Raw genomic sequence first — 56,199 nt, forward strand, 5'->3', positions numbered from 1 at the left:
CGGGGGCAGTACTGGCGGGGTTGCCTTGGGCAACTCCCGCCAGACAGCACAGCAAAGCGATGATCAGGCCACGACGCATATCAACGGCTGCGCGTAATGCTCAGGCCCTTGAGCAGGCTCAGTGCCTGGGCCAACTGGTAATCGTCGTCCTGTGGCATCGGCTTGGCTTTGGAGCCGCTGCCGGTAGGCTGGTCGGCGCCGCCGTTGCCGTTGCCCAGGTGACCTTGCAGGTCGGCTTCCTTGTAGAACTCGCTGTCGGCCTCGTTGGTGATCTTGGCCTTGCGCACTTCGATGTCCGGCACGATGCCCTGGGCCTGGATCGAGCGACCATTTGGCGTGTAGTACAGCGCCGTGGTGATCTTCAAGGCGCGCTCGTTGTTCAGCGGCAGCACGGTTTGCACCGAGCCTTTGCCGAAGCTGGTGGTGCCCATCAGCACGCCGCGTTTCTGGTCTTGCAGGGCGCCGGCGACGATTTCCGAGGCCGAGGCGCTGCCGCCGTTGATCAGCACAACCATCGGCACGCCTTCGCTGAGGTCGTTGCCGGTGGCCGAGAAGCGCAGTTCGGAGTTGGCGATACGGCCCTTGGTGTAGACGATCAGGCCCTTGGTGATGAAGTGGTCGACCACTTCCACTGCCGCCTGCAACACGCCGCCCGGGTTGTTACGCAGGTCGAGCACGATGCCGCTGAGTTTCTTGCCGTTGTCTTTACGCAGCTTGGCCAGGGCCTTGGCCACTTCGTCGCCGGTCTTGACCTGGAACTGGGTGATGCGGATGTAACCGTAGCCCGACTCCAGCAACTGGCTCTTCACGCTCTTGACCGTGATGGTGGCGCGGGTCAGCGTCACGTCGAACGGTGTACCGCCGTCGCGCACCAGGGTCAGGGTAATTTTCTGGCCGATCTTGCCGCGCATCTTGTCGACGGCTTCGGTCATGGTCTGGCCGCGGGTCGGCTGGCCGTTGATCTTGACGATAAAGTCGCCGGCCTGGATGCCGGCCTTCGACGCCGGGGTGTCATCGATCGGCGAGACCACCTTGATGTTGCCGTCGTCGGCACCGACTTCGATGCCCAGGCCACCGAATTCACCGCTGGTGCTTTCCTGCAGCTCCGCGAAATCTTCCGGGCCGAGGTAAGCGGAGTGCGGGTCAAGGTTGCTGAGCATGCCCTTGATGGCATTTTCCAGCAGGGTCTTGTCGTCCACAGGTTCGACATAGGCAGCCTTGATCCGGTCCATGACCTCGGCAAAGGTGCGCAACTCGTCCAGCGGCAGCGGGGCCTTGGTGGTCGCGGCCGTGGCTGACTGGGCGGTCTGGTCGGCGAATGCCAAAGGCGCGCCGATCACCAGGGCGATCGTCAGGGCCAGCGATGTGAGGCGGGACAAATGCAGCATGTCGAACGAACTCCTAATGTAGATGCGACCCTTATCCTTGGGTGCGGCACCATTGTGCTGGGTCGCTCGGGCGGCCCTGCTGACGAATAGCGAAGTACAGCGCCGGAGTGTCCTGGCCACCACTGTTACCGACAGTGGAGATGGATTCACCGGCTTTTACAACATCACCTGCCGCTTTAAGCAAAGTTTGATTGTGGCCGTAAAGGCTCAAATAGCCATTACCGTGGTCAAGAATCACCAACAAACCTGCGCCACGCAGCCAATCGGCGAACACCACACGGCCGCCGTGAATGGCATGGACCTGGGTGCCGGCACCGGCACTGATCATCACACCGTCCCACTTGGCGCGGGTGTCATCGCCACGGGTTTCACCAAAGCGTGCCAGTAGTCGACCATCAACTGGCCATGGAAGTTTGCCTCGGGCCGAAGCAAAAGGTCCGCCGAAGGATTCGCCGGCGCTGGAAACCAGCGGGCCAGGGGCTGCGCGCGCCGGTTTACGCGGGGCCGGGGCGTCGGTGGTGGCGCTGGCGACTGCCTCGGCGGCCTCACGCTCGCGCTTTTTTTCGGCTTCCTGCTGGGCGATCAGCGCTTTTTGCCGCGCTTCTTCGGCCTCGCGGGCCTGGCGAGCCAGGGTTTCCTCGATGGTTTTCAGGACTTTGGCCAGGTCGGCCTGGTCTTGCTCGCGATTCTTGAGCTTCGTGTCGCGGGCCTTTACGTCGTCGTTCAGCTTGGCCAGCGCTTGCTGGCGCTCCTTGCGCACCTTGTCCAGCTCGTCGCGCTGGCTGTCGAGGGCGCTTTTCTGGTCGAGCAACTGCGACTGCTGGTTGGCGATCTCGGTTTCGACATTGGCCAACTGGCGCAGGGTCTCGTTGAAGCTTTTCAGTTGCTCCAGGCGGGCCTTGCTCAGGTAGTCGTAATAGGTAAGGGTGCGAGCGAATTTTTCCGGGTTCTGCTGGTTGAGCAGCAGCTTGAGGTATTCCTGGCGGCCGTTCTGGTAGGCGGCGCGGGCCTGGATCGCGATCAGGCGTTGCTGTTCAACGCGGGCGCTCTGGAGTTTTTTTTTCTCACCGTCGAGTCGCTCCAGTTCCGACTCGCTCTTCTTTAGTTCCTTTTGCAGCTCCTGGACCTGCTTCTCCAGCTTGCCCATCTCGGTTTCCGTGCCGCGCAGGTCTTTCTGCACACCGGATTTCTCTTCCTGGAGCTTGCCGAGCAGTTTCTTCAGCTCGGTAATGTCCTGACGCGTAGCGTCCAACTGTTGTTGGGTTTGTGCGCGCTCATCGGCAAACGCCGGTTGGAGCAGGCAGACAAGAGCGAGGGTAATCAAGGCGCGAAGCATAGAGGCGGGCGACACCAGGGAAAGGGACGGCCTAGTATGCCCGGCCCACGCTGCAAAAAAAACGCCCAATTCGGCAAGGCAGGCAAGTTAGGTGCCGAGTGGCGGCAGTATGGCAAAAGGACATCCCTGAAGCCGCCTCCGAACCTTGTGGGAGCTGGCTTGCCGGCGATGCAGGCACCTCGGTGTTTCAGATACACCAGGTTGATGCTATCGCAGGCAAGCCAGCTCCCACAGGATTACGTGGTGCTTCGGGGTCAGACCAGGATTGAGGTCCCGGTCATCTCTTTCGGCTTCTCCAGACCCATCAGCATCAACATGGTCGGTGCCACGTCGGCCAGCACGCCGCCGTCACGCACTTTCAGGTCGCGCTTGCCAACGTAGATGAACGGCACCGGCTCGGTGGTGTGGGCGGTGTGGGCCTGGCCGGTGGATTCGTCGGACATCTGCTCGCAGTTGCCGTGGTCGGCGGTGATCAGCGCTTCGCCGCCCACCTTGTCCAGGGCGTCGACGATGCGGCCCACGCACAGGTCCAGGCATTCCACGGCTTTCACCGCCGCTTCCAGGTTGCCGCTGTGGCCCACCATGTCGCCGTTGGCGTAGTTGACCACGATCACGTCATAACGCTGGTGCTCGATGGCGTCGACGATCTTGTCCGTGACTTCCGGGGCACTCATTTCCGGCTGCAGGTCGTAGGTGGCGACTTTTGGCGAGGGGATCAGGATGCGTTCTTCGCCCGGGAACGGTTCTTCACGACCGCCGGAGAAAAAGAAGGTCACGTGGGCGTATTTCTCGGTTTCGGCAATGCGCAGTTGGGTCTTGCCGTTTTTCGCCAGGTAATCCCCCAGCACGTTTTCCAGGCTGCCCGGGGCAAATGCAGACGGGGCCGGGATGTTGGCGGCGTATTGGGTCAGCATCACGAATTCGACTTTCGGCTGGCGGGCGCGCTGGAAGTCCTTGAAACCGTCATCGACAAACACATGGCTCAGCTCGCGGGCACGGTCGGCGCGGAAGTTCATGAACACCAGTGCGTCGCCGTCTTCGATCTTCACCGGCTCACCGATGGTGGTGGCCTTGACGAATTCGTCGCTCTCGCCACGGGCGTAGGCGGCTTCCAGGCCTTCCTGGGCGGTGGCGGCGTTGTATTCGGCCTGGCCGTCGGCGATCAGGTTGTAGGCCTGGGCCACGCGGTCCCAGCGGTTGTCACGGTCCATCGCGAAGTAACGGCCCACCAGGCTGGCGATGCGGCCTTTGCCGAGGGTCTTGAAGGTTTCGTCCAGCAGTTCGATGGAGGACTGGGCGCTTTTTGGCGGGGTGTCGCGGCCGTCGAGGAAGGCGTGCAGGTAGATCTTCTCGGCACCGCGCTTGAAGGCCAGTTCGGCCATGGCGATCAGGTGGTCCTGGTGGCTGTGGACGCCGCCGTCCGACAGCAGGCCCATGAAGTGCACCGCCTTGCCGGCCTTGACCGCTTTATCCACGGCCGCGCAGATGGTCGGGTTCTCGAAGAATTCGCCGTCGCGGATCGCTTTGGTCACGCGGGTGAAGTCTTGATATACCACTCGTCCGGCGCCGAGGTTCATGTGGCCGACCTCCGAGTTGCCCATCTGGCCGTCCGGCAGGCCAACATCCATGCCCGACCCGGAGATCAGGCCGTTCGGTACGGTAGCGCTCAGACGGTCCAGTACGGGCTTGCTGGCCGAGTACACAGCGTTGTCGTGGTGGCTTTCACTGTGTCCGAAGCCATCGAGAATTATCAGGACCAAAGGTTTAGGCGTAGTAGTCATAGATCCTCTCGCGGCGGTAATGAATGAAGGCAATTGAAAAGGGAGTGGCAGTTTAAAGCGAAGTTCCGACCACGTCACCGCTTTACGGGGGTTGGCCGACCATGACGGCTGTGTATACTTACCGCCATTTTAACGCCCTGGAACCTCCTTGATGGTTGATCACCTGATTGCATTTGCCACTACCCACTATTTGCTCGCTGGTGCGTTCGTCGTACTGCTGGCGCTGCTGATCGCTCACGAAATGAGCCGCGGTGGCCGCAGCCTCAGCACGTCGGAGTTGACCGCTCTGGTCAACAAGGATGAGGCCGTAGTGGTGGACATTCGTCCCGCCAAGGATTTCGCCGCCGGTCACATTGTTGGCGCGCTGAACATTCCCCAGGACAAACTGATTTCGCGTCTGGCCGAGCTGGAAAAGTACAAGGCCAAGACCATCATCCTGGTCGATGCCCAGGGTCAGCACTCCGGCACCCACGCCCGCGAGATGCTGAAAACCGGCTTCAACGCCGCCAAACTGTCGGGTGGTATCTCCAGCTGGCGTGGCGATAACCTGCCGCTGGTGAAGTGATATGAGCCAGGTTGTCGTTTATTCCAGCGATTATTGCCCTTATTGCATGCGGGCCAAGGCCTTGCTTGAGAAAAAGGGCATTGCCTTCGACGAGATCAAGGTTGATGGCAAGCCCCAGGTGCGCGCCGAGATGACCAGGAAAGCGGGACGCACTTCCGTGCCGCAGATCTGGATCGGTGACAAGCATGTCGGTGGATGCGATGACCTGTTCGCACTCGAGCGCGCCGGTAAACTGGATGCGCTGCTTCACGTCTGACTCACAACCCCTAAAAGACCCCAAGATCACGAAGGATCTGCGATGACTGACCAACAGAACACCGAAGCGGCAGCAGAAGAGGCTCAAGGCCCACAATTTTCCCTGCAGCGTATTTACGTACGCGACTTGTCGTTCGAAGCGCCAAAAAGCCCGGCCATCTTCCGTCAGGAATGGACCCCGAGCGTCGCGCTGGACCTGAACACCCGTCAAAAGGCCCTGGAAGGCGACTTCCACGAGGTCGTGCTGACCTTGTCGGTGACCGTCAAGAACGGCGAAGAAGTGGCCTTCATCGCTGAAGTGCAGCAGGCCGGTATCTTCCTGATCCAGGGCCTGGACGAAGCGTCCATGAGCCACACCCTGGGCGCGTTCTGCCCGAACATCCTGTTCCCGTATGCCCGTGAGACCCTGGACAGCCTGGTCACTCGTGGCTCGTTCCCGGCGCTGATGCTGGCTCCGGTGAACTTCGATGCCCTGTATGCGCAAGAGCTGCAGCGCATGCAACAGGAAGGTTCGCCAACGGTTCAATAATTTCGAACCTGACGCAGAACTAAATGTGGGAGCCGGTTTGTGTGGGAGCTGGCTTGCCTGCGATAGCATCACCGCGGTGTGACTGACACACCGAGGTGCTTGCATCGCGGGCAAGCCCGGCTCCCACACAAGCCCGCTCCCACATTTGTTATGTGCGTTACTTGAAACCGAGTTGCCGCCAACCTTCGTAAACGGCCACGGCCACGGTGTTGGACAGGTTCAAGCTGCGGCAGCCTTCGCGCATCGGCAGGCGCAGGCGGTGGCCGTCGGGCAGGGCGTCGAGCACGTCCGCCGGCAGGCCCCGGCTTTCCGGGCCGAACAGGAAGGCGTCGCCTTCGGCAAAGCTGGCATCATGGAACGGCCGCGAGCCCTTGGTGGTAAACGCGAACAACCGAGGGTGGTTCAGGCTTTCCAGGCAGCTGGCAAGGTCGGCGTGGCGTTGCAGAGTGGCGTACTCGTGGTAGTCCAGCCCGGCGCGGCGCAGGCGCTTGTCGTCCATGTCGAAGCCCAGCGGCTCGATCAAATGCAGGTGGCAGCCACTGTTGGCGCACAGCCTGATAACGTTGCCGGTATTCGGCGGAATTTCTGGTTGAAAAAGGATGACGTGAAACATGCACGGCTCCGAAGGCAAAGATGCGCTGCATTCTACCCCTGAAGAAGATCCCAGGCCGAAGCTTCTGCCACGGGTTTTAGGCTCGTTGGCGATTGTCGGCCTGATGGTGGGCCTGATGATCGGCCGGCTGACCACCCCAGACCCGGTTGAGCTGCAGCAGGTAGAGCCCGCCGCTGATGGCCTGGTGGTGTGGTTCAACAGCGAACCCAAGCTGCACGGCGAGCATATCGACGGCACCGTGGCGCTGTTGTTCGATGCGCTGGGCAAGGCTCAGGGTGGGCAACTGAAGGTCAATGACAAGGATGTGAACTGGCGCGTGCGCAAGACCGATGGCGGCTTGCTGCTGAACCTGGTGGCGGCTCGGCCGTTGCGCGGGGAATGGTCGGGGGAGAAGGTCGAAGGACGCTGGCGGTTGGAGATCCATCTCCGGGAGGAATAAAAGAGGGAATCCCCGGCCTGCCTGTACCAAGGTTCCCAAAACGGGCTGGGGCTATGGGCGAGTTGCCTCATAAGCCCCGGGTGTAAAGAAGGGAGTTCCCGGCCTGCCTGTACCAGGGCTCCCAAAACGGGGTGAAGCCAAAGGCTTCGGTGTTAAAGAGGGAATCCCCGGCCTGCCTGTACCGAGGTTCCCGAAACGGGTGTGGGGCGCGACGCGATCCGCATCAAGCACCCCGGGTGTAAAGAGGGGATTCTCGGCCTGCCTGTACCAAGGTCCCCGAAACTGGGTAGTAACAGGGTTATTGCAGGGCGCGTGCCAGAATTGAAAAGTTGTGCCAAAAAATTTCTTCAGAAAGCGCAAAGCCCCGGAATACGGGGCTTTGGCGTTTTCAGCTTTTAATATTTATTTAACAAGGCATGTGTTTAAGGCGTTGGATGCGTGCGCGATGCCGGTTCGTGGTGCATTGAAGCGGTGCACGGTCGTTAGTCGGGTACAAAACAAATGTGGGAGCTGGCTTGCCTGCGATGGCGCTGTGTCAGTCGATACATTCAGTGACTGACACAGCGCCATCGCGGGCAAGCCCGGCTCCGACATTAGATCTTCAGTGGATCAGGGATTAGTGATCAGGCCTCATCACCTTCGTCATCATCCCCACCGTCGACCTTCATCCCCAGCTCCTTGATCTTGCGCGTCAGGGTATTGCGGCCCCAGCCCAGCAGCACGGCGGCGTCGCGACGACGACCGGCGGTATGCTTGAGGGCGGTTTCGATCATGATCCGCTCAAACGCCGGTACAGCGCTGTCCAGCAGGTTCGACTGGCCACGTGCCAAAGCCTGGTCGGCCCATTGGCGCAGCGCCTGCTCCCAGTTGGTCACCGGTGCCGAATCCTGAGGCAGGCTCAGCAGCTCCGGCGGCAGGTCGCTGATATGCACTTCGCGCCCCGAAGCCATCACCGTGATCCAGCGGCAGGTGTTCTCCAGCTGACGTACGTTGCCCGGCCATGGCAGGTTCTTCAGGTATTCCTCGGTCTCGCTTTTCAGCAGCTTCGGCTCGACGGCCAGCTCCTGGGCGGCGCGGCTGAGGAAGTGACGGGCCAGGGTCGGGATGTCTTCGCGGCGGTCCGACATCCGGGGAATGTGGATACGGATCACGTTCAAGCGGTGAAACAAGTCTTCACGGAATTTCCCGGCATGCACCAGGGTTTCCAGGTTTTGGTGGGTCGCCGCGATAATGCGAACGTCGACCTTGACCGGCGTGTGCCCGCCTACCCGATAAAACTCGCCATCTGCCAGCACCCGCAGCAAGCGCGTCTGGGTGTCGGCGGGCATGTCGCCGATTTCATCGAGGAACAGCGTGCCGCCATCGGCCTGTTCAAAACGGCCACGGCGCAGGTTGGCCGCACCGGTGAACGCGCCTTTTTCATGGCCGAACAGTTCCGACTCCATCAGATCCTTCGGAATCGCCGCCATGTTCAGCGCGATAAACGGCGACGCCGCCCGTGGGCTGTGACGGTGCAGGGCGTGGGCCACCAGCTCTTTACCGGTACCCGACTCGCCGTTGATCAGCACGGTGATGTTGGAATGGCTCAAACGCCCAATGGCACGAAACACTTCCTGCATCGCTGGCGCTTCGCCGATGATTTCCGGGGTACGGGTCAGGGCTGGCGGAGCTTCCTGGTTCTGCTGCTCCTGGGCGTGCTGGTTGGCGCGTTTTACCAGCGCCACCGCTTCGTCCACGTCGAACGGTTTTGGCAGGTATTCAAAGGCGCCGCCCTGATAGGACGCGACAGCGCTGTCCAGGTCCGAGTGCGCGGTCATGATGATCACCGGCAAGCGCGGGTGCTGCTCGCGAATCCGCGCCAGCAAGTCCAGGCCACTGGCGCCGGGCATGCGGATGTCGGAGATGATCACGTCGGGCTGCTGGCGAGCCAGGCGGCTCATCACCCCGTCGGCGCTGTCGAAGCTCTGGGTGGTCATGCCTTCCTGTTGCAAGGCTTTCTCCAGGACCCAGCGGATAGAACGGTCGTCATCGACGATCCAGACAGTTTCACTACGGCTCATGTCGATGGGGCTCCTTGTTCCAGTGGCAGAAAGATCGAGAACGTGGTGTGGCCGGGATGGCTCTCACACTCGATCAAACCCTGGTGCTGGCTGATGATGTTCTGGGTAATGGCCAAGCCGAGCCCGGTACCGTCCGGGCGGCCGCTGACCATTGGGAAAAAGATGGTTTCCTGCAGTTCGGCCGGGATGCCCGGGCCGTTGTCGATGATCTCGACCTTGGTCACCAGGCGATGGCGCACGTGGCCGATGGTGAACTGGCGCAGGGCGCGGGTGCGCAGGCTGATGCGGCCCAGGCGCAGTTCGTTCTGGCTGCTGATGGCCTGCATGGCGTTACGCACGATATTGAGCACCGCCTGGATCATCTGCTCGCGGTCGATCAATACGTCGGGGATGCTTGGGTCGTAGTCGCGCACCAAGGTGATGCAACCCTGGCTTTCGGCCTCCACCAGCTGGCAAACACGCTCCAAAACCTCGTGGACGTTGGTCATCGCCAGCGACGGCAGCTTGTTGGAGCCGAGCATGCGGTCTACCAGGTTACGCAGGCGGTCGGCTTCCTCGATGATGACGTTGGTGTAGTCCTTGAGGTTCTCGTCCGGCAGCTCGCGGGCCAGCAACTGTGCAGCGCCGCGAATCCCGCCCAGGGGGTTCTTGATCTCATGGGCCAGGCCGCGCACCAGCATCTTGCTGGTTTCCTGTTTGGACAGTTGCGCCTCTTCCTTGGTGATGCGCAGCAGGCGATCGCGAGGATGAACCTCCAGCAGCAGCAAGGTGGCGCCGTGGCTCAGGATCGGTGTGACCGCGTAATCCACGGTCAGGGTCTGGCCGGTGAGGGCGGTGAGCATCGCTTCGCGCTTGGTGAACGGGTGCGCTTGCTCCACGGCCTGGCGCAGCGAACTCAAGGCCTCGGCCGACTCGGTGAACAGTTCGCTGATGAATTGCCCATGGCTGCGCTGTCCGCTGATGGCCAGCAGCATCTCCGCCGCCGGGTTCATGTACTCAAGGCGCAGTTCGTCATTGAGCAGAATGGTCGCGGTGGTCAGGTTGTCGAGTAGCAGGCGGTGCAGTGCGTCGCTGATGGTCATTAGGACCTCTTTTGGAGCAAGGCGCGGGCTTGAGGCACACGCTGATACAAGGAAAATGCAAAAACCAAACCAAAGCTCCGAAAAGAAGCGTTAAAGCCCTGAAATGGGGGCTTAAGGCGCGAAACTGTGGCGTTCTGCCAGCTTGAGCGGGAAGTTTCGAACCAAAATGGGCTGGGCAAGTGGGAAGGGTGCAGCGTATCGCACCAATATAGTGCGATTTTGAAAAATCTGTTCAGGAACTCGTGTCACTGAAACCTGTGGGAGCTGGCTTGCCTGCGATAGCTGACTACCCGTTGGTATTTTGGTTGCTGACACACCGCTATCGCAGGCAAGCCAGCTCCCACACTTTTGATTGGGTACGCAGTTTTAGTTCTGGTAGACACACAACTCGGCAGTGGCGCGAATCATCGCCAGTTGGTGCAGCGGGTCGTTGGCTGGTGCGTGATTGGCCTGGGCCAGCCATTGCGGACACTGCGGGTTGCTGCGCTCCGGGGTGAAGTCCGCCAGTCGTTGCAGCAGGCGTTTTTGCAGCAGGTCCAGTTTTGGGCGAATCTGCCCGACCAAATCAGGGCGTGGGTCATTGGGCGCCTTGCCTTGCAACTGCCAATCGGACAGGTGAGCGTATTGCACCAATTTGTTTGCCTCGATCTGGGCCGAGAAAAACTGCTCGGCTTGCGCCGGTGCCAGTTTGTAGCTCGGCGCCTGGGCCACCACGCTGGCGATCACGTCCTGCTCTCGTGCACGGTCCTCGACGGGCTTGTGGCTGTCCCATTTGCTCAGGGCCACCTGGTCGGCGATCGCCAGGCGCTCGGCGATGCTGTCGAGCAGTGGGGCGAGGGTGGGTGGTGCTGCGAATACATTGGCGCTGACGAACAGCAAGGCGAACGCAAGTCGACGTTTCAACGGTGATCTCCTGTGGGAGCGGGCTTGCCCGCGAAGGTCGTTAACGATAACGCGTAAATATTGAAGAAATGCAGTGTCCTTGAGTTTTTCGCGGGCAAGCCCGCTCCCGCAGGGTTTTGCGGGCAAAAAAAAGACCTCCCGAAGGAGGCCTTTTTCATCACGCCACTAAGCGGCGCTACCGGATCAGCAGCTGTAGTACAGCTCGTATTCCAGTGGGTGTACGAAGGTGCGGACCTTGATTTCTTCTTCGCTTTTCAGGGCGATGTAGGCATCGATAAAGTCGTCGCTGAACACGCCGCCTTTGGTCAGGAACGCACGGCCCTTGTCCAGCTCTTCCAGGGCTTCTTTCAGGCTACCGCACACTTGTGGGATCTCTTTGGCCTCTTCAGGCGGCAGGTCGTACAAGTTTTTGTCGGCGGCGTCGCCAGGGTGGATCTTGTTCTGGATACCGTCCAGGCCGGCCATTACCAGGGCAGCGAAGGCCAGGTACGGGTTGGCTGCCGGATCCGGGAAGCGGGCTTCGATACGGCGAGCGCGAGGGCTGGACACGTAAGGAATACGGATCGAAGCGGAACGGTTGCGAGCCGAGTAGGCCAGCATTACCGGAGCTTCGAAACCTGGGACCAGACGCTTGTAGGAGTTGGTCGACGGGTTGGTGAAGCCGTTCAGGGCCTTACCGTGCTTGATGATACCGCCGATGAAGTACAGGGCAGTGTCGGACAGGCCGGCATAACCTTCGCCAGCGAAGGTGTTCTTGCCATCTTTGGCGATGGACAGGTGAACGTGCATACCCGAACCGTTATCGCCGTACAGAGGCTTAGGCATGAAGGTCGCGGTACGGCCGTAGGCATCAGCCACGTTGTGTACGCAGTACTTCAGGGTCTGAACTTCGTCAGCCTTGGCAACCAGGGTGTTGAACTTCACACCGATTTCGTTCTGGCCGGCAGTCGCCACTTCGTGGTGGTGAACTTCGATGACCAGGCCCATCTCTTCCATGGCGTTGCACATGGAGGTACGGATTTCGTGGTCGTGGTCGAACGGAGGAACCGGGAAGTAGCCGCCTTTGATACCTGGACGGTGGCCTTTGTTGCCGCCTTCCACGTCCTGGTCGGACATCCACGAACCTTGTTCGGAGAAGATTTTGAACATGGAGCCAGAGATGTCGGACTTGAACTTGACCGAATCAAAGATGAAGAATTCGGGTTCCGGACCTACGAATACGGTGTCACCGATACCGGTCGACTTCAGGTATTCCTCGGCACGCTTGGCGATCGCACGTGGGTCACGGTCGTAGCCTTGCATGGTCGAAGGCTCGATCACGTCGCAGACGATGATCAGCGTTGGGTCTTCGGTGAACGGGTCGAGTACGGCGGTGCTGTCGTCCGGCATCAGGATCATGTCGGAAGCTTCGATGCCTTTCCAGCCGGCAATGGAGGAGCCGTCGAACATTTTGCCTTCTTCGAAGAAGGCGTCATCCAGCGCGTCGCGAGCCGGCATGGTCACGTGGTGCTGAGTGCCTTTTGTGTCCGTGAAGCGCAGATCAATCCATTTGACGTCATGATCTTTGATGAGTTGAACCGACTTCGACATAGTGTCCTCCGGGTGGCTTCGGGCTGGGGTAGTGGAGTTAGCCCTTAGAATGTGGGTGATGCCGGCGCGAATACTCGACCAAGGCAACCTGCCTCACAAGAGAGCAAATTGCATGCCAGTGCCCCGACATGGGTTTTTTGCCACAAAAACGCCCCTATAAAGGTGCAATCCGCTGAAACGGAATAAATTGCGCACCGCAATGTAGCGCTTATTTTCGTTTATGACCCGTTTTGGTGCGCGAAAGGTCAGTTGCATATTAACTGGTTAAACCTTGAGCGATTTCCGCTATAATCCGCGCCCCCCTTTTTCGGCTGGGCCTGCGCGCGCTGTTTTCATGAAATTAATCGTTAAAGTCTTCCCCGAGATCACCATCAAGAGCCGACCGGTACGGATGCGTTTCATCCGTCAATTGGCCAAGAATATCCGTGCCGTGCTCCGCGATCTGGACCCGGCGGTGGTGGTGAACGGTGTGTGGGACAATCTCGAGCTGGAAACCCGCCTCACAGACCCCAAAGCCTTGAAGGACATGACCGAGCGCCTGAGCTGCGTGCCGGGCATCGCGCATTTCCTGCAGGTCGACGAGTACCCGCTGGGCGACTTCGACGACATCACCGAAAAGTGCAAGCAGCACTACGGCGATGTGCTGGCAGGCAAGGTGTTTTCGGTGCGCTGCAAACGCGCCGGCAAGCATCCGTTCAGCTCCATGGATGTCGAAAAATACGTCGGCAGCAAGCTGCGTCGCGAGTGCGGCGCCGCCGGAATTTCCCTGAAAGCGCCGCAAATTGAAGTGCGGATGGAAATTCGCGACCAACGGTTGTTTGTGATCCACAGCCAGCACGACAGCATCGGCGGCTACCCGCTGGGCGCCCTGGAACAGACCCTGGTATTGATGTCCGGCGGTTTCGATTCCACCGTGGCGGCCTACCAGATCATGCGCCGCGGGCTGATGAGCCACTTCTGCTTCTTTAACCTGGGCGGGCGTGCACACGAATTGGGCGTGATGGAAGTCGCGCATTACATCTGGAAGAAGTACGGCAGCTCGCAACGGGTGCTGTTTGTCAGCGTACCGTTCGAGGAAGTCCTGGGAGAAATTCTCGGGAAAGTCGATAACAGTCATATGGGCGTAGTATTGAAGCGTATGATGTTGCGCGCTGCGTCCCGAATCGCGGATCGGCTGGAAATCGACGCACTGGTCACCGGTGAAGCGATTTCCCAGGTGTCCAGCCAGACCCTGCCGAACCTGTCGTTGATCGACTCTGTGACCGAGAAGCTGGTATTGCGCCCGCTGATCGCCAGTCACAAGCAAGACATCATCGACCTGGCGACCCAGATCGGCACGGCGGATTTCGCCAAGCACATGCCGGAATATTGCGGGGTCATCTCGGTGAACCCCAAGACCCACGCCAAGCGCAACCGCGTGGAGTACGAAGAACAACAGTTCGACATGGCGGTTCTCGAGCGTGCGCTGGAGAACGCCAAACTGGTGCCGATCGATCGGGTTATCGACGAATTGGGCCAGGATTTGCAGATCGAAGAAGTCAGCGAGGCTCTGGCCGGTCAGATCATCATCGACATCCGTCACCCGGATGCCGCTGAAGACGAGCCGCTGGAAATCGCTGGCATCGACGTACAAACGCTGCCGTTCTATGCATTGAATGCGCGTTTCAAGGAACTGGATGACAGCCGTCAGTACCTGTTGTATTGCGACAAAGGCGTGATGAGTCGCCTGCATGCCCACCATTTGCTCAGTGAGGGGCATGCCAATGTGCGCGTTTATCGACCGAGCTAAGAGCCCGGGGCTGTTTGCCTGTGGCCTGCGTCACCGGCCCCCCGACTCTGCCGTCAAGCTGTAACGGCAAGGCCTGACTCTACTGTTAATCGCTGCCACGACCTGTCAGCACACCGAATCCTCTGATCGAGATACACAAGTGATCGAAAATCTACGCAACATCGCCATCATTGCTCACGTTGACCATGGTAAAACCACCCTGGTAGACAAACTCCTGCGTCAATCCGGCACCCTGGAGCGCAACGAGCTCAACGACGAGCGCGTGATGGACTCCAACGACCAGGAAAAAGAGCGCGGTATTACCATCCTGGCTAAAAACACCGCCATCAACTGGAACGGCTACCACATCAACATCGTGGATACCCCGGGCCACGCCGACTTCGGCGGCGAAGTAGAACGCGTAATGTCGATGGTTGACTCCGTTCTGCTGCTGGTTGACGCTCAAGACGGCCCTATGCCGCAAACCCGTTTCGTGACCAAGAAGGCTTTCGAAGCCGGCCTGCGTCCGATCGTGTGCATCAACAAGGTTGACCGTCCAGGCGCGCGTCCGGACTGGGTTCTGGACCAGATCTTCGACCTGTTCGACAACCTGGGTGCTACCGAAGAACAGCTGGATTTCCAGGTGATCTACGCCTCTGCCCTGAACGGTATTGCCGGTCTGGAACACACCGCCATGGCGGAAGACATGACCCCGCTGTACCAGGCAATCGTTGACCACGTTCCACCACCGAAGGTTGACCGTGAAGGCCCGTTCCAGATGCAAATCTCGGCACTGGACTACAACAGCTTCCTGGGTGTTATCGGCGTTGGCCGTATCGCTCGTGGTAGCGTCAAGCCGAACACCCCGGTTGTCGCCATCGGCGCCGACGGCAAGAAGCGCAACGGTCGTATCCTGAAGCTGATGGGTCACCACGGCCTGCACCGTATCGACGTTGAAGAAGCTTTCGCCGGCGACATCGTGTGCGTAAGCGGTATGGACTCGCTGTTCATCTCCGACACCCTGTGCCAGCCGGACACTGTCGAGGCGATGAAGCCTCTGACCGTTGACGAGCCAACCGTTTCCATGACCTTCCAGGTAAACGACTCGCCTTTCTGCGGTAAAGAAGGCAAGTTCGTGACTTCCCGTAACATCAAGGAACGTCTGGACAAAGAGCTGCTGTACAACGTTGCTCTGCGCGTTGAAGAAGGCGACTCCGCTGACAAGTTCAAGGTTTCCGGCCGTGGTGAGCTGCACCTCTCGGTACTGATCGAAACCATGCGTCGCGAAGGCTTCGAAATGGGCGTTGGTCGTCCGGAAGTGATCATCCGTACTGTTGACGGCGTGAAGCAGGAACCGTTTGAAAACGTGACCATCGACACCCCTGAAGAATCCCAGGGCAAGGTCATGGAAGAGATGGGCCTGCGTAAGGGCGACCTGACCAACATGGTGCCGGATGGCAAAGGCCGTGTGCGTCTGGAATACAACATCCCTGCTCGTGGTCTGATCGGTTTCCGTAACCAGTTCCTGACCCTGACCAACGGCGCTGGCATCCTGACCTCGATCTTCGATCGCTACGACACCATGAAGTCCGGCGACATGTCCGGCCGTCAGAACGGTGTTCTGGTATCGGTAGAAACCGGCAAGGCGCTGACCTACTCCCTGGAAACCCTCCAGGCGCGTGGCAAGCTGTTCGTTGAACACGGTCAAGAGATCTACAACGGTCAGATCGTTGGCCTGAACAGCCGTGACAACGACATGGGCGTCAACCCAACCAAAGGCAAGAAGCTCGACAACATGCGTGCTTCGGGTAAAGACGAAACCATCGCTCTGGTTCCACCTGTTCGCTTCACCCTGGAACAGGCCCTGGAATTCATCCAGGACGACGAGCTGTGCGAAGTCACGCCTAAGTCGATCCGCCTGCGTAAGAAGATCCTGGACGAAGGCGAGCGTACCCGCGCTGCCAAGAAAGCCAAGAACTGAGTTAACTCAGGCTGAATGAAAAACGCCCCCGGTCGAAAGGCCGGGGGCGTTTTTTTGTGCCTGCAGTTTTTGTGGTGACTGCGACGGCCTCATCGCGGGCAAGCCCGGCTCCCACATTTTGATAGATGAAACATTCAACTGTGGGAGCTGGCTTGCCTGCGATAGGGCCCTCAAGGCCCCCCCCAAAAATCCGGGTCAGAACTTGTCGAGGGTCTTGAACTTGGTCTCGCGCACCACTTCCTTCGGCTTGTACGCGCAATACCCCGGCCGCGGTCCGATTTTCGGGTGATTGCGGCAAGTATCCGGGCGCTTGTCATAAATAGTGCAGAAGCGGCTCTTACGATCCAGGTACAGGCAATCGTTGTTGCTCATGCGCTGCAGGGTAAAGATCTCGGATTTGGCGTTGAAGCGCTCGACGATACCTTCCTTCTGCAAGCGCTTGGCGATGTTCTTCGGCGGGTCGCCACGCTCGAACTCATCGACGATGCCGATACGGATCAGGTCCTTGATCTTCACCTCAACCGGCAGGGTGCAGCAGCTCGACACGCAGCCGCCACACATATGGCTTGAGTATTTCTGCCAGGTCTCGAGACGGTCGAGTTCCGCGGCGGCGATCAGTTGAGGCTTCATCAGGTTTCCAAGAGGGGTGTTATCCGGCGCGGGATCATACCGGAATTGGTGTTTTTTTGAACAATATCTTCCGGGTTTCAGCTCGAAGGCTGCGCCGAGCCACAAACGGGCACGGCCCCTGCATCAAATTCCCGCAAAGGTGAATGAGTTAAAAAACTGCCGAACCAGAGCGTCTACCGTCTGTCAGACCGTCTAGGCTCTAGCAACTCCTTCTATCTCGCCCGAGGTCGCATCGATGTCTCAGGAACCGCTTGTACGAGAAGCAGAGGTAGCCGCATTTCGCGATGCCGTCTTGACCAAACTTACCTATGCGGTGGGCAAGGACCCCGATCACGCCTTCGACCACGACTGGTTCGAAGCCATTGCACTGGCCGCCCGCGACCATATGGTCGACCACTGGATGGACCACACGCGGCACATCTACCGCAAGGGGCAGAAGCGGGTCTATTACCTCTCGCTGGAATTCCTGATCGGCCGTCTGCTTTACGACAGCCTGAGCAACCTCGGCTTGCTGGACGTGGCCCGCGAGGCCATGAGCGAGCTGGGTGTGGACATGGAGCGCATTCGCCTGCTGGAGCCCGACGCGGCCCTGGGCAACGGTGGCCTTGGCCGACTGGCAGCGTGCTTTATGGAAAGCATGTCGACCCTGGGCATTGCCGGCCACGGTTATGGCATTCGTTATGAGCACGGCCTGTTCCGTCAGGCGATTGTCGATGGCTGGCAGCAGGAGCAAACCGAACGCTGGCTGGATTTCGGCAACCCCTGGGAGTTCGAACGCGCCGAGGTGATCTACCCGATTGGCTTTGGCGGCGGCGTGGAAACCCTGCTGGATGCGTCCGGCAAGTCGATCCAGGTCTGGTCGCCGAATGAAACCGTGCGTGCGGTAGCCTACGACACCCCGGTGGTCGGCTGGCGTGGCGCCAGCGTCAACACCTTGCGCCTGTGGCGTGCCCGGGCCGTGGAAGACCTGCACCTGGAGCGCTTCAACGCCGGCGACCACCTGGGTGCCGTGGCCGAAGTGGCCCGTGCCGAAAGCATCTCTCGAGTGCTTTACCCGGCCGACAGCACCGAAGCGGGGCAGGAACTGCGCCTGCGCCAGGAATACTTCTTCGTTTCCGCCTCGCTGCAGGATCTGCTGCGCCGCCACAAGAACATGCACGGCTCGGTACTGAGCCTGGGCGAACACGCGGCCATCCAGCTCAACGACACGCACCCCTCGATCGCGGTGGCCGAGTTGATGCGCCAGTTGGTGGACCTGCACGACATCCCGTGGGATGCCGCCTGGGATGTCACCGTCGAAACCCTGTCGTACACCAACCACACCTTGCTTCCCGAGGCGTTGGAGACCTGGCCGGTGGGCTTGATGGAACGCATGCTGCCGCGGCACATGCAGATCATCTACCTGATCAACGCCCAACATATCGACTCGCTGCGGGCCAAGGGCATCCACGACTTCGACGTGCTGCGTGCGGTGTCGCTGATCGAGGAAGACAACGGCCGCCGCGTGCGCATGGGCAACCTGGCGTTCCTCGGTTCCCACAGCGTGAACGGCGTGTCCGGCCTGCACACCCAACTGATGCGCAGCACGGTGTTCTCCGAACTGCACAAGCTCTACCCGGACCGCATCAACAACAAAACCAACGGTATTACCTTCCGCCGCTGGCTGTACCAGGCCAACCCCAAACTCACCGCGATGCTGGTGGAGGCCCTGGGTCCGGACGTACTGGATAACCCCGAGCAACGCCTGGTGGACCTGGAACCGTTCGCCGAGAAGCAAGCCTTCCGCAAGGCCTTCGCTGAACAGCGCCTGCACAGCAAGCGGGCACTGGCCGACATCATTCACGAGCGCCTGGGGATTTCGGTCAACCCGGCGGCGATGTTCGATGTGCAGGTCAAGCGGATCCACGAGTACAAGCGCCAGCTGTTGAACCTGCTGCACACCGTCGCGCTGTACCAGGCGATCCGTGCCGAGCCGGGCACCGACTGGGTACCTCGGGTGAAGATCTTCGCCGGCAAGGCGGCGGCCAGCTATCACCAGGCCAAACTGATCATCAAGCTGACCAACGACATCGCCCGTACCGTCAACAACGACCCGACGGTGCGCGGGTTGCTCAAGGTGGTGTTCCTGCCCAACTACAACGTCAGCCTGGCGGAAAGCATCATTCCGGCGGCCGACCTGTCGGAGCAGATTTCCACTGCCGGTTTTGAAGCGTCGGGCACCAGCAACATGAAATTCGGCCTTAACGGTGCGCTCACCATCGGCACCATGGACGGCGCCAACGTGGAGATGCACGAGCGGGTGGGCGCCGACCACATGTTCATCTTCGGCCTCAGCGCCCAGCAGGTGGAAGCGCGCAAACACGCCGGTGAGTTCAATGCCGGGCCGGAAATCGCCGCGTCCCATCGCTTGAACGATGTGCTGCAAGCGATTCGTGGCGGGGTGTTCTCGCCGGATGATCCGGGCCGTTATGCCGGGTTGGTGGATTCGCTGATCGACTACGACCGCTTCCTGGTCTGTGCCGACTTCGATTCCTACTGGGATGCCCAGTCCCGGGTCGAGGCGCATTGGCACGATTCCAAGGAATGGTGGCGCTCGGCGGTACTCAATACTGCACGCATGGGCTGGTTCTCGTCGGACCGGACCATCCGCGAGTATGCGACCGAGATCTGGAAAGCGTTGGACTAGGCACCGCAGATCCCGCTGCTTTGTGTGGGAGCTGGCTTGCCTGCGATAGCATCACCCCGGTGTTACTGAGAAACCGCGGAGATTGCATCGCGGGCAAGCCCGCTCCCACATTTGGGTTGTGTCGATATACTAAGCCTCGGTTTGCCCGCTTCGGGCTGCTTAGGGATATCGACCATGCAATGGATTTTCATGCTGATTGGCCTGGTGCTCGGCTGGACACTCGACGAGTCGTTCAGTGATGCGGGCATTGGTGCGCTCCTCGGTTTGGGCATTGGCCAGGCGATCCGCCTGTCGATGCTCGCCTCGCGCACGGAGGAGCAAGGCCGTCAGTTGGAGTCTGCCCGCAACGCCCTGAAAGGGGTGGAGCAACGTCTGGCCTTGCTGGAAAGGCCGGCTGCCGTTGAAACCCCCGAACCTATCCTTGTCGAAGAGCCGCTGCCGGTAACGGCGTCGCCCGAACTCGTCTGGGAATTACCCGCCGAATTGGAACCTGCGTACGCAACGGTAGCGGCCGAGCCCAGCCAGCCATTGCCGGCTGACGTCTGGAGGGCCGAACCGAGCGACAGCATCCCTGAACAGCCCGCCGCGCCAGCGGTGCCCCGTGGCCCCAATCTCATCGAGCGCGCCATCAGTGGCGCACGCAACTGGCTGTTCGGTGGCAACACCGTTTTGCGGGTCGGAGTGGTGCTGTTGTTCCTCGGCCTGGCATTCCTGCTGCGTTATGCCACTGAAGGCATGGTGGTGCCGATCGAGCTGCGTTATGCGGGCGTTGCCGGCTGTGCGCTGGCCTTGCTGGGCCTGGGCTGGTGGCTGCGGCTGCGCAACAGCAACTACGGGTTGATGCTGCAAGGTACCGGCATCGCCGTGCTGTACCTGACGGTGTTCGCGGCCATGCGCCTGCACCCGCTGCTCGATCCCGGTGCCGCCCTCGGTCTGCTGGTGGCGGTCACGGTTTTTTCGGCGATCCTGGCCATTACCCAGGACGCCCTCGGCCTGGCCTGCGCCGCTGCCCTCGGCGGTTTTGCGGCGCCGATCCTCACGTCCACCGGCGCTGGCAACCATGTGGCGCTGTTCAGCTATTTCGCCCTGCTGAACGCGGGCATACTCGCCATCGCCTGGTTCAAGGCCTGGCGCCTGCTCAACCTGATCGGATTCGTCGGCACCTTCGGTATCGGCTTCGCCTGGGGTATGCGCTCCTACACACCCGAATTGTTGTGGAGCACCGAGCCGTTCCTGATTCTGTTCTTCCTGATGTACCTCTGCATCGGCCTGTTGTTCGCCCGGCGCAAATTGCTGGAGATGAGCGATGCGCCGCAGGATGACAGCCGTGGCGCGCTGCTGCGCTGGTCGGCGGCCAAGGGCGATTATGTCGACGGCAGCATGCTGTTCGGTCCGCCGGTGGTGGGCTTCGGGTTGCAGTTTGCGCTGGTGCAGCACCTGGAGTTTGCCGCTGCGTTCAGCGCGCTGGCCCTGGGCATTATCTACATGGGCCTGGCCCGTTTGCTGAGTGGCGGGCGCGCCTTGCTGCTGGCGGAAACCTGCCTGGCCCTGGGTGTGATCTTCGCCAGCCTGGCGATCCCACTGGGCCTCGACGCACGTTGGACCGCAGCGGCCTGGGCGGTGGAAGGCGCCGGGATCTTCTGGCTCGGCCTGCGTCAGCAGCGGCCTCTGGCGCGGGCGTTTGGCTTGCTGTTGCAAGTCGGCTCGGCGCTGGCGTTCCTCAGCGAGTTGCGGGTTGGCGAAACCAGCCTGTTGGATGGCGCACCGTTGGGGGCGTTGTTGCTGGGCGCGGCATTGCTGTTCAGTTTCTCTCAACTGCGCAAAGCCTCGGTTGAACAAGCGGCGAATTGGGAGCGTCGCGGCTTGCCAGTGTTGGCCAGTGTCGGCCTGGGTTTCTTGTACCTGCTTGCGCCGTTGCTGCTGTTGACCCAAGGCACCGCAATCAGTTGGGCTGTCGCGGGCCTTGCAACCTTGCTGGTGGGCCTGCGCATCGGCTCGCGTACGTTCCTCTTCACCGCGTTTGCCGTGCAACTGTTGGGTGGCGCGCTGTTCCTGCTGCGCCTGCAGGCGGGTGCTGATTCAAGCGCGGTGTTCAGTGCCGGCTGGAGCGGGTTGCTCACCGCTTCGCTGATAGGTCTGGCGTTGATCGGCGGCATGCTGCTGGCCGCGCGGGACAGCATGGTGCGCAGCGATGTGCGGTTGTTGCGTGGCTTGTCGGTAGTACTGCTGGCCGGGCTGGTGTTGATCAATCTGGCGGTGCTGTTCGTGCTGCCATGGGAGACCGCCAGCGGCGTGTGGGCGGCCAGTGGCTTGTTGATCATCTGGCTGAGCCTGTATCTGCAACAGCGCGTCAGTTTTGTCTTCGGGTTGTTGCTGCAGGTGATCGGCGGCGCTTCGTTCCTGATCGCGGTGCCGGACTTGCTCGGGCCGCTGACCAGCGAAGGCCTGCGTCCCCTGGGCCATAGCGGCTTCTGGACGCCGATGGTGCTTGGGCTGGCGGCGCTGGTCGGTGCCTGGCGTTTGCAGCGTCGGCCGCATGCGCCAGTGTTCGAGGCGTTGAGTCTGCAGCGCTTGTCCGACGTGCTGCTGGTGTGGGGCGCGGCCTGGTGGACGCTGGCGTTGGTCAGTGAAGTGCTACGTTTTGCGCCCTCGACGCTGCAAGGTACCTGGCTGTTGGCAGTGGCGGCGGTGAGTGTGGCGATCTGGGCGGTGTTGGCCCTGAGGCTGCAATGGGCGTCGCTGGGCTTGCTGTGCGCGTTGTTGATGCCGGCGGCCGGCGTGGTGTTGCTGGGCTCATGGGACTCGCGTTATCACCCGGCGGCAAATTTCGCCTGGCTGGCGTGGGCGGCGGTGTTTGCGGTGCACTTCGTTTCGCTGCGGCGCCTGGCCTTGGTCATCCCGGAAAAAGCCTTGGGCGCCGCCCATGTGCTCGGCTGCTGGATGCTGATTGGCGTGTTGGCGCTGGAGCTGCGCTACGGCCTGTTACTGCTGTCCGAGGAATACAACGCCTGGCGCTGGCTGGGCTGGGCGATTCTGCCAAGCCTGTACCTGGTGCTGGCCGCTGTGCCGCGCAATTGGCCATGGCCGGTGTCGGCGTACCCGCGCGAGTACCGGTTGTATGCCGCGTTGCCGTTGGCGGTGTTGATGCTTGGCTGGTTCTGGCTGGCAAATATCTTCAGCGACGGCACCGCCGAACCGCTGCCGTATGTGCCGCTGCTTAATCCGCTGGATATTGGATTGCTGTTCGCGCTGCTGGGTGTGTACCTGTGGTCCCGCAGCGCCGCACCCCAGCGTGGGCCACGCGCCGAACTGATCGCCCAGGCGGTCGCCGGTGTGTCGTTGTTCGCCTTCTTCACCGCCCTGGTGATGCGCACGGCTCACCATTGGGGTGGCGTGCCGTTCCATCTGGATGCGCTGCTGGAATCGATGCTGGTACAGGCCGGGCTGTCGATCGTCTGGACCCTGATTGCCCTGAGCCTGATGATCGGTGGCCATCTGCGTCATCGGCGCGAGGTGTGGCTGATCGGTGCCGTGTTGATCGCGGTGGTGGTCGCCAAATTGTTCTTCGTCGAACTGAGCAACCGCGGCGGGCTGGCGCGGATCGTATCGTTTATCGGTGTGGGCGGGCTGTTGCTGGTGGTGGGCTATTTCGCCCCGTTGCCGCCCAAGCGTCCCGAGCCGGTGGTTGAATCTGAAGGAGTGGCCTCTTGATGGGCAAGCTGAGTGTGGTGCTGTTGGGGTTGTGCACAACGTGTTCGGCCTGGGCCCAGGAAACCCCCGCCGACTTCACCACGCGGGTGCCGCTGACGGTCAGCGGCGAAGGCCCGTGGTACCGCCTGGAACTGCCGCTGGTGGTGCAGTTGAGCGCCCGTCAGGCTGACCTGAATGACGTGCGGGTGTTCAACGCCGCCGGCGAGCCCCAGGCTTACGCGCTGGCGCGGCAGTCGGCGCAAAGCACCGAAAGCCGCAGCCTGGCCAACGTGAAGTGGTTTCCACTGTACGCCGCGGCCGACTCCACTGAGACCGTGCCCAGCGTACGCGTGCAATCCACATCCACGGGCACGCTGGTGCAGGTGCAGCCGCCCAGCCAGTTGGAGGCCGGCGAAGAAGTCCTGCGCGGCTGGCTGCTCGATGCCAGTGCGATCAAGGCCCCGTTGCAGCAACTGATTCTCGACTGGACCAGCGAACGCGACGGCTTCCAGCGTTTCAGCATCGAAGCCAGCGACGACTTGCAGCACTGGCGCTCCTGGGGCGAAGGGCAGGTGGCGCGGCTATCGTTTGCCGACGAGCGCGTCGAGCAGCATGAAGTGAGTTTGCCGGGGCAATCGGCGCGTTATCTGCGCCTGCTGTGGAAAGGCCAGGCCGCACCGGCGCTGACGTCGGCGCAGTTGGAAAGCGTCAATGCCCATAGCTTGCCGTTGCCGCTGGTGTGGTCGCAGCCTTTGTCGGGCAGCCGTCTCAAGGCCGGCGAATACAGCTGGCAGTTGCCCAATGCGCTGAACGTCGAACGTTTGCGTATTGATTTGAGCCAACCCAACAGCCTCGCGCCAGTCACCTTGTCGGGTCGCCGGGAAAGCAATCAGGCCTGGCAGCCCTTGAGCAGCGGTTTGCTTTACCGGCTGACGCAGAATGGCCAGGATGTTCTGCAGAACGAATTGCAGTTGCCGGGCCAGGCCGTTGCTCAGCTCAAACTCGACGTGGACGAGCGCGGCGGCGGTCTCGGTGTGGAGGCACCGGCCTTGAGCTTTGCGGTTCGGGCCACGCAGTTGGTGTTCCTTGCGCGGGGCGAACCACCGTTCACTTTGGCGTTGGGCAACCCGTCGGTGAAGGGTGCGAACTTGCCGCTGTCGACGTTGATTCCGGATTACAGCGCCGAGCGCCTCGCGGGGCTTGGGCAGGCGAAAGTGGCGGGCGAGGCAGTGGTGACTTCGCCTGCGGTTGTGGCCACTGTTGATACCGGGCCGAACTGGAAAAAACTCGGTCTCTGGGCCGTGCTGCTGCTCGGTGTGGCGGCACTGGGGGCCATGGCCTACAGTTTGCTGCGCAAGCCGCCGGTGGCACGTTAAATAAAGTCCATGAACTCTATTGGGTTTAAATCCTCTCATATGAGGAAATACGCCCCGACTCGCGTTAAACTGCGCGGGTTTTTAGCCCCCTATTTCCGGAGCCTTCCATGTCCCGCGTTACCCTGAGTCGCTATTTGATCGAGCAGACCCGCAGCAACAACACGCCTGCCGATCTGCGCTTCCTTATCGAAGTGGTGGCGCGTGCTTGCAAGGAAATCAGCCACGCCGTCTCCAAAGGCGCGCTGGGTGGTGTCCTGGGCAGCATGGGCACTGAAAACGTACAAGGCGAAGTACAGAAGAAGCTCGACGTGATTTCCAACGAAATCCTGCTCGAAGCCAACGAATGGGGCGGTCACCTGGCCGGCATGGCGTCCGAAGAAATGGACAATGCCTACCAGATCCCGGGCAAATACCCGAAAGGCGCTTACCTGCTGGTATTCGACCCGTTGGACGGTTCTTCGAACATCGACATCAACGCACCGGTCGGCACCATCTTCTCGGTACTGCGTTGCCCGAACGAATACCTGAGCCAGAACGAAGCGCTGAATGAAAAGGCCTTCCTGCAGCCGGGCACCGAGCAGGTGGCTGCCGGTTACGCGATCTACGGCCCGCAGACCATGCTGGTGCTGACCCTGGGCGACGGCGTCAAGGGCTTCACCCTGGACCGTGAAATGGGCAGCTTCGTGTTGACCCACGAAGACATCTCCATTCCTGCGACTACCCAGGAATTCGCCATCAACATGTCCAACCAGCGTCACTGGGAAGCTCCGGTACAGCGCTACGTGAACGAGTTGATGGAAGGCGAGGAAGGCCCGTTGAAGAAGAACTTCAACATGCGTTGGGTGGCTGCGATGGTTGCCGACGTGCACCGCATCCTGACCCGTGGTGGCCTGTTCATGTACCCACGTGACAGCCGCGAGCCGTCCAAACCGGGCAAACTGCGCCTGATGTACGAAGCCAACCCGATGTCGTTCCTCGTGGAGCAGGCGGGCGGTGCGTCCACCGACGGCCACCAGCGCATCCTCGACATCCAGCCTGAAGGCCTGCACCAGCGCGTGGCGGTGTTCCTGGGTTCGAAGGAAGAAGTTGAGCGTGTGACCGGTTACCACAAGGCGTAAGTCTTTGCGGTAAGCAAAAAGCCTCGAATGCTTTCAGCAGTTCGGGGCTTTTTTGTTTATTGAATAAGGCTTTTCAGCAGTAACGCCTGAAAGCTTTTCCGTGTATCGGCAATGATATGGACGTAAACGGTTTTATCTTGGATCTCATAAATGATCCGATTCATCCCGCACACAGTCTGTCCGTAGCGGCCGAGATGGAGCTTTTCAAGTTCTTCGGGTATGGATCCGGCATAAGGCTGGGTTTCCAGGCGACGAAGAGCTTGCTTCAACGTGTCGTAGGTTTGTTGCCATGACGCTGCAGAGAACTGTCGGATCAGATAGGACTTAATTTCCTTGAGGTCGTTTTTGGCGGAGTGAAGGATTACAACGTTGAAACTCATTGTTCATCGTCCTTGTCCAGTTCCGCGAACACGTCCTCCATGTCTTGAAACTGGCCCAATTCAATTTGTCGGCTACCTAAGGCTAGAAGCTTCAACAGGGCCATGGTTTCTGCTTGTTCTTCAAAACTTTTCACGTCCATCACAACCAGCTTGGCCTCACCATTTTGGGTGATTACCAGTGGCTCACGGCTTTCAGTTAAATTTTTGACGATCTCTGCAGTGTGGCTTTTCAAGTAGCTGATGGGTTTGATCTGGGATGAGAGTTTCACGGGACGATCCTTTCTCGAAGATAGGACTGATTTTAGTCTTTATTTGGTCCTTCGTGACATTGCAGTGGTTTATTGCCGCTGTCATCCGACGAAACGCACCCATTTTTTAAGCCCGAATAAAGTCGCTGGATTGAAAAAAGAAATACCACCCCCCATCGGGAACCAGACACCCCTTTTCCCTTCTAAGCTTCTGGCAGACCCCCAAGCTGCTTCGTCTCTCCAGGAGTTTTTCCATGTCGTTACGCCGTCTCGCCCTGTTGTCGTTTTGCGTGCTTCTGGCCGCTTGCAGCAAGGTCACTCAAGAAAATTACGCAAAACTGTCGGCCGGCATGCCCAAGGCCGAGGTGGAGTCGTTGTTGGGCAAGCCGACTGATTGTTCTGGCGCGCTGGGTATGTCCAGTTGCACCTGGGGCGATAAAAACAGCTTTATCAGCGTGCAATACGCCGGTGACAAAGTACTGATTTTTTCCGGGCAAGGCCTGAAGTAAACCGGGGCGAAAGCCTGCGGGAGAAAAACAACATGATGCGTTTCGTTCTATACCTCTGCGCCAGCCTGTTTTTGGCGGGCTGCGCCAGCCATTCTGGCGATGATCTGCAACCCAAGACGGTTGGCAGCGTCAACCTCAAGCGTTACCAGGGCACCTGGTATGAGTTGGCCCGTTTGCCGATGTACTTCCAGCGCAATTGCGCGCAGTCCGAAGCCCGTTACACGCTGCTGCCCGATGGCAATATGTCGGTGTTCAACCGCTGCCTGACGCCGGAGTGGAAGTGGCAGGAAGCCAAGGGCACGGCCACGCCGCAAGTTGCCGGCAGGACCGACAAGCTCTGGGTGGAATTCAATAACTGGTTCACCGCGCTTCTGCCGGGCGTGACCAAGGGCGATTACTGGGTGTTGTACATCAGCGATGACTACAAGACCGCCATTGTCGGCAGCCCGAGCCGGCGCTATATGTGGTTGTTGTCCCGCACGCCGACAGTCAGTGCCGACACTCGCGAAGACCTGCTGAGCAGGGCGCGGCAACAGGGGTATGACACTACCCGGTTGATCTGGCGGACGTCGGACAAGCAGATGGCGAAGACTTCGCAGTAACTGAAGAGCGCTGCCATTCCAATGTGGGAGCTGGCTTGCCTGCGATAGCGGTGTTGGATTCACCACTGCTATCGCAGGCAAGCCAGCTCCCACATTTTGTTATGTGTCGTCTGTCAGCCCAACAAATCCCGCAAGACCTGGGTAAACGCCCGGCTGCTGTCTTCTTCGGCAGCGTGATGCCCGTCGCGAATTACCCACTGGCCGTTGACCAGCACATCGCGCACCTGACGATCCCCGCCGGCAAACAGCCAGCGATTGAGAATCCCGTCTTCGTTCGCCGTCGCCAGGTACGGATCGTTGCCATCCAGCACCAGCCAATCGGCACGCTTGCCGACTTCCAGGCGCCCGATCGGCTGCCCCAGTGCCTCGGCACCACCGTCCAGTGCGGCATCGAACAGCGTACGCCCGACCATCGGCTGATCGCTGCGATACAGCCGGTTACGCCGCTGGTCCCGCAGACGCTGCCCGTATTCCAGCCAACGCAATTCTTCCACCACGCTCAGTGATACGTGGCTGTCGGAACCAATCCCCATGCGCCCACCCTGGGCCAGGAAATCCACCGCCGGGAAAATCCCGTCGCCCAGGTTGGCTTCAGTGGTCAGGCACAGCCCGGCAATCGCCCGACTCTTGGCCATCAATGTCACTTCTTCCGGATTGGCGTGGGTGGCGTGTACCAGGCACCAGCGCTGATCCACTTCAACATGGTCATACAGCCATTGCAGCGGACGCTGGCCGCTCCAGGCCAGGCAGTCGTCGACTTCCTTTTGCTGCTCGGCGATATGGATATGCACCGGGCACGCCTTGTCGCTGGCGGCCAGTACTTCGCTGATCTGCTGTGGCGTGACCGCACGCAGCGAGTGGAAGCACAGGCCCAGTTGCTGCGCCGGTTGTGCGGCCAGGATCGGTTGCAGGCGTGATTGCAGGTTCAGGTAATTCTCGGCGCTGTTGATAAAGCGCCGCTGGCCTTCATTGGGTGCCTGGCCGCCGAAACCGGAATGGCTGTACAGCACCGGCAGCAAGGTCAGGCCGATGCCGCTGCTGGCGGCTGCCTGGCTGATTTGCCGCGACAGCTCCGCCGGGTCGGCATAGGGCTGGCCGTTGACGTCGTGGTGCACATAATGAAATTCGGCCACCGAGGTGTAGCCGGCCTTGAGCATCTCGATATACAGCTGGCGCGCGATGACCTGCAGTTGGTCGGGGCTGATCTTGCCGACCATCCGGTACATCAAGTCACGCCAGGTCCAGAAACTGTCGTTCGGGTTGCCGGCCACTTCCGCCAGCCCGGCCATTGCCCGCTGGAACGCGTGGGAATGCAGGTTCGGCATGCCCGCCAGCACCGGCCCCCTGAGCCGTTCGGCACCGTCTGCGCTGGCGTTGGGCTCAACCTTGGTCAGCAGGCCGTCGGCGCTGACTTCAAGACGTACATCATTGGCCCATCCATTAGGCAGCAGCGCGCGTTCGGCAAAGAAAGCGGACATGATTAAGGCACCCCGGTCGTGTGTTTATTTGTATATACATATACAGACGTTTGCCTGCTCGGTAAACTCCGGCAAGCTATGCTTCTTTTTCACCTGCAAGGATTCCCTGTGCCGACTCCGCCCGCCAAGTCTTCACTGGCTGCCCACATGGACGAAAGTCCGGCGCCCTTGTATGCCCGTGTCAAACAGATGATCAGCCAGCAGATTCTCAACGGCAACTGGCCGCCTCATTACCGCGTGCCGTCGGAAAGCGAACTGGTCAACCAGTTGGGCTTCAGCCGCATGACCATCAACCGCGCCCTGCGTGAGTTGACCGCCGAAGGCCTGCTGGTGCGCATGCAAGGCGTGGGCACGTTTGTCGCCGAGCCCAAGAGCCAGTCGGCGCTGTTTGAAGTGCACAACATTGCCGACGAGATCGCGTCCCGCGGCCATCGTCATACCTGCAAAGTCATTACCCTCGGTGAAGAAGCTGCCGGTTCCGAGCGCGCCGTCGCCCTGGAAATGCGCGAAGGCGGGCGGGTGTTCCACTCGTTGATCGTGCACTACGAAAACGACATCCCGGTGCAAATCGAAGACCGTTTCGTCAACGCCCTGGTAGCGCCGGAATACCTGCAGCAGGATTTCACCCAGCAAACGCCATATGCCTACCTCAACCAGGTGGCGCCGCTGACCGAAGGCGAGCACGTAGTTGAGGCGATCCTCGCCGACGCCGACGAATGCAAGCTGCTGCAAATCGAAACCAGCGAGCCATGCCTGCTGATTCGCCGCCGCACCTGGTCGGGCCGCCAGCCGGTGACCGCCGCGCGTTTGATCCACCCCGGTTCCCGTCATAGCCTGGAAGGACGTTTCAGTAAATGAGTTCGATGAAAGTCTGGCGCGCCGCCGATTACGTGCGCATGCCGTGGAAAAACGGCGGCGGCAGCACTGAAGAAATCACCCGTGATGCAGGCGAGGGCCTGGACGGTTTTGGCTGGCGCCTGTCGATCGCCGATATCGCCGAGTCGGGCGGGTTTTCTACCTTCGCCGGGTACCAGCGGATCATCACCGTGCTGCAAGGCTCGGGCATGGTGCTCACGGTGGATGGCGAGGAACAGCGCGGGTTGTTACCGCTGCAGCCGTTCCCGTTCAAGGGTGACAGCCAGGTGTCCTGCCGATTGATCGGCGGGCCGATCCGCGATTTCAACCTGATCTATTCACCGCAGCGCTATCAGGCGCGGTTGCAGTGGATGGACGGTACGCAGCGTTTCTTCAGCGCCGCGCACACCGTGCTGGTGTTCAGTGTGGCCGATGAAGTGAAGGTGCTCGGTGAGCGTCTGAGCCGTCACGACTGCCTGCAACTGGACGGTAACACCGGCCTGCTGGACGTCAGCGTCATGGGTCGTTGCTGCGTCATCGAACTGACTGCATGTGGTTAAAAATGTGGGAGCTGGCTTGCCTGCGATAGCGGTGTATCAGCAGCAGATGCATGGCTGACCAACCGCTATCGCAGGCAAGCCAGCTCCCACAGTTGATCTCCAGCGACGCTGGAAACTGTTTCCAGCCCCCGCACCAACTTGTTACCGAACGCCCCAGCATGGCGCAAAGCACTGCCTCGGTGACAAGTCTCCCGCGCTGTAAAAATCCCCTGTAAGAAAATTCATCAACCAGCGAAGCCTTATTTTCCAAGGCTTTCACCCTCATCCCGGAAAATTCTTCAAACCGTGCGCGCAAAGTTGGCCGCTTGATTGCATATGCTTGTATGTACAAGTAAAGATGTGTGCGTAAGAGTCCATGGACATCCTCTTCGCACCAATCATGTTCGCGCATTGATCGTTGAGGAATTTTTTGTGACCAAGCCTACCAAGTACCGTGACGTTGAAATCCGTGCCGCACGCGGCAATACGCTGACCGCCAAAAGCTGGCTGACTGAAGCGCCGCTGCGCATGCTGATGAACAACCTCGACCCACAGGTTGCCGAAAACCCGAAAGAACTGGTGGTGTACGGCGGCATCGGCCGTGCCGCGCGCAACTGGGAATGCTACGACCAGATCGTCGAAAGCCTGACCAACCTCAATGACGACGAAACCCTGCTGGTGCAATCCGGCAAGCCCGTCGGCGTGTTCAAGACCCACAGCAATGCCCCGCGCGTGCTGATCGCCAACTCCAACCTGGTGCCGCACTGGGCGAGCTGGGAACACTTCAACGAACTCGACGCCAAGGGCCTGGCCATGTACGGCCAGATGACCGCCGGCAGCTGGATCTACATCGGCAGCCAGGGCATCGTGCAGGGCACCTACGAAACCTTCGTCGAAGCCGGTCGCCAGCACTACAACGATGACCTCAAGGGCCGTTGGGTCCTGACCGCCGGCCTCGGCGGCATGGGCGGCGCCCAGCCATTGGCCGCGACCCTGGCCGGTGCCTGCTCGCTGAACATCGAATGCCAGCAGGTCAGCATCGACTTCCGCTTGAACAGCCGTTATGTCGACGAGCAAGCCACTGACCTCGACGACGCCCTGGCGCGCATCGCCAAATACACCAAGGAAGGCCGCGCGATTTCCATCGCCCTGCTGGGCAACGCTGCTGAAATCCTGCCGGAACTGGTCAAGCGCGGCGTGCGCCCGGACATGGTCACCGACCAGACCAGCGCCCACGACCCGCTCAACGGTTACCTGCCCGCCGGCTGGACCTGGGACGAATACCGCGCCCGCGCCAAGACCGAACCGGCCGCCGTGATCAAGGCTGCCAAACAGTCCATGGCCGTGCACGTCAAAGCCATGCTCGAGTTCCAGAAGCAAGGCATCCCGACCTTCGACTACGGCAACAACATCCGTCAGATGGCGCAGGAAGAAGGTGTGGAAAACGCCTTCGACTTCCCGGGTTTCGTACCGGCCTACATCCGTCCGTTGTTCTGCCGTGGCATCGGCCCGTTCCGTTGGGCTGCGCTGTCGGGCGACCCGCAAGACATCTACAAGACCGACGCCAAAGTCAAAGAGCTGATCCCGGACGACGCCCACCTGCATAACTGGCTGGACATGGCCCGCGAGCGCATCAGCTTCCAGGGCCTGCCGGCACGTATCTGCTGGGTTGGCCTGGGCCAGCGCGCCAAGCTGGGCCTGGCGTTCAACGAAATGGTGCGCAGCGGCGAGCTGTCGGCACCGGTCGTGATCGGCCGCGACCACCTCGACTCCGGCTCGGTGGCCAGCCCCAACCGTGAAACCGAGTCGATGCAGGACGGTTCCGACGCCGTGTCCGACTGGCCACTGCTCAACGCCTTGCTCAACACCGCCAGCGGCGCCACCTGGGTTTCGCTGCACCACGGCGGCGGTGTCGGCATGGGCTTCTCCCAGCACTCGGGCATGGTGATTGTCTGCGACGGTACCGACGAAGCCGCCGAGCGTATCGCTCGCGTGCTGCACAACGACCCGGCCACCGGGGTGATGCGTCATGCCGATGCGGGTTACCAGATCGCGATCGACTGCGCCAAAGAGCAGGGCCTGAACCTGCCGATGATCAAATAAAGACCGGCTCGGTTCCTGTGGGAGCCGGGCTTGCCCGCGATGCAGGCGACTCGGTTTGTCAGTAAGACCGAGGTGATGCCATCGCAGGCAAGCCAGCTCCCACAGAAGAGCAATCCGCATGCAGAACAATCCATCAGAGGTTGAACAACAATGGCTGTAAATGACGCTCGTGCAAGCAGCACCCCGTTGATCGAAAGGCGTTCGATCGACTACATCCCGGAAGCGGAAAGACACGGCCGTCTGTTAAGTCAGTTCACCCTGTGGTTGGGTGCCAACCTGCAAATCACCGCGATTGTCACCGGGGCCCTGGCCGTGGTGCTGGGCGGTGATGTGTTCTGGTCGTTGATCGGTCTGCTGATCGGTCAACTGCTGGGCGGCGGCGTCATGGCGCTGCATGCGGCGCAAGGCCCGCAACTGGGCTTGCCGCAGATGATCTCCAGCCGCGTGCAGTTTGGCGTGTATGGCGCGGTGATCCCGCTGGTGCTGGTGTGCCTGATGTACATCGGTTTTTCTGCCAGCGGCTCGTTGCTGGCGGGGCAGGCGGTGGCGCAGTTGCTCCATGTTGAGGACTGGGTGGGCATCGTGCTGTTCGCGGGGCTGATCATGGTGTTCACGATCTTCGGCTACCGGGTGATTCACGGCATTGGCCGGGTTGCCAGCGTGCTGGGTGTGGTGGCTTTCGTCTACCTGTTCTACAAGTTGCTGGCCGGTAACGACATCGGTGCGTTGCTGGGCAACAAGCATTTTTCTCTCAGCAGTTTCCTGCTGGCGATTTCCCTGTCGGCGTCCTGGCAGATCGCGTTTGGCCCCTATGTGGCGGACTACTCGCGTTACTTGCCGCGCAGCACCCAGGCTTCGAAAACCTTCTGGGCCGTGGGTCTCGGTTCGGTGATCGGTGCGCAGGCGTCGATGGTGTTCGGTGTGTTTGCAGCGGCCCTGGCCGGCTCGCAATTCGCTCACCACGAAGTGTCATTCATCGTCGGCCTGGGCGGCACCGGGATCGTCGCGGCGCTGCTGTATTTCAGCATCGCCTTCGGCAAGGTCACCGTCACCACCCTGAATGCCTACGGCAGCTTCATGTCGATCGCGACCATCATCAGTGGCTTCCGTGGCAGCCGGCATATCGGCAGTGGCACGCGCCTGTTGTACATCTTCGTGATGGTGTCGATTGCCGCTGCGCTGGCGTTGCTGGGCAAGGACTCGTTCCTCAAGGATTTCTCCGCGTTCATCCTGTTCCTGCTGGCGTTTTTCACGCCCTGGAGCGCGATCAACCTGGTGGATTTCTACTGCATCACCAAAGAGCGCTACGACATTCCGGCACTGTCCAACCCCGACGGCCGCTACGGTCGCTGGAACGTGATGGGCATCAGCATCTACGTGTTCGGCGTGCTGATCCAGATGCCGTTCATCTCCACGCATTTCTACACCGGACCACTGGTTGCCAGCCTCGGCGACACCGATATCTCCTGGATCATCGGCCTGGTGGTGCCGGCTGCGCTTTACTACTGGGCCGCCAAAAAGTGGCACAGCGCAATACCTGAACACCTGATCCTGCCGGTAGAGCAGGGCGCTGCACCAACGACAAACGGGCTGGTTGCACAGGCCTGATGGGACGTGGACAGGGCAGGATGCCTACTGACTGCCGTAATCCATTTCAAGATTGGGAGCGTCACAACAATGAAAATGAATAAGACCCTGCTGGCCACTTTGTTCTCTGCAGGCTTGCTGGCTTCTGCTGGCGCTCAGGCGGCGGGTTGGTGCGAATCCGGCAAACCGGTGAAATTCGCCGGCCTGAACTGGGAAAGCGGCATGTTGCTCACCGACATCCTGCAAACCGTGCTGGAAAAAGGCTACGACTGCAAAACCGATAGCCTGCCGGGCAACTCCATCACCATGGAGAACGCCCTGAGCAGCAACGACATCCAGGTGTTCGCCGAGGAGTGGGTTGGCCGCAGCGAAGTCTGGAACAAGGCCGAGAAGGCCGGCAAAGTCGTCGGTGTCGGCGCTCCGGTGGTAGGTGCGGTTGAAGGCTGGTACGTGCCGCGCTACGTGATCGAAGGCGATGCCAAGCGCAAGCTGGAACCCAAGGCGCCGGACCTGAAAAACATCGCCGACCTGGCCAAATACGCCTCGGTGTTCAAGGACCAGGAAGAACCGTCCAAGGGCCGCTTCTACAACTGCCCGGCCGGCTGGACCTGTGAGCTGGACAACAGCGAAATGCTGAAAAGCTATGGCCTGGAAAGCACCTACACCAACTTCCGTCCAGGCACCGGACCGGCGCTGGATGCGGCAGTGCTGTCGAGCTACAAGCGCGGCGAGCCGATCCTGTTCTACTACTGGTCGCCCACCCCGCTGATGGGCCAGGTGGACCTGGTCAAACTCGAAGAAAAGCCCGGTGTGGATAAAAGCGTGAGCATCAAGGTCGGTCTGTCCAAGACCTTCCACGAGCAAGCGCCGGAATTGGTGGCCGTGCTGGAAAAGGTCAACCTGCCTATCGACCTGCTGAACCAGAACCTGGGCCGCATGGCCAAAGAGCGAATTGAATCACCAAAACTGGCGAAAATTTTCCTCAAGGAACATCCTGAAGTCTGGCACGCATGGGTGAGCGACGACGCAGCCAAGAAAATCGACGCGGCCTTGTAGGTTGAGCGTTTCCGGTTGCCCTCGCAGGCAGCCGGAAGCCCGGCCACAATCCACTGGATCGAGAGCACACTATGTTTCCTGAGAGTTTTACGTTTTCCATCGCCGATTGGGTCAACAGTTGGGTTGATTCGCTGGTGACCAATTACGGTGATGTGTTCCGGCACATCTCCGACACCCTGTTGTGGGCCATCGTCAACCTGGAAGGCGTGCTGCGCGCGGCACCCTGGTGGTTGATGCTGGCGATTGTCGGCGGCATTGCCTGGCACGCCACGCGCAAGGTGGTCACTACGGCGGTGATCGTCGGCTTGCTGTTCCTGGTGGGCGCCGTTGGCCTGTGGGACAAGCTGATGCAAACCCTGGCGCTGATGATGGTGGCCACGGTGATCTCGGTGCTGATCGGCATTCCTTTGGGGATTCTGTCGGCCCGCAGCAACCGCCTGCGCTCGGTGTTGATGCCGCTGCTGGACATCATGCAAACCATGCCCAGTTTCGTGTACCTCATCCCGGTGTTGATGCTGTTTGGCCTGGGCAAGGTGCCGGCGATTTTCGCCACGGTGATCTACGCTGCGCCACCGCTGATTCGCCTGACCGACCTGGGCATTCGCCAGGTCGACGGTGAAGTCATGGAAGCGATCAACGCCTTCGGTGCCAACCGCTGGCAGCAACTGTTCGGCGTGCAACTGCCGCTGGCCCTGCCGAGCATCATGGCCGGGATCAACCAGACCACCATGATGGCCCTGTCGATGGTCGTGATCGCCTCGATGATCGGTGCCCGTGGCCTGGGTGAAGACGTACTCGTCGGCATCCAGACGCTTAACGTCGGGCGTGGCCTTGAAGCCGGCCTGGCGATCGTGATTCTCGCAGTGGTCATCGACCGCATTACCCAGGCCTATGGTCGTCCACGGCATGAGGCGAGCAAATGACTACCGTCAGCAAGATTGAAGTCAAAAACGTATTCAAGATCTTCGGCAACCGTTCCAAGGAAGCACTGGCGCTGATCGGCCAGGGCAAGACCAAGGACCAGGTGCTGGCCGACACCGGTTGCGTGGTGGGTGTGAACGACCTGTCCCTGAGCATCGGCACCGGCGAGATCTTCGTGATCATGGGCCTGTCGGGCTCCGGCAAGTCGACCCTGGTGCGCCACTTCAACCGCCTGATCGACCCCACCAGCGGCGCGATCCTGGTGGACGGCGAAGACATTCTGCAACTGGACATGGAAGCCCTGCGCCAATTCCGCCGGCACAAGATCAGCATGGTGTTCCAGAGCTTCGGCCTGCTGCCTCATAAGAGCGTGGTGGACAACGTGGCCTACGGCCTGAAAGTGCGCGGCGAAACCAAGCAAGTGTGCACCGAGCGTGCGCTGCACTGGATCGAAACCGTGGGCCTGAAGGGCTACGAAAACAAATACCCGCACCAGTTGTCCGGCGGCATGCGCCAACGGGTGGGCCTGGCTCGCGCCCTCGCGGCCGACACCGACATCATCCTGATGGACGAAGCGTTCAGCGCCCTCGACCCGCTGATCCGCGCCGAGATGCAGGACCAGTTGCTGGAACTGCAAAAGACCCTGCACAAGACCATCGTCTTCATCACCCACGACCTCGACGAGGCCGTGCGCATCGGCAACCGCATTGCGATCCTCAAGGACGGCAAGCTGATCCAGGTCGGCACGCCTCGGGAGATTTTGCATTCGCCGGCGGATGAGTATGTGGACCGGTTCGTTCAGCGGCGGGCTGCCGTGGTTTGACCGCGATTTGTGGTGAGTTGACTGGCGCTATCGCAGGCAAGCCAGCTCCCACATTTGAAATGCATTCCCCCTGTGGGAGCTGGCTTGCCTGCGATGAGGCCGGTGAAGCTGCACAAGAATTGGAGAAGGTACAAAGATGTCCCAGGCTGAAAAAATCATCATCGCCGACGCCCCGCTGCGCTGGCAGGACGTGGTCGCCGTGGCCCGCCACGGTGCTGTCCTCGAACTCTCGGGCCAGGCCTGGGCGCGAATCGACAATGCCCAGGCCATCGTCCAGCGCATCGTCACCAGCGGCGAGCGCGCCTATGGCGTCAACACCGGCCTGGGCGCCTTGTGCAACGTTTCGCTCAAGGGCGAGCAACTCAGCCGGCTGTCGCGCAACACCCTGCTCAGCCACGCCTGCGGCGTCGGCCCGGCGCTGAGCGACGAACAGACTCGCGCGATCATCTGCTGCGCCATCATCAACTACAGCCACGGCAAGTCCGGCCTGCATCCGCAAGTCGTGCACTCACTGCTGGCGCTGCTCAACCATGGCATCACGCCGCAGGTTCCGTCACAGGGCTCGGTGGGCTATTTGACCCACATGGCCCACATCAGCATCGCCTTGCTCGGTGTTGGCAATGTGAGCTACCGGGGCCGCATCGTCCCGGCGCACCAGGCCCTCGCCGAAGAAGGTTTGCAGGCGGTGGTGCTGGGTGCCAAAGACGGCCTGTGCCTGGTCAACGGCACGCCGTGCATGACCGGCCTCAGTTGCCTGGCCCTGGCCGATGCGCACCGTTTGCTGCAGTGGGCCGATGTGATCGGTGCCATGAGTTTTGAAGGCCAGCGCGGTCAGATCGACGCCTTCGACGAAGAGATCATCGCCCTCAAGCCGCACCCGGGCATGCAGCAAGTGGGCATCAACCTGCGGGCGTTGCTCGATGGCAGTGAAGTGATCGCCAGCAGCAAAGGCATTCGCACCCAGGACGCCCTGAGCATCCGTTCGATCCCCCAGGTGCACGGTGCTGCCCGCGATCAACTGGAGCACGCCACCCGGCAGATCGAAACCGAACTCAACGGCACCAGCGACAACCCGCTGGTGCTCGGCACGCCAGATAACTACCGCGTGGTCTCCCAGGCCAACCCGCACGGGCAGTCCGTGGCCCTGGCGGCCGACATGCTGGCCATCGCCATGGCCGAAATCGGCTCCATCGCCGAGCGCCGCCTGGACCGCCTGATCAACCCCCACGTCAGTGGCCTGCCGGCGTTCCTCGTGAGCAACCCCGGGGTCAACTCCGGGATGATGATCGTGCAGTACGTCGCCGCTTCGCTGTGCGGGCAAAACCGTCAGCTGGCGCAACCGGCGGTGCTCGACAACTTCGTCACCTCGGGCCTTCAGGAAGACCACCTGAGCATGGGCACCAACGCGGCGCTGAAGCTGCATTCGGTGCTGGAAAACGTCACCCAGATCCTCGCCATCGAGTACCTGCTGGCGGCCCAGGCGTTCGAGTTCCTCCAGGAACAACGCTTCGGCGCCGGCACCGATGCCGCCTGGCGTTTGCTGCGTGAGCATGTCCCGGCCTATGACCAGGACCGCTGGCTGGCGCCAGACATCGCGGCCGCCGCCGCGTTGCTCAAGCACGCCGATTTACTGCAACGCACGCTACCGAATTTGCACTGATCTTTTCCCAACAATAACCAGCGTGCCAAGCCGACTGATCCTCTAAAAGAGCACAGCGGCGGATAACGGAAGCATCCGGAGCGACTGGTAGTTAACAACACTCTCAAAAGGAGCATGAATGTGACTGCGCTAAACCTGATTCCAGGCCAACTGAGCCTTGCCCAACTGCGAGCCATCTACCAGCAGCCGGTAACCCTCAGTCTGGATGACAGCGCCTCGGCCCAGATCGAAGCCAGTGTTGCCTGCGTGGAGCAGATTCTCGCCGAGAACCGCACCGCCTACGGCATCAACACCGGTTTCGGCCTGCTGGCCTCGACCCGCATCGCCAGCGAAGACCTGGAAAACCTCCAGCGTTCCCTGGTGCTGTCCCACGCCGCCGGCGTCGGTGAGCCCATCAGCGATGCGCTGGTGCGGCTGGTCATGGTGCTCAAGGTCAACAGCCTGAGCCGGGGTTTTTCCGGGATTCGCCGGCAGGTGATCGACGCGCTGATCGCCCTGATCAACGCCGAGGTTTACCCGCACATTCCGCTGAAAGGTTCGGTGGGGGCCTCCGGTGACCTGGCGCCGTTGGCCCACATGTCGCTGGTGCTGCTGGGCGAAGGCAAGGCCCGCTACAAGGGCGAATGGCTGGAAGCCACCGAAGCGCTGAAAGTCGCCGGCCTCACGCCGCTGACCTTGGCGGCCAAGGAAGGCCTGGCGCTGCTTAACGGCACTCAGGTTTCCACCGCTTACGCGCTGCGTGGCCTGTTTGAAGGCGAAGATTTGTTTGCCGGTGCGTTGGCTTGCGGTGCCCTGACGGTGGAAGCCGTGCTGGGTTCGCGCTCGCCGTTCGACGCGCGTATTCACGCGGCCCGTGGCCAGCGTGGCCAGATCGACTCCGCCGCCGCTTATCGCGCCCTGCTGGGCGAAAGCAGCGAAGTGTCCCAATCCCACGAGAACTGCGACAAGGTCCAGGACCCGTACTCCCTGCGCTGCCAGCCGCAAGTCATGGGCGCCTGCCTGACCCAGTTCCGTCAGGCGGCCGAAGTGCTGGTGGTAGAAGCCAACGCCGTATCGGATAACCCACTGGTGTTTGCGGCGGAAGGTGACGTGATTTCCGGCGGCAACTTCCACGCAGAACCGGTGGCCATGGCGGCGGACAACATGGCGCTGGCCATCGCGGAAATCGGCTCCCTGAGCGAACGCCGCATCTCGCTGATGATGGACAAGCACATGTCGCAACTGCCGCCGTTCCTGGTGGGCAATGGCGGTGTGAACTCCGGCTTCATGATCGCCCAGGTGACGGCAGCGGCATTGGCCAGCGAGAACAAGGCGCTGGCGCATCCCCATAGCGTCGACAGCCTGCCCACCTCGGCGAACCAGGAAGACCACGTGTCGATGGCTCCGGCTGCGGGCAAGCGCCTGTGGGAAATGGCCGAGAACACCCGTGGTGTGTTGGCGGTGGAATGGTTGGCGGCGTGCCAGGGCCTGGACCTGCGCGATGGCTTGAAGACTTCACCCGCGCTGGAAAAGGCACGCGGGATCCTGCGCAGCAAAGTCGCGTTTTATGAGAAGGACCGGTTCTTTGCGCCAGACATCAATGCCGCCAGTGAGCTGTTGGCAACGCGCTGCCTGAATGAGCTGGTGCCGGCGAAGTTGCTCCCGAGCCTGTAACAGCCACACCGATCCAGTGTGGGAGCTGTCGAGCCTTGGCGAGGCTGCGATGGCGCCGGCACAGGCAACATTTTCGTAGCCTGACCCACCGCTATCGCAGCCTCGCCAAGGCTCGACAGCTCCCACATTGATCTTCTGCAGATTCGAATTTTCTCAGGATAAAAATAATTAAGGACGAGAAATGCACCAGGAACAAGGTTTGAAACGCGGGCTCTCAGCCCGACATATTCGCTTCATGGCCCTCGGTTCCGCGATCGGTACCGGGCTGTTTTACGGCTCTGCCTCCGCCATCCAGATGGCCGGCCCCGCTGTACTGCTGGCCTACCTGATCGGTGGCGCCGCGGTGTTCATGGTGATGCGCGCCCTCGGCGAAATGGCCGTGCACAACCCGGTGTCCGGCTCCTTCGGCCAGTACGCCAGCACCTACCTGGGCCCGATGGCCGGCTTTATCCTCGGCTGGACCTACGCCTTTGAAATGATCATCGTCTGCCTCGCCGACGTGACCGCCTTCGGCATCTACATGGGCTTCTGGTTTCCCGAAGTCGCGCGCTGGGTCTGGGTGCTGGGCATCGTGTTGCTGATCGGCGGCCTGAACCTGTGCAACGTCAAAGTCTTTGGCGAAATGGAGTTCTGGCTGTCGCTGCTCAAGGTCGGCGCCATCGTCGCGATGATCCTTGGTGGCTTCGGCATCATGCTGTTCGGCATTCACTCGGCGGGCGACGCGCCGGCTACCGGCCTCAGTAACCTGTGGGCCCACGGCGGCTTCATGCCCAACGGCGTGGGCGGCTTGATTGCGTCCTTCGCGGTGGTGATGTTCGCCTTTGGCGGCATCGAAATCATCGGCATCACCGCCGGCGAAGCCAAGGACCCGCAGCGCGTGATTCCCAAGGCGATCAACGCGGTGCCGCTGCGTATCCTGCTGTTCTACGTGCTGACGTTGTTTGTGCTGATGGCGATCTACCCGTGGCCGCAGATCGGCAGCCAGGGCAGCCCGTTCGTGCAGATCTTCAGCAACCTGGGGATAGGCTCGGCAGCGACCATCCTCAATATCGTGGTGATCTCCGCCGCCGTCTCGGCCATCAACAGCGACATCTTCGGCGCCGGCCGCATGATGTACGGCCTGGCCCAGCAAGGTCAGGCGCCCAAGGGTTTTGCCCAGCTGTCGAAACAGGGCGTGCCGTGGATGACCGTGGTGGTGATGGGCGCTGCGTTGCTGGGCGGCGTGGTGCTCAACTACCTGATCCCGGAAAACGTGTTCCTGGTGATCGCCTCGATTGCGACCTTTGCCACTGTGTGGGTGTGGCTGATGATCCTGGTCACCCAGGTGGCGATGCGTCGCGCGATGACCAAGGAGCAGATCGCCGAGCTGAAATTCCCGGTGCCGTTCTGGCCCTATGCGCCAGCGGCCGCCATCGTGTTCATGCTGTTTATCTTCGGCGTGCTGGGTTACTTCCCGGACACCCAGGCCGCCCTAATGGTCGGCGCCGTGTGGATCGTCCTGCTGATCGTTGCCTACCTGCTGTGGGTCAAGCCCGCCGCCGGGCAAACGGCCAAGGTCCACTACGACCCGGCTTTGTCTCACCGATAACCTAACGCAGGTGTTGAATGAAAACGCTTTGGCAACACTGCCACGTTGCAACCATGGCCCAGGGCAACTACTCGATCATCGAGGATGCCGCCATCGTTACCTCGGGCACGCTCATCGAGTGGATCGGCCCGCGCGTCGATCTGCCGAAGGCGGACTACGCAACCACCCATGACCTGCAAGGTGCGTGGGTCACCCCCGGGCTGATCGACTGCCACACTCACACGGTGTTCGGTGGCAATCGCAGCGGCGAGTTCGAGCAGCGGCTGCAAGGCGTGAGCTACGCCGAGATCGCCGCCGCCGGTGGCGGTATTGCCAGCACCGTACGCGCCACGCGCGCGGCGTCCGAAGATGAGCTGTTTGCCAGCGGCCACAAGCGCCTGCGCAGTTTGCTGCGCGACGGTGTGACCACCGTCGAGATCAAGTCTGGCTACGGCCTGGACCTGGCCAGCGAGCGCAAGATCCTGCGGGTGATCCGTCGCCTCGGCGCCGAGTTGCCGGTCAGCGTGCGCAGCACCTGCCTGGCGGCCCATGCGTTGCCGCCGGAGTACGTGGACCGCGCCGACGCCTACATCGACCACATCTGCACCGAGATGCTGCCGGCACTGGCGGCGGAAGGCCTGGTGGATGCGGTCGACGCCTTCTGTGAATACCTGGCGTTTTCGCCGGAGCAGGTGGAGCGTGTGTTCATCGCCGCCCAGAAACTCGGCTTGCCGGTAAAACTGCACGCCGAACAGTTGTCGTCCCTGCACGGCTCCAGCCTGGCAGCGCGCTATCAGGCGTTGTCGGCGGACCATCTGGAATTCATGACCGAGGAAGACGCCATCGCCATGGCCGCTTCCGGCACCGTCGCGGTGTTGCTGCCGGGGGCGTTCTACTTCCTGCGGGAAACCCAGCTGCCGCCGATGGACGCCCTGCGCAAGCACGGCGTGAAGATCGCCATCGCCAGCGACCTCAACCCGGGCACCTCGCCGGCGTTGTCGGTGCGCCTGATGCTGAACATGGCCTGCACCCTGTTCCGCATGACCCCGGAAGAAGCCCTGGCCGGCGCCACGCAACACGCGGCCACCGCCCTGGGCCTGGGCGACAGCCACGGCTCGCTGGAAGTGGGCAAGGTCGCGGACTTTGTCGCCTGGCAGATCGATCGCCCTGCCGACCTGGCCTACTGGCTGGGTGGCGAGCTGGATAAACGCGTCGTGCGCCACGGCGCCGATGTCACCGTTTAAGGAGTACTGCTGTGGATAAGGTTCTGAACTTCAAACAAGGCCGTGTGCCGCTGCTGATCAGCATGCCCCACGCGGGCCTGCGCCTGACGCCGGCGGTGCAAGCCGGGTTGATCCCCGAGGCGCAAAGCCTGCCGGACACCGACTGGCACATCCCCACGCTGTATGACTTCGCCGAAGCACTGGGCGCCAGCACCCTGGCGGCCGAGTATTCGCGCTTTGTCATCGATCTGAACCGGCCATCAGACGACAAGCCGCTGTACGTCGGCGCCACCACCGGCCTGTACCCGGCGACGCTGTTTGACGGTGTGCCGCTGTTCCGCGAAGGCCTGGAACCGTCCAAGGCCGAACGCGCCACGTACCTGGAGCAGGTGTGGACGCCGTATCACCGCACCCTGCAAAACGAGCTGGCCCGGCTCAAGGCCGAGTTCGGCTATGCATTGTTGTTTGATGCGCACTCGATCCGCTCGATGATCCCGCACCTGTTCGAAGGCAAGCTGCCGGACTTCAACCTCGGCACTTTCAATGGCGCTGCCTGCGACCCGCAACTGGCCAGCCAGCTGGAAGCCATCTGCGCCGGGCATCCGCAGTACAGTCATGTGCTCAACGGGCGTTTCAAGGGCGGGCATATCACCCGGCACTACGGCAACCCGGCGGAGAACATCCACGCCGTGCAGCTGGAACTGGGGCAGTGCACGTACATGGAAGAGTTTGAGCCGTTCCGCTATCGCGCCGACCTGGCCGAACCGACTCGGGTGGTATTGAAGGAGTTGCTGGAAGCGTTCCTGGCCTGGGGGCAGAAGCACTATCGGTGATTGGTTACGCAACTGAGATAGCCATCGCGGGCAAGCCCGGCTCCCACCTTTTGAATTGCAAACACATTCAAACGTGGGAGCTGGCTTGCCTGCGAAGAGGCCCTCAACAGCAACACACCTCCCAAGTCGTCTGTGTGCAAATCCCTGTCGCCACAGTTCGCTTTTATCGAGGTCTCGCTGGGTAAGGTGTTGGGCACGGCGCGTCAGACGCCATCCCCACAATAAAAACTGCCGAGTGAGACCGCATCGATGAAAAGACTGTTCAACCGCTGTCTGTTGATTCTCACCGGCGCCGCACTGATCAGTGCGAATGCCATGGCCGCCGACCCGGCCTCCTGCAAGGTCGTACGCATGGGCGTGGTCAGCTGGACTGACGTGATCGCCACCAGCGGCATGGCCGACGTGCTGCTCAATGGCCTGGGCTATGACAGCAAGCAAACCAGCGCCGTGCAGCAAATCATCTTTGCCGGCATCCGTGACAAGCGCCTGGATATCTTCCTCGGCTACTGGAAACCGGCGATGGACAACAACATCGCGCCGTTCCTCGCGGCCAATCAGGTCAAGGTGTTCGATAAGCCGAGCCTGGCCGACGCCCAGGCCACCCTGGCAGTGCCGCAGTACGTCGCCGATGCCGGCCTGAAAACCTTTGCCGACATTGCCCGCTTCAAGGACAAGCTGGGCGGCAAGATTTACGGCATCGAGCCGGGCAGCGGCGCCAATACCGATATCCAGAAAATGATCGACAGCAACCGCTTCGGCCTCGGCGGCTTCAAGCTGGTGGCGTCCGGTGAAGCGGGCATGCTGGCCGCGGTGCAGCGGGCAGTGAGTCGCAAGGAGTTCGTGGTGTTCGTCGGCTGGACCCCGCACCCGATGAACATCAACATGAAAATGGCTTACCTCACCGGCAGTGAAGATGTGTTCGGTGCCAACGAGGGCATGGCCACGGTCTCCACGGTGACGGCGCCGGATTACGCCGAGCGTTGCCCCAACGTGACACGCCTGCTGGAAAACCTGACCTACACCGCGGCCCAGGAGAGCCAGTTGATGGTACCGATCATGGACCGTAAGACGCCGCAGGATGTGGCCAAACAGTGGTTGCGGGATAACCCCGAGGACCTGCAGCGCTGGCTGGCAGGTGTGACGACTTTGGATGGCAAAGACGGCGTGGCGGCGGTGCAGGCCAGCCTGAAACCCTGATGCGAACACGATAGATCAAACAACAGAGAGCCAATGTGGGAGCCGGGCTTGCCCGCGATGGCGGTGTATCAGTCGACGATGGCGTTGGTTGACACACCGCTATCGCAGGCAAGCCAGCTCCCACATTTGTCTTGTGGTGTGCTTTGAGTCTTCCTATCAGGACGATCACCTTCATGTCCCACTACCCGATTTCCGCGCCAATGTGCGCCTTCGTCGAAAAAACCGAATCCTTCACCAGCGATGACACATCGCTGGCTGGATTGCGCCAAGGCTATGACCGCATGTGCCAGGCATTCACCCCGGCGCGGCCGGAAGAGTTGCAGGTGTCAGACGGTTCCCTCGGTGGCGTGGGCATACGCATTTATCAACCCACGACACCCGAGCCCGATGCCGGCTGGCCATGCATCCTTTATATGCACGGTGGCGGCTGGGTGGTGGGTGGCCTGGATTCCCACGACTTTATCTGCTGGGAGCTGGCCGACGCTCTGCAGGTGCTGGTGATCGCCATTGATTATCGGCTGGCCCCCGAACATCCATTCCCGGCCGCCTTCGACGATTGCCGCGCGGTCTGGCGGGCGATTCAGGCGGGTGAAGCGCCTTGTCACATCAACCTTCAACGTCTGGTGGTGGCCGGTGACAGTGCGGGCGGTAACCTGGCGGCTGCCTTGTGCCTGGGCCTGCGGGATGACCATCAACCGCAGCCCCTGGCGCAAATCCTGATCTACCCCGGCCTGGGCGGCCCCGCCGACTTGCCGTCCCGCCGCGACTGCGTCGACGCGCCACTGCTCAGCACGGCCGACACCGAGTGTTACTTGGCGCTGTACCTGCGTGGGCCAGGCAAACCGTCGCCCTACGCCATGCCATTGCTGGCGGCGGATTTCAGCGGGCTGCCGCAGGCTTTGATCGCCGTCGCCCAGTTCGACCCGCTGCGGGACGACGGCATGCTCTACGCCGAGCGCCTGCAAGCGGCCGGGGTGGCGGCCACGCTGTATCCCGGCAAAGGCCTGATTCACGGCTGCCTGCGGGCCCGGGGCCAGGTCGCGGAGGTCGACCGGCTGTACGCTTATCTGCTGGATTACCTGCGTGGTGTTCTGCTGACACAGGTCTAAGTCCGTCAGGACATGCTCATTGCACAATTCGGGTTTATGATGCCAGACGGCAGAATAATAGACGTCCCCCCAGGGATGAACTCGACCCCTTACGGAGCGCGCAATGCAGACTTTGTACCCGCAGATCAAACCCTACGCCCGGCACGATCTGGCCGTCGATGAAACCCACGTCCTGTACGTCGACGAAAGCGGTTCCCCGGAAGGCTTGCCCGTTGTGTTCATCCACGGCGGCCCTGGCGCCGGGTGTGACGCCAATAGCCGCTGCTTTTTCGATCCGAATCTGTACCGAATTGTTACTTTTGATCAGCGCGGCTGCGGGCGCTCCACCCCGCGGGCCAGCCTGGAAAACAACACCACCTGGGACCTGGTGGCCGACCTTGAGCGGATTCGCGAGCACCTGGGTATCGAAAAATGGGTGCTGTTCGGCGGTTCCTGGGGCTCGACCCTGGCCCTGGCCTATGCGCAAACCCATCCAGAACGGGTACATGGTCTGATTGTGCGGGGCATTTTCCTGGCCCGCCCCCAGGACATTCAGTGGTTTTACCAGGCGGGCGCCAGCCGACTGTTCCCCGATTACTGGCAGGACTACCTCGCGCCCATCCCTGCGGAGGAGCGCCACGACCTGCTCAGCGCCTACCACAAGCGCCTGACCGGCAACGACCAGATCGCCCAGATGCACGCCGCCAAGGCCTGGTCCACGTGGGAAGGCCGTATGTTGGGCCTGTGCCCGAACCCGCAGTTGATCGAGCGTTTCTCCGAGCCCCAGCGCGCCCTGTCGATTGCCCGTATCGAATGCCACTACTTCACCAACAACTCGTTCCTTGAGCCAGACCAGCTGATCCGCGACATGCACAAGATCGCCCATCTGCCTGGCGTCATCGTGCATGGCCGCTACGATATGATCTGCCCGCTGGATAACGCCTGGGAACTGCACCAGGCGTGGCCCAACAGTGAGCTGCAGATTATCCGCGAGGCCGGCCATGCGGCTGCCGAACCCGGCATCGCCGATGCGCTGGTGCGTGCGGCGAGTGAAATGGCACGGCGCCTGCTTGATCTGCCGCCTGAAGAAGCATGAAGGGGCTTTTGCAACGGGTGCGCGGCGCCCGGGTCGAGGTAGAAGGGCAAGTAGTGGGGGCCATCGACCAGGGTTTGCTGGTGCTGGTGGCTGTCGAACCGTCAGATACTCAAGCCTGCGCCGACAAGCTCCTGCATAAGCTGCTTAACTATCGGGTGTTCAGCGACGACGAGGGCAAGATGAACCTGTCCTTGAAAGACATTGGCGGCGGGTTGCTGCTGGTGTCGCAGTTCACACTGGCGGCGGACACCAAGAGCGGCTTGCGTCCCAGCTTCTCCACGGCGGCACCGCCGGCGTTGGGCGAAGCACTTTTCGACTACCTGCTGTTACAAGCGCAACAATTGCATGGCACGGTAGCGGCGGGGCGTTTTGGCGCTGATATGCAGGTGCATTTGGTCAATGACGGGCCGGTCACCTTCCTGTTACAGACGTGAATGTACTGAAAACGACTTGTAATGCCCAAAAAACCGGGTTTTCGCTACAAATACTTCGCTGACCCTGATGCGTTGTCACGCGGGCTACTAGATAATCGCGCGCTACGGGGATCAGCGTAAATTGGTCCATTTTTGACTTAGGTAGAGACTTGTCCGATCGCCAGTGGGGAATCATTTAGCCCCATGGGAGTCGGAACAATGCTCGCCAACCTGGCATATAGATAGCTGGCCGTTGGTTTTTTGATCTGTTTTCGGCGAGGGTTGCTCGTGATTGTTAGTCCCTGTAATGCACCAAAATTGTCTGCCAAACGGTTACGAAACGCACTGGTAACGGGCTCTGCCCTGTTTTGCCTGTTCGGCGCGGGTCAACTGTGGGCATTCAGTCTGGATGATGTGTCGGCCAAGGCAAAAGAGCTGGCCGGGCAGAAATACGAAGCTCCGCGCAGCAATTTGCCGAACGAATTCCGCGAAATGAAATTCGCTGATTACCAGAAAATTCGTTTCCGCAACGAAAAAGCCGAGTGGGCCGATCAGAACACCCCGTTCAAGCTGTCCTTCTATCACCAGGGTATGCACTTTGATACACCGGTGAAAATCAACGAAGTCACCGCCGACAGCGTCCAGGAAATCAAGTACGACCCGTCCCGCTTCGATTTCGGCGACGTCAAGTTCGATCCCAAGTCCACCGAACAGCTGGGTTATGCCGGTTTCCGTGTGCTGTACCCGATCAACAAGGGCGACAAGCAAGACGAAATCATGACCATGCTCGGCGCCAGCTATTTCCGCGTCGTGGGTAAAGACCAGGTCTACGGCCTGTCTGCCCGCGGTATGGCGATCGACACTGCGTTGCCGTCCGGCGAAGAATTCCCGCGTTTCACCGAGTTCTGGATCGAGCGTCCAAAGCCGGGTGAGAAACAGCTGGTGATCTACGCCCTGCTGGATTCGCCACGGGCCACAGGCGCCTATCGCCTGATCCTGCGCCCTGGCACCGACACCATCGTCGACGTCAAATCCCAGATGTACCTGCGTGACAAGGTCACCAAGCTGGGCATCGCCCCGCTGACCAGCATGTTCCTGTTCGGTGCCAACCAGCCGTCCAAGGTCCTCAACTACCGTCGCGAGCTGCATGATTCCAGCGGCCTGTCGATCCATGCCGGCAACGGCGAGTGGATCTGGCGCCCACTGAACAACCCGAAACACCTGTCGGTCAGCAACTTCACCGTGGAAAACCCGCGTGGTTTCGGCCTGCTGCAACGCGGTCGCAACTTCAGCCACTACGAAGACCTCGACGACAACTACGACAAGCGCCCAAGCGCCTGGATCGAGCCTGATGGCGACTGGGGCAAGGGTTCCGTCGACCTGGTAGAGATTCCGACCGCCGATGAAACCAACGACAACATCGTTGCCTTCTGGAGCCCGGAAAAACTGCCGGAGCCAGGCAAGCCGCTGGACGTCGCCTACCGCCTGCACTGGACGTTGAAAGACGCCGAGTTCCATTCGCCTGAAAGCGCCTGGGTCAAGCAGACCCTGCGTTCCACCGGCGACGTCAAGCAATCCAACCTGATCCGCCAGCCAGACGGCAGCGTGGCTTACCTGGTGGACTTCGAGGGCCCGTCCCTGAAGAAACTCGCACCGGATGCACCGGTTCGCAGCCAGGTCAGCGTGGGCGACAACGCCGAAATCGTTGAAAACAGCGTGCGCTACAACCCGCACACCCAAGGCTGGCGCCTGACCCTGCGCATGAAGATCAAGGACGCAGGCAAGCCGACCGAAATGCGTGCTGCCCTGGTCCAGGATATCGTGACACCTGAGCCGGAGAAGGTTTCGACCCAAGTGCTTAAGGCCGACAAGGTTTTGGCCAAGCAACACGAGAAAGCGGCCAAGAAAGACGCCAAGGACAAGGACGCCAAGCAGCCGGAAGCGGCTGCCCCAGCCACACCGGAGCCGGCCAAGACAGAGCAAGTCCTGACCGAAACCTGGAGCTATCAGTTGCCTGCCGATGAGTAATTCCCAAGTCCAGCCAGAGACTCTTGCCGAGTACCTGGCGCATCTACCGATGACCGATGAGCAGCGCGCCGAACTGGCGGGCTGCGAGTCCTTCAGTGATTTGCACAAGCGCCTGTCGTCGTCCACGTTCGATGCGCCGGCCGACGCTGCCCAAACGTCGGTAGGTGCGCGGCTGACCCTCAACACCGCCGAAGAGCTGCAAGACGCCGAAATGCTGGCGCTCGATGCCAGCGGCCGGGTCTGCCTCAAGGCCACGCCGCCGATTCGTCGGACCAAGGTCGTGCCTGAGCCGTGGCGCACCAATATCCTGGTGCGTGGCTGGCGCCGCCTGACCGGTCGCACCAACCCTCCGGCACCGCCGAAGGATGAGCGCGTGTTGCCGGCTGCGCGCTGGCGCACCGTCGGTTCGATCCGTCGCTATATCCTGCTGGTGCTGATGCTCGGCCAGACGATCGTCGCAGGCTGGTACATGAAAGGCATCATGCCGTACCAGGGCTGGTCCTTCGTCGACTTTGACGAGATCCGCAACCAGACCCTGCTGCAAACCGCTACCCAGGTACTGCCTTACGCCCTGCAAACCAGCATCCTGGTACTGTTCGGGATTCTGTTCTGCTGGGTCTCGGCCGGTTTCTGGACCGCGCTGATGGGCTTCCTGGAACTGCTGACCGGTCACGATAAATACCGTATCTCCGGCAAAAGTGCCGGTGACGAGCCGATTCCGAAAGACGCCCGCACCGCGCTGGTAATGCCGATCTGCAACGAAGACGTGCCCCGGGTATTTGCCGGCCTGCGTGCGACGTTCGAATCGGTAGCCGCCACCGGTGACCTGGACCGTTTCGACTTCTTCGTCCTAAGCGACAGTAACGAGGCCGATATCTGCATCGCCGAGCAGCAAGCCTGGCTCGACGTGTGCCGCGACGCCGGTGGCTTCGGCAAGATCTTCTATCGCCGCCGTCGCCGTCGCGTCAAACGCAAGAGCGGCAACCTCGACGACTTCTGCCGTCGCTGGGGCGGTGACTACAAGTACATGGTGGTCCTCGACGCTGACAGCGTAATGAGCGGCGAATGCCTGACCAGCCTGGTACGCCTGATGGAAGCCACGCCGGATGCCGGGATTATCCAGACCGCGCCGCGTGCGTCGGGCATGGACACCCTGTATGCGCGCATGCAGCAGTTCGCCACCCGTGTGTACGGCCCGCTGTTTACCGCCGGCCTGCACTTCTGGCAGCTGGGTGAATCCCACTACTGGGGCCACAACGCGATCATCCGCATGAAGCCGTTTATCGAGCACTGCGCCCTGGCGCCGTTGCCGGGTAAAGGCGCGTTTGCCGGTGCGATCCTCTCTCACGACTTCGTTGAAGCGGCGCTGATGCGCCGTGCCGGCTGGGGCGTGTGGATTGCCTACGACTTGCCGGGCAGCTACGAAGAACTGCCGCCGAACCTGCTGGACGAACTCAAGCGTGACCGTCGCTGGTGCCACGGTAACCTGATGAACTTCCGCCTGTTCCTGGTAAAAGGCATGCACCCGGTGCACCGTGCGGTGTTCCTGACCGGCGTGATGTCATACCTGTCGGCGCCGTTGTGGTTCTTCTTCCTGGTGCTGTCGACGGCCTTGCTGGCGGTCAACACCCTGATGGAGCCGCAGTACTTCATGGCGCCACGCCAGTTGTACCCGCTGTGGCCGCAATGGCATCCGGACAAGGCGGTGGCGCTGTTCTCCACCACCATCGTGCTGCTGTTCCTGCCTAAACTGCTGAGCATCATCCTGATCTGGGCCAAGGGCGCGAAAGAGTTCGGCGGCAAGTTCAAGGTGACCTTGTCGATGCTGCTGGAGATGCTGTTCTCCATGTTGCTGGCGCCGGTGCGGATGATCTTCCACACCCGTTTCGTACTCGCCGCGTTCCTCGGCTGGGCTGCGACCTGGAACTCGCCACAGCGTGACGACGACTCCACGCCCTGGAGCGAGGCGGTCAAGCGCCACGGTCCGCAGACCTTGCTCGGCTTCTTCTGGGCACTGCTGGTGGTGTGGTTGAACCCAAGCTTCCTGTGGTGGCTGGTGCCGATCGTGGGTTCGCTGATGCTGTCGATTCCGGTGTCGGTGATTTCCAGCCGGGTCAAGCTGGGCCTCAAGTCCCGTGACGAGAGCCTGTTCCTGATCCCCGAGGAATACAATCCGCCCCAGGCGCTGTTGTCGACCGACAAATACACCCACGAAAACCGTTGGCATGCGCTGAACGACGGCTTTGTGCGGGCGGTGGTCGATCCTCAGCAAAACGCCCTGGCGTGTGCCCTCGCGACGTCCCGTCACGGGCAGGCGGAGCCGATCGAATGGCTGCGCGCCGAGCGTGTTCGTCATGCGCTGAAAGTCGGCCCTGCCGGCCTCAACAACGGCGAACGCCTGGCCTTGCTCAGCGACCCGGTCGCCCTGGCTCGTTTGCACGAGCAGGTCTGGAGCGAAGGTCACTCCGAATGGCTCAACGCCTGGCGGGCATCGGTCAAGGCTGATCCGCATGCGCCGTTGCTGCCATTGAAACCACTTTCGTCCCAGGCTCAACCGGCCTGATTCGGACGCCCCCGAGGTAGCGCCTCGGGGGCGTTTTTGGCAACCGTCCTACGTTGTTTTTCCCCTCTGTTCTTCCGCGCTAACTCCTTGTTATTTCGAAACAAAAGACCCTTCACCAAGGCGTATTGCCGTGCCTGTGAGTGGGTTAGCATCGCCCCCAAAATCTGACTCGAAGCCCCTGGTTTACGCGAACTTGTGCGTGGCTGGGAGTGGGAGTGTTTAACGGAACAGGGGCGTTTCATGATCAAAAGGTATTTATCGATGCTGTTGCTCGGCATCGTCACGTTTTCCTATGGTTACCTGGCGCATGCCGGGGCAATAGACGAAGCCGTTCGCCGCGGTGTGCTGAAAGTTGGCACCAACCCGGCCTACGTGCCCTTCGAGATGACCGACAAGAAAGGCCGCATCGTCGGCTTTGAAATTGACCTGCTGCGGGAGATGAGCAAGGCGCTGGGGGTGAAGCTGGAGTTGGTCTCAGTGCCCTATACCGACCTGATACCCGGCCTGCTGGCCAGCCGGTTCGACCTGATCGGTAGCGGCATGACGGTCACCCAGGAGCGCAACCTGACACTCAATTTCAGCGATTCCTTCATCATCGTCGGCCAGACCGTGCTGCTGCATCCGCGGCTGGCCGAGCAGGTCCACAGCATCGAAGACTTGAACGAAGCCGGCTACCGGATCGCGGCGGCCGAAGGCACCACGGGCGAGGCGGCGGCGAAGAGGTTTCTCGACGCTGCCCGGTTGCACAGTTTTCCGACCCCTGAAGAAGGGGTGCGCCAGGTGGTGGAGGGCAAGGCGGACGCCTTTATCCATGACGCGCCGTACAACCTGATCGCCATCACCAAGCCCCAGAACCGCACGCTGTTGGCGCTGGAACAACCCTTCACCTACGAGCCGTTGGCGTTCGGGGTGAAAAAGGGCGATTACGACAGCCTCAACTGGATCAATCATTTCCTCAATCAGGTGGCGCAGGACGGCACCTACGATCGGCTGCATGACAAGTGGTTCAAAGACACGGACTGGATGACGGAGGTGGGCTGGTAGTCATAACTGCTTACACATCAATCAATTGGCTGGCCTGTGCGTTGACATGTCTAGCGGCAGGGTTCCCTGCACCGTTGTGGGGCTTTTCTGTCATCCCTTGGCAACAAATCCCGGTGAAACCTTTGTACCGGGCGGGGAGTGAGTTAGGATCGCACCCCGAAATGGTGCAGCCCTTTTGCGCGCCGATCTCACCATAAAATGGGTTCAGGGGACTTGATGATGAAAAAGTATCTTTCGATGCTGCTGCTAGGCGTCACCGCACTGGTGGCGGTCAACGCGGCCCACGCCGGCGCCATCGATGATGCGGTCAAGCGCGGCACGTTGAAAGTCGGCATGGACCCGACCTACATGCCGTTCCAGATGACCAACAAGCGCGGTGAAATCATCGGCTTTGAAGTTGACATCCTCAAGGCCATGGCCAAGTCCATGGGCGTCAAGTTCGAGCCGATCTCCACCGGCTACGACGGCATCATCCCGGCCCTGCTGACCAACAAGTTCGACATGATCGGCAGCGGCATGACCCTGACCCAGGAACGCAACCTGCGCCTGAACTTCAGCGAACCGTTCATCGTGGTCGGCCAGACCCTGCTGATTCGCAAGGAGCTGGAAGGCACCATCAAGTCCTACAAAGACCTGAACGACGAGAAGTACCGCCTGACCTCCAAGCTCGGCACCACCGGCGAGATGGTGGCCAAGAAGCTGATCTCCAAGGCCAAGTACCACGGCTACGACAACGAGCAGGAAGCCGTGCTCGACGTGGTCAACGGCAAGGCCGACGCCTTTGTCTACGACGCGCCGTACAACGTGGTGGCGGTGAACAAGGTCGGCAATGGCAAGCTGGTATTCCTCGACCAGCCGTTCACCTTCGAGCCCCTGGCGTTCGGCCTGAAGAAGGGCGACTACGACAGCATCAACTTCATCAACAACTTCCTGCACCAGATCCGCAACGACGGCACCTACGATCGCATCCATGACAAGTGGTTCAAGAGCTCCGAGTGGCTCAAGGACATGGAATAACGCTTGGCTTGTGTGGCGAGGGAGCTTGCTCCCGCTGGAGTGCGTAGCGCTCCCGCCTTTTTTGGGGCTGCTACGCAGCCCAACGGGAGCAAGCTCCCTCGCCACATACGGGGTACATCCCGCCCCTGATGGATGTTAAATAATGAAACAGAAAAAAGCCCAATGGCCCTGGCACCTGCTGACGGTGCTGGTGCTGGTCGGCCTGGCCGGCGCGTTGTATTACGCCACCTCGCTGATGTCCTACGAATGGCGCTGGAACCGTGTTCCGCAGTACTTCGTCTACCAGGCAGAAGAGTCCCAGCGGGCGTCGGACATTTCCACCGTCAGCGAACTGGTGCGCAAGGGCGATGTAGCTGAAGTCACCCTGCGTAACGGTGAGGGCAACGAGCAGCACCTGACCGTAGCCGAGAACAGCCTGCAAGTGGCCAAGGACGATGACGTGGCCGAGGGCGATGTGATCGGCGTCACCCGGCATTGGGCCGCGGGCCCGTTGTTGTGGGGTTTGTGGACCACGTTGTGGCTATCGGTGGTGTCCGGGGTGCTGGGCCTGTTGATCGGCCTGGCGACCGGGTTGTGTCGCTTGTCGAATAACCCGACTTTGCGCGATCTGTCGACGATCTACGTCGAACTGGTACGCGGTACGCCGCTATTGGTGCAGATCTTCATTTTCTATTTCTTTATCGGCACGGTGCTCAACCTGTCCCGGGAATTCGCCGGGATCGCCGCGCTGTCGTTGTTTACCGGCGCCTATGTGGCCGAAATCATTCGTGCCGGCGTGCAGTCGATTGCCCGTGGCCAGAATGAAGCGGCACGTTCTTTGGGGCTCAGTGCCGGCCAGTCGATGCGCCATGTGGTGTTGCCGCAGGCCTTCAAGCGCGTGTTGCCGCCGCTGGCCGGGCAATTTATCAGCCTGGTGAAGGACACGTCCCTGGTGTCGGTGATCGCGATTACCGAACTGCTGAAAAGCGGCCGCGAGGTCATCACCACCTCGTTCTCGCCGTTTGAAATTCTGTTCTGCGTGGCAGGCCTGTACCTGCTGATCAACCTGCCGCTGTCGAAAATCGCCAGCCGGCTTGAGCGGAGGCTCGCGCAAAGTGATTGAAGTCCGCGATCTGGTAAAAGTCTTCGACACCCGTGGCCACGTAGTCCGCGCGGTGGATAACGTGACCACGCAGGTGGCCAAGGGTGAAGTGCTGGTGGTGATCGGCCCGTCCGGCTCCGGCAAGTCGACGTTCCTGCGTTGCCTAAACGGCCTGGAAGAGTTCGATTCCGGCTCGGTGAGCATTGACGGCCTGCAACTGGCAGACCCGAAAACCGACGTGAACGCTTATCGCCGGGAAGTCGGCATGGTGTTCCAGCACTTCAACCTGTTCCCTCACATGACCGTGCTGGAAAACCTCTGCCTGGCGCAAAAAGTCGTGCGCAAGCGCGGCAAGAAAGAGCGCGAGGCCAAGGCCCTGGCGCTCCTGGAAAAGGTCGGCATTGCGCAGAAAGCCAACGAATTTCCGTCGCGGCTTTCCGGTGGCCAGCAGCAGCGCGTGGCGATTGCCCGTGCGCTGGCGATGGAGCCCAAGGTGATGCTGTTTGACGAGCCTACCTCGGCGCTGGACCCGGAAATGGTCGGCGAAGTGCTGGACGTGATGAAGACCCTGGCCCTGGAAGGCATGACCATGGTCTGCGTTACCCATGAAATGGGTTTTGCCCGGGAAGTGGCCGATCGGGTGCTGTTCTTCGATCACGGCAAACTCCTGGAAGACGCCGCTCCGGCGCAATTCTTCGATTCGCCGAAGGACCCCCGGGCCCAAGCCTTCCTGCGTCAAGTTCTGTAAAACGCTTCTTGTGGTGAGGGAGCTTGCTGTGGCGAGGGAGCTTGCTCCCGCTGGGCTGCGTAGCGGCCCCAAAATCCTGGGAGCGCTGCGCACTCCA

At 61.0% G+C, this 56,199-nt stretch carries 46 protein-coding genes and 1 pseudogene (1 of these 47 cut by a window edge); 34 read left to right on the forward strand and 13 right to left on the reverse strand.

Going from position 1 to position 56,199, the window contains the following annotated elements; translation table 11 throughout:
• The 4 genes from HX875_RS01275 to gpmI form a co-directional block, all read right to left on the reverse strand.
• Positions 1 to 79, reverse strand: partial view of a divergent polysaccharide deacetylase family protein gene (locus HX875_RS01275; RefSeq protein ID WP_177041034.1) — the start only. 704 nt of this gene lie to the left of the window's left edge; 79 of the gene's 783 nt are visible here — the first part of the coding sequence; its start codon is at positions 77 to 79; the stop codon falls past the left edge of the window.
• A 1-nt stretch (position 80) separates the two neighbouring features.
• The gene (locus HX875_RS01280) at positions 81 to 1,388 is read right to left on the reverse strand and encodes a S41 family peptidase (RefSeq protein ID WP_003218023.1); all 1,308 of its coding nucleotides are present in this window, start codon (positions 1,386 to 1,388) and stop codon (positions 81 to 83) included.
• A gap of 31 nt (positions 1,389 to 1,419) precedes the next feature.
• The gene (locus HX875_RS01285) at positions 1,420 to 2,724 is read right to left on the reverse strand and encodes a murein hydrolase activator EnvC family protein (RefSeq protein ID WP_177041035.1); all 1,305 of its coding nucleotides are present in this window, start codon (positions 2,722 to 2,724) and stop codon (positions 1,420 to 1,422) included.
• Positions 2,725 to 2,978: 254 nt separating this feature from the next.
• Positions 2,979 to 4,505, reverse strand: coding sequence for a 2,3-bisphosphoglycerate-independent phosphoglycerate mutase (gene gpmI / locus HX875_RS01290; RefSeq protein ID WP_177041036.1), 1,527 nt, complete (start codon positions 4,503 to 4,505; stop codon positions 2,979 to 2,981).
• A gap of 151 nt (positions 4,506 to 4,656) precedes the next feature.
• Here gpmI and HX875_RS01295 point away from each other — a divergent pair, with 151 nt between their 5' ends.
• From HX875_RS01295 to secB, 3 genes are read left to right on the forward strand one after another with little or no spacing between them, the layout of a single operon-like run.
• On the forward strand, positions 4,657 to 5,070 hold the full coding sequence (locus HX875_RS01295) for a rhodanese-like domain-containing protein (protein ID WP_177041037.1): 414 nt from the start codon (positions 4,657 to 4,659) through the stop codon (positions 5,068 to 5,070).
• A 1-nt stretch (position 5,071) separates the two neighbouring features.
• The gene (grxC, locus tag HX875_RS01300; protein ID WP_177041040.1) at positions 5,072 to 5,326 is read left to right on the forward strand and encodes a glutaredoxin 3; all 255 of its coding nucleotides are present in this window, start codon (positions 5,072 to 5,074) and stop codon (positions 5,324 to 5,326) included.
• 42 nt (positions 5,327 to 5,368) lie between these two features.
• Entirely contained in the window at positions 5,369 to 5,854 is a 486-nt protein-coding gene (gene secB, locus HX875_RS01305) for a protein-export chaperone SecB (protein WP_003218009.1), read from the forward strand.
• A gap of 157 nt (positions 5,855 to 6,011) precedes the next feature.
• Here secB and HX875_RS01310 read toward each other — a convergent pair whose 3' ends face one another.
• Positions 6,012 to 6,467, reverse strand: coding sequence for a tRNA (cytidine(34)-2'-O)-methyltransferase (locus HX875_RS01310; protein WP_003218007.1), 456 nt, complete (start codon positions 6,465 to 6,467; stop codon positions 6,012 to 6,014).
• On the opposite strand from HX875_RS01310, the gene HX875_RS01315 reads away from it, so the two are divergent.
• Positions 6,466 to 6,906: a hypothetical protein gene (locus HX875_RS01315; RefSeq protein WP_177041041.1), complete on the forward strand. Its 441-nt coding sequence runs from the start codon at positions 6,466 to 6,468 to the stop codon at positions 6,904 to 6,906. The genes HX875_RS01310 and HX875_RS01315 overlap by 2 nt on opposite strands.
• 623 nt (positions 6,907 to 7,529) lie before the next feature.
• Here the strand turns inward: HX875_RS01315 and ntrC are convergent.
• The 4 genes from ntrC to glnA form a co-directional block, all read right to left on the reverse strand.
• Positions 7,530 to 8,966: a nitrogen regulation protein NR(I) gene (ntrC, locus tag HX875_RS01320; protein WP_008435682.1), complete on the reverse strand. Its 1,437-nt coding sequence runs from the start codon at positions 8,964 to 8,966 to the stop codon at positions 7,530 to 7,532.
• Complete coding sequence (gene glnL / locus HX875_RS01325; RefSeq protein WP_003218001.1) at positions 8,963 to 10,048, reverse strand: nitrogen regulation protein NR(II); 1,086 nt, start codon at positions 10,046 to 10,048, stop codon at positions 8,963 to 8,965. The genes ntrC and glnL overlap by 4 nt, the downstream gene beginning before the upstream one ends.
• Positions 10,049 to 10,414: 366 nt before the next feature.
• A complete protein-coding gene (locus tag HX875_RS01330; RefSeq protein WP_177041042.1) occupies positions 10,415 to 10,951 on the reverse strand; it encodes a chorismate mutase in 537 nt (178 codons plus the stop codon).
• Positions 10,952 to 11,134: 183 nt separating this feature from the next.
• The gene (gene glnA, locus HX875_RS01335) at positions 11,135 to 12,541 is read right to left on the reverse strand and encodes a glutamate--ammonia ligase (RefSeq protein WP_177041043.1); all 1,407 of its coding nucleotides are present in this window, start codon (positions 12,539 to 12,541) and stop codon (positions 11,135 to 11,137) included.
• A 334-nt stretch (positions 12,542 to 12,875) separates the two neighbouring features.
• Between glnA and thiI the strand changes: the two genes are divergently transcribed.
• Together thiI and typA are read left to right on the forward strand one after the other, a co-directional pair.
• Positions 12,876 to 14,330, forward strand: a complete 1,455-nt coding sequence (gene thiI, locus HX875_RS01340; protein WP_063033503.1) for a tRNA uracil 4-sulfurtransferase ThiI — start codon at positions 12,876 to 12,878, stop codon at positions 14,328 to 14,330.
• Positions 14,331 to 14,469: 139 nt separating this feature from the next.
• Positions 14,470 to 16,290, forward strand: a complete 1,821-nt coding sequence (gene typA / locus HX875_RS01345) for a translational GTPase TypA (protein WP_053140412.1) — start codon at positions 14,470 to 14,472, stop codon at positions 16,288 to 16,290.
• A 195-nt stretch (positions 16,291 to 16,485) separates the two neighbouring features.
• Here typA and HX875_RS01350 read toward each other — a convergent pair whose 3' ends face one another.
• Entirely contained in the window at positions 16,486 to 16,920 is a 435-nt protein-coding gene (locus tag HX875_RS01350; protein ID WP_017478181.1) for a YkgJ family cysteine cluster protein, read from the reverse strand.
• Positions 16,921 to 17,155: 235 nt separating this feature from the next.
• Here HX875_RS01350 and HX875_RS01355 point away from each other — a divergent pair, with 235 nt between their 5' ends.
• From HX875_RS01355 to HX875_RS01370, 4 genes are all read left to right on the forward strand, one after another.
• A complete protein-coding gene (locus tag HX875_RS01355; RefSeq protein WP_177041044.1) occupies positions 17,156 to 19,606 on the forward strand; it encodes a glycogen/starch/alpha-glucan phosphorylase in 2,451 nt (816 codons plus the stop codon).
• Between the two features lie 174 nt (positions 19,607 to 19,780).
• Positions 19,781 to 23,317, forward strand: a complete 3,537-nt coding sequence (locus HX875_RS01360; RefSeq protein WP_177041045.1) for a DUF2339 domain-containing protein — start codon at positions 19,781 to 19,783, stop codon at positions 23,315 to 23,317.
• On the forward strand, positions 23,317 to 24,672 hold the full coding sequence (locus HX875_RS01365; RefSeq protein WP_177041046.1) for a DUF3999 domain-containing protein: 1,356 nt from the start codon (positions 23,317 to 23,319) through the stop codon (positions 24,670 to 24,672). The genes HX875_RS01360 and HX875_RS01365 overlap by 1 nt, the downstream gene beginning before the upstream one ends.
• A 107-nt stretch (positions 24,673 to 24,779) precedes the next feature.
• Positions 24,780 to 25,790: a class 1 fructose-bisphosphatase gene (locus HX875_RS01370; protein ID WP_177041047.1), complete on the forward strand. Its 1,011-nt coding sequence runs from the start codon at positions 24,780 to 24,782 to the stop codon at positions 25,788 to 25,790.
• Positions 25,791 to 25,846: 56 nt separating this feature from the next.
• Here the strand turns inward: HX875_RS01370 and HX875_RS01375 are convergent, their stop codons facing one another.
• On the reverse strand, positions 25,847 to 26,170 hold the full coding sequence (locus HX875_RS01375; RefSeq protein ID WP_177041048.1) for a type II toxin-antitoxin system RelE/ParE family toxin: 324 nt from the start codon (positions 26,168 to 26,170) through the stop codon (positions 25,847 to 25,849).
• The gene (locus HX875_RS01380; protein ID WP_177041050.1) at positions 26,167 to 26,439 is read right to left on the reverse strand and encodes a type II toxin-antitoxin system Phd/YefM family antitoxin; all 273 of its coding nucleotides are present in this window, start codon (positions 26,437 to 26,439) and stop codon (positions 26,167 to 26,169) included. Before HX875_RS01380 ends, HX875_RS01375 begins: the two co-directional genes overlap by 4 nt.
• Positions 26,440 to 26,672: 233 nt before the next feature.
• Here HX875_RS01380 and HX875_RS01385 point away from each other — a divergent pair, with 233 nt between their 5' ends.
• Together HX875_RS01385 and HX875_RS01390 are read left to right on the forward strand one after the other, a co-directional pair.
• Positions 26,673 to 26,927: a hypothetical protein gene (locus HX875_RS01385; RefSeq protein ID WP_003217986.1), complete on the forward strand. Its 255-nt coding sequence runs from the start codon at positions 26,673 to 26,675 to the stop codon at positions 26,925 to 26,927.
• A 32-nt stretch (positions 26,928 to 26,959) separates the two neighbouring features.
• Positions 26,960 to 27,529: a lipocalin family protein gene (locus HX875_RS01390; protein WP_177041051.1), complete on the forward strand. Its 570-nt coding sequence runs from the start codon at positions 26,960 to 26,962 to the stop codon at positions 27,527 to 27,529.
• 113 nt (positions 27,530 to 27,642) lie between these two features.
• On the opposite strand, the gene HX875_RS01395 is transcribed toward HX875_RS01390, so the two are convergent.
• A complete protein-coding gene (locus tag HX875_RS01395) occupies positions 27,643 to 29,007 on the reverse strand; it encodes a formimidoylglutamate deiminase (RefSeq protein ID WP_177041052.1) in 1,365 nt (454 codons plus the stop codon).
• Positions 29,008 to 29,154: 147 nt separating this feature from the next.
• Between HX875_RS01395 and hutC the strand changes: the two genes are divergently transcribed.
• The 22 genes and pseudogenes from hutC to HX875_RS01505 all read left to right on the forward strand — a co-directional run bounded on the left by hutC (position 29,155) and on the right by HX875_RS01505 (position 56,102).
• Complete coding sequence (hutC, locus tag HX875_RS01400) at positions 29,155 to 29,865, forward strand: histidine utilization repressor (RefSeq protein ID WP_003217980.1); 711 nt, start codon at positions 29,155 to 29,157, stop codon at positions 29,863 to 29,865.
• A complete protein-coding gene (locus tag HX875_RS01405; RefSeq protein ID WP_177041054.1) occupies positions 29,862 to 30,422 on the forward strand; it encodes a HutD/Ves family protein in 561 nt (186 codons plus the stop codon). The genes hutC and HX875_RS01405 overlap by 4 nt, the downstream gene beginning before the upstream one ends.
• Positions 30,423 to 30,833: 411 nt before the next feature.
• Entirely contained in the window at positions 30,834 to 32,504 is a 1,671-nt protein-coding gene (gene hutU, locus HX875_RS01410) for a urocanate hydratase (RefSeq protein WP_177041055.1), read from the forward strand.
• 150 nt (positions 32,505 to 32,654) lie between these two features.
• Positions 32,655 to 34,112, forward strand: a complete 1,458-nt coding sequence (locus HX875_RS01415) for a purine-cytosine permease family protein (RefSeq protein WP_177041056.1) — start codon at positions 32,655 to 32,657, stop codon at positions 34,110 to 34,112.
• Positions 34,113 to 34,181: 69 nt separating this feature from the next.
• Positions 34,182 to 35,147, forward strand: a complete 966-nt coding sequence (locus HX875_RS01420; protein WP_177041057.1) for an ABC transporter substrate-binding protein — start codon at positions 34,182 to 34,184, stop codon at positions 35,145 to 35,147.
• A 71-nt stretch (positions 35,148 to 35,218) separates the two neighbouring features.
• The gene (locus tag HX875_RS01425; protein WP_017478193.1) at positions 35,219 to 36,070 is read left to right on the forward strand and encodes an ABC transporter permease; all 852 of its coding nucleotides are present in this window, start codon (positions 35,219 to 35,221) and stop codon (positions 36,068 to 36,070) included.
• Positions 36,067 to 36,891 carry a quaternary amine ABC transporter ATP-binding protein gene (locus tag HX875_RS01430; protein WP_177041058.1) on the forward strand — a complete coding sequence of 275 codons (825 nt, stop codon included), beginning with the start codon at positions 36,067 to 36,069 and terminating at the stop codon, positions 36,889 to 36,891. The genes HX875_RS01425 and HX875_RS01430 overlap by 4 nt, the downstream gene beginning before the upstream one ends.
• A 136-nt stretch (positions 36,892 to 37,027) precedes the next feature.
• On the forward strand, positions 37,028 to 38,551 hold the full coding sequence (locus HX875_RS01435) for an HAL/PAL/TAL family ammonia-lyase (RefSeq protein ID WP_177041060.1): 1,524 nt from the start codon (positions 37,028 to 37,030) through the stop codon (positions 38,549 to 38,551).
• Between the two features lie 114 nt (positions 38,552 to 38,665).
• On the forward strand, positions 38,666 to 40,204 hold the full coding sequence (gene hutH / locus HX875_RS01440; RefSeq protein ID WP_177041062.1) for a histidine ammonia-lyase: 1,539 nt from the start codon (positions 38,666 to 38,668) through the stop codon (positions 40,202 to 40,204).
• 181 nt (positions 40,205 to 40,385) lie between these two features.
• On the forward strand, positions 40,386 to 41,792 hold the full coding sequence (locus tag HX875_RS01445) for an amino acid permease (protein ID WP_177041064.1): 1,407 nt from the start codon (positions 40,386 to 40,388) through the stop codon (positions 41,790 to 41,792).
• A 17-nt stretch (positions 41,793 to 41,809) separates the two neighbouring features.
• Positions 41,810 to 43,015: an imidazolonepropionase gene (hutI, locus tag HX875_RS01450; RefSeq protein WP_177041066.1), complete on the forward strand. Its 1,206-nt coding sequence runs from the start codon at positions 41,810 to 41,812 to the stop codon at positions 43,013 to 43,015.
• 11 nt (positions 43,016 to 43,026) lie between these two features.
• Entirely contained in the window at positions 43,027 to 43,827 is an 801-nt protein-coding gene (hutG, locus tag HX875_RS01455; RefSeq protein WP_177041068.1) for an N-formylglutamate deformylase, read from the forward strand.
• Between the two features lie 249 nt (positions 43,828 to 44,076).
• Positions 44,077 to 45,024 (forward strand): choline ABC transporter substrate-binding protein, encoded by a 948-nt coding sequence (locus tag HX875_RS01460; protein WP_177041070.1) that lies wholly within the window; start codon positions 44,077 to 44,079, stop codon positions 45,022 to 45,024.
• Between the two features lie 173 nt (positions 45,025 to 45,197).
• Positions 45,198 to 46,133 carry an alpha/beta hydrolase gene (locus HX875_RS01465; RefSeq protein WP_177041072.1) on the forward strand — a complete coding sequence of 312 codons (936 nt, stop codon included), beginning with the start codon at positions 45,198 to 45,200 and terminating at the stop codon, positions 46,131 to 46,133.
• A gap of 103 nt (positions 46,134 to 46,236) precedes the next feature.
• Positions 46,237 to 47,208 (forward strand): prolyl aminopeptidase, encoded by a 972-nt coding sequence (pip, locus tag HX875_RS01470; protein ID WP_177041074.1) that lies wholly within the window; start codon positions 46,237 to 46,239, stop codon positions 47,206 to 47,208.
• Positions 47,205 to 47,642, forward strand: coding sequence for a D-aminoacyl-tRNA deacylase (gene dtd, locus HX875_RS01475; protein ID WP_017478202.1), 438 nt, complete (start codon positions 47,205 to 47,207; stop codon positions 47,640 to 47,642). The genes pip and dtd overlap by 4 nt, the downstream gene beginning before the upstream one ends.
• A 267-nt stretch (positions 47,643 to 47,909) precedes the next feature.
• On the forward strand, positions 47,910 to 49,649 hold the full coding sequence (locus tag HX875_RS01480) for a glucan biosynthesis protein G (protein WP_371317244.1): 1,740 nt from the start codon (positions 47,910 to 47,912) through the stop codon (positions 49,647 to 49,649).
• Positions 49,642 to 52,232, forward strand: a pseudogene (gene mdoH, locus HX875_RS01485) (glucans biosynthesis glucosyltransferase MdoH). Before HX875_RS01480 ends, mdoH begins: the two are co-directional and overlap by 8 nt.
• Before the next feature lie 220 nt (positions 52,233 to 52,452).
• Entirely contained in the window at positions 52,453 to 53,256 is an 804-nt protein-coding gene (locus HX875_RS01490) for a transporter substrate-binding domain-containing protein (RefSeq protein WP_177041078.1), read from the forward strand.
• Positions 53,257 to 53,475: 219 nt separating this feature from the next.
• Entirely contained in the window at positions 53,476 to 54,273 is a 798-nt protein-coding gene (locus HX875_RS01495; RefSeq protein ID WP_010169158.1) for a transporter substrate-binding domain-containing protein, read from the forward strand.
• A gap of 142 nt (positions 54,274 to 54,415) precedes the next feature.
• Positions 54,416 to 55,375 carry an amino acid ABC transporter permease gene (locus HX875_RS01500; RefSeq protein ID WP_093202652.1) on the forward strand — a complete coding sequence of 320 codons (960 nt, stop codon included), beginning with the start codon at positions 54,416 to 54,418 and terminating at the stop codon, positions 55,373 to 55,375.
• Positions 55,368 to 56,102 carry an amino acid ABC transporter ATP-binding protein gene (locus tag HX875_RS01505; RefSeq protein WP_177041081.1) on the forward strand — a complete coding sequence of 245 codons (735 nt, stop codon included), beginning with the start codon at positions 55,368 to 55,370 and terminating at the stop codon, positions 56,100 to 56,102. The genes HX875_RS01500 and HX875_RS01505 overlap by 8 nt, the downstream gene beginning before the upstream one ends.
• The last annotated feature ends 97 nt before the right edge of the window (positions 56,103 to 56,199 follow it).

This window comes from Pseudomonas yamanorum (assembly GCF_013386765.1).
Lineage (GTDB): Bacteria > Pseudomonadota > Gammaproteobacteria > Pseudomonadales > Pseudomonadaceae > Aquipseudomonas > Aquipseudomonas yamanorum_A.

Excerpts from the sequence above, each read along its gene's own strand:
- HX875_RS01280 (WP_003218023.1), bottom strand. The coding sequence starts at position 1,388 with ATGCTGCATTTGTCCCGCCTCACATCGCTGGCCCTGACGATCGCCCTG.
- HX875_RS01285 (WP_177041035.1), bottom strand. The coding sequence starts at position 2,724 with ATGCTTCGCGCCTTGATTACCCTCGCTCTTGTCTGCCTGCTCCAACCG.
- gpmI (WP_177041036.1), bottom strand. The coding sequence starts at position 4,505 with ATGACTACTACGCCTAAACCTTTGGTCCTGATAATTCTCGATGGCTTC.
- HX875_RS01295 (WP_177041037.1), top strand. The coding sequence starts at position 4,657 with ATGGTTGATCACCTGATTGCATTTGCCACTACCCACTATTTGCTCGCT.
- grxC (WP_177041040.1), top strand. The coding sequence starts at position 5,072 with ATGAGCCAGGTTGTCGTTTATTCCAGCGATTATTGCCCTTATTGCATG.
- secB (WP_003218009.1), top strand. The coding sequence starts at position 5,369 with ATGACTGACCAACAGAACACCGAAGCGGCAGCAGAAGAGGCTCAAGGC.
- HX875_RS01315 (WP_177041041.1), top strand. The coding sequence starts at position 6,466 with ATGCACGGCTCCGAAGGCAAAGATGCGCTGCATTCTACCCCTGAAGAA.
- HX875_RS01310 (WP_003218007.1), bottom strand. The coding sequence starts at position 6,467 with ATGTTTCACGTCATCCTTTTTCAACCAGAAATTCCGCCGAATACCGGC.
- ntrC (WP_008435682.1), bottom strand. The coding sequence starts at position 8,966 with ATGAGCCGTAGTGAAACTGTCTGGATCGTCGATGACGACCGTTCTATC.
- glnL (WP_003218001.1), bottom strand. The coding sequence starts at position 10,048 with ATGACCATCAGCGACGCACTGCACCGCCTGCTACTCGACAACCTGACC.
- glnA (WP_177041043.1), bottom strand. The coding sequence starts at position 12,541 with ATGTCGAAGTCGGTTCAACTCATCAAAGATCATGACGTCAAATGGATT.
- thiI (WP_063033503.1), top strand. The coding sequence starts at position 12,876 with ATGAAATTAATCGTTAAAGTCTTCCCCGAGATCACCATCAAGAGCCGA.
- HX875_RS01350 (WP_017478181.1), bottom strand. The coding sequence starts at position 16,920 with ATGAAGCCTCAACTGATCGCCGCCGCGGAACTCGACCGTCTCGAGACC.
- HX875_RS01355 (WP_177041044.1), top strand. The coding sequence starts at position 17,156 with ATGTCTCAGGAACCGCTTGTACGAGAAGCAGAGGTAGCCGCATTTCGC.
- HX875_RS01360 (WP_177041045.1), top strand. The coding sequence starts at position 19,781 with ATGCAATGGATTTTCATGCTGATTGGCCTGGTGCTCGGCTGGACACTC.
- HX875_RS01365 (WP_177041046.1), top strand. The coding sequence starts at position 23,317 with ATGGGCAAGCTGAGTGTGGTGCTGTTGGGGTTGTGCACAACGTGTTCG.
- HX875_RS01370 (WP_177041047.1), top strand. The coding sequence starts at position 24,780 with ATGTCCCGCGTTACCCTGAGTCGCTATTTGATCGAGCAGACCCGCAGC.
- HX875_RS01375 (WP_177041048.1), bottom strand. The coding sequence starts at position 26,170 with ATGAGTTTCAACGTTGTAATCCTTCACTCCGCCAAAAACGACCTCAAG.
- HX875_RS01385 (WP_003217986.1), top strand. The coding sequence starts at position 26,673 with ATGTCGTTACGCCGTCTCGCCCTGTTGTCGTTTTGCGTGCTTCTGGCC.
- HX875_RS01390 (WP_177041051.1), top strand. The coding sequence starts at position 26,960 with ATGATGCGTTTCGTTCTATACCTCTGCGCCAGCCTGTTTTTGGCGGGC.
- HX875_RS01395 (WP_177041052.1), bottom strand. The coding sequence starts at position 29,007 with ATGTCCGCTTTCTTTGCCGAACGCGCGCTGCTGCCTAATGGATGGGCC.
- hutC (WP_003217980.1), top strand. The coding sequence starts at position 29,155 with ATGGACGAAAGTCCGGCGCCCTTGTATGCCCGTGTCAAACAGATGATC.
- HX875_RS01405 (WP_177041054.1), top strand. The coding sequence starts at position 29,862 with ATGAGTTCGATGAAAGTCTGGCGCGCCGCCGATTACGTGCGCATGCCG.
- HX875_RS01415 (WP_177041056.1), top strand. The coding sequence starts at position 32,655 with ATGGCTGTAAATGACGCTCGTGCAAGCAGCACCCCGTTGATCGAAAGG.
- HX875_RS01420 (WP_177041057.1), top strand. The coding sequence starts at position 34,182 with ATGAAAATGAATAAGACCCTGCTGGCCACTTTGTTCTCTGCAGGCTTG.
- HX875_RS01425 (WP_017478193.1), top strand. The coding sequence starts at position 35,219 with ATGTTTCCTGAGAGTTTTACGTTTTCCATCGCCGATTGGGTCAACAGT.
- HX875_RS01430 (WP_177041058.1), top strand. The coding sequence starts at position 36,067 with ATGACTACCGTCAGCAAGATTGAAGTCAAAAACGTATTCAAGATCTTC.
- HX875_RS01435 (WP_177041060.1), top strand. The coding sequence starts at position 37,028 with ATGTCCCAGGCTGAAAAAATCATCATCGCCGACGCCCCGCTGCGCTGG.
- hutH (WP_177041062.1), top strand. The coding sequence starts at position 38,666 with ATGAATGTGACTGCGCTAAACCTGATTCCAGGCCAACTGAGCCTTGCC.
- HX875_RS01445 (WP_177041064.1), top strand. The coding sequence starts at position 40,386 with ATGCACCAGGAACAAGGTTTGAAACGCGGGCTCTCAGCCCGACATATT.
- hutI (WP_177041066.1), top strand. The coding sequence starts at position 41,810 with ATGAAAACGCTTTGGCAACACTGCCACGTTGCAACCATGGCCCAGGGC.
- HX875_RS01460 (WP_177041070.1), top strand. The coding sequence starts at position 44,077 with ATGAAAAGACTGTTCAACCGCTGTCTGTTGATTCTCACCGGCGCCGCA.
- HX875_RS01465 (WP_177041072.1), top strand. The coding sequence starts at position 45,198 with ATGTCCCACTACCCGATTTCCGCGCCAATGTGCGCCTTCGTCGAAAAA.
- pip (WP_177041074.1), top strand. The coding sequence starts at position 46,237 with ATGCAGACTTTGTACCCGCAGATCAAACCCTACGCCCGGCACGATCTG.
- dtd (WP_017478202.1), top strand. The coding sequence starts at position 47,205 with ATGAAGGGGCTTTTGCAACGGGTGCGCGGCGCCCGGGTCGAGGTAGAA.
- HX875_RS01490 (WP_177041078.1), top strand. The coding sequence starts at position 52,453 with ATGATCAAAAGGTATTTATCGATGCTGTTGCTCGGCATCGTCACGTTT.
- HX875_RS01495 (WP_010169158.1), top strand. The coding sequence starts at position 53,476 with ATGAAAAAGTATCTTTCGATGCTGCTGCTAGGCGTCACCGCACTGGTG.
- HX875_RS01500 (WP_093202652.1), top strand. The coding sequence starts at position 54,416 with ATGAAACAGAAAAAAGCCCAATGGCCCTGGCACCTGCTGACGGTGCTG.